Source organism: Brevundimonas guildfordensis (assembly GCF_014836405.1).
Classification (GTDB): Bacteria; Pseudomonadota; Alphaproteobacteria; order Caulobacterales; family Caulobacteraceae; genus Brevundimonas; species Brevundimonas guildfordensis.
Map to the genome: position 1 here is coordinate 111,332 of NZ_JACSQU010000003.1, position 55,681 is coordinate 167,012.

54 protein-coding genes and 1 tRNA gene (2 of these 55 cut by a window edge) are annotated in these 55,681 nt (G+C 67.7%); 24 read left to right on the forward strand and 31 right to left on the reverse strand.

The window, feature by feature from the left end; all coding sequences use genetic code 11:
* A protein-coding gene (locus H9656_RS12080) for an alpha/beta fold hydrolase (RefSeq protein WP_191744517.1) crosses the window boundary here: on the forward strand, positions 1-459 show its 3' portion. 435 nt of this gene lie to the left of the window's left edge; the window shows 459 of its 894 coding nt (coding positions 436-894); its start codon lies beyond the left edge, outside the window; its stop codon occupies positions 457-459.
* A 48-nt stretch (positions 460-507) separates the two neighbouring features.
* On the opposite strand, the gene H9656_RS12085 is transcribed toward H9656_RS12080, so the two are convergent.
* The 3 genes from H9656_RS12085 to H9656_RS12095 form a co-directional block, all read right to left on the reverse strand.
* Positions 508-732: an alkylphosphonate utilization protein gene (locus H9656_RS12085; RefSeq protein ID WP_025976383.1), complete on the reverse strand. Its 225-nt coding sequence runs from the start codon at positions 730-732 to the stop codon at positions 508-510.
* Positions 733-796: 64 nt separating this feature from the next.
* A complete protein-coding gene (locus H9656_RS12090) occupies positions 797-1,402 on the reverse strand; it encodes a DUF4168 domain-containing protein (RefSeq protein ID WP_191744518.1) in 606 nt (201 codons plus the stop codon).
* A 156-nt stretch (positions 1,403-1,558) separates the two neighbouring features.
* Positions 1,559-3,616 carry an NAD(+) synthase gene (locus H9656_RS12095; protein ID WP_191744519.1) on the reverse strand — a complete coding sequence of 686 codons (2,058 nt, stop codon included), beginning with the start codon at positions 3,614-3,616 and terminating at the stop codon, positions 1,559-1,561.
* Between the two features lie 174 nt (positions 3,617-3,790).
* On the opposite strand from H9656_RS12095, the gene ftsY reads away from it, so the two are divergent.
* The 3 genes from ftsY (at position 3,791) to H9656_RS12110 (ending at position 6,307) form a co-directional block, all read left to right on the forward strand.
* Positions 3,791-4,726, forward strand: a complete 936-nt coding sequence (gene ftsY, locus H9656_RS12100) for a signal recognition particle-docking protein FtsY (RefSeq protein ID WP_191744520.1) — start codon at positions 3,791-3,793, stop codon at positions 4,724-4,726.
* 6 nt (positions 4,727-4,732) lie between these two features.
* Positions 4,733-5,377 carry an inner membrane-spanning protein YciB gene (locus H9656_RS12105; RefSeq protein WP_191744521.1) on the forward strand — a complete coding sequence of 215 codons (645 nt, stop codon included), beginning with the start codon at positions 4,733-4,735 and terminating at the stop codon, positions 5,375-5,377.
* Positions 5,378-5,638: 261 nt separating this feature from the next.
* Positions 5,639-6,307, forward strand: coding sequence for a MarR family winged helix-turn-helix transcriptional regulator (locus H9656_RS12110; protein WP_191744522.1), 669 nt, complete (start codon positions 5,639-5,641; stop codon positions 6,305-6,307).
* An 11-nt stretch (positions 6,308-6,318) separates the two neighbouring features.
* Here the strand turns inward: H9656_RS12110 and H9656_RS12115 are convergent, their stop codons facing one another.
* The 5 genes from H9656_RS12115 to H9656_RS12135 all read right to left on the reverse strand — a co-directional run bounded on the left by H9656_RS12115 (position 6,319) and on the right by H9656_RS12135 (position 9,164).
* The gene (locus H9656_RS12115) at positions 6,319-6,549 is read right to left on the reverse strand and encodes a hypothetical protein (protein ID WP_191744523.1); all 231 of its coding nucleotides are present in this window, start codon (positions 6,547-6,549) and stop codon (positions 6,319-6,321) included.
* Positions 6,550-6,618: 69 nt separating this feature from the next.
* Positions 6,619-7,182 carry a DsbE family thiol:disulfide interchange protein gene (locus tag H9656_RS12120; RefSeq protein WP_191744524.1) on the reverse strand — a complete coding sequence of 188 codons (564 nt, stop codon included), beginning with the start codon at positions 7,180-7,182 and terminating at the stop codon, positions 6,619-6,621.
* Positions 7,179-7,331: a heme exporter protein CcmD gene (ccmD, locus tag H9656_RS12125; RefSeq protein WP_191744525.1), complete on the reverse strand. Its 153-nt coding sequence runs from the start codon at positions 7,329-7,331 to the stop codon at positions 7,179-7,181. Before ccmD ends, H9656_RS12120 begins: the two co-directional genes overlap by 4 nt.
* A gap of 12 nt (positions 7,332-7,343) precedes the next feature.
* Positions 7,344-8,063 (reverse strand): heme ABC transporter permease CcmC, encoded by a 720-nt coding sequence (gene ccmC, locus H9656_RS12130; protein ID WP_191744526.1) that lies wholly within the window; start codon positions 8,061-8,063, stop codon positions 7,344-7,346.
* A 66-nt stretch (positions 8,064-8,129) separates the two neighbouring features.
* Positions 8,130-9,164, reverse strand: coding sequence for an adenosine kinase (locus tag H9656_RS12135; protein ID WP_191744527.1), 1,035 nt, complete (start codon positions 9,162-9,164; stop codon positions 8,130-8,132).
* Positions 9,165-9,285: 121 nt separating this feature from the next.
* Between H9656_RS12135 and H9656_RS12140 the strand changes: the two genes are divergently transcribed.
* Positions 9,286-10,176, forward strand: coding sequence for an ATP-grasp domain-containing protein (locus H9656_RS12140; RefSeq protein WP_191744528.1), 891 nt, complete (start codon positions 9,286-9,288; stop codon positions 10,174-10,176).
* Positions 10,177-10,180: 4 nt separating this feature from the next.
* Here H9656_RS12140 and nth read toward each other — a convergent pair whose 3' ends face one another.
* The gene (gene nth, locus H9656_RS12145; RefSeq protein WP_191744529.1) at positions 10,181-10,945 is read right to left on the reverse strand and encodes an endonuclease III; all 765 of its coding nucleotides are present in this window, start codon (positions 10,943-10,945) and stop codon (positions 10,181-10,183) included.
* A 152-nt stretch (positions 10,946-11,097) separates the two neighbouring features.
* Here nth and H9656_RS12150 point away from each other — a divergent pair, with 152 nt between their 5' ends.
* From H9656_RS12150 to H9656_RS12160, 3 genes are all read left to right on the forward strand, one after another.
* Positions 11,098-11,877, forward strand: coding sequence for a creatininase family protein (locus tag H9656_RS12150; RefSeq protein WP_191744530.1), 780 nt, complete (start codon positions 11,098-11,100; stop codon positions 11,875-11,877).
* A gap of 20 nt (positions 11,878-11,897) precedes the next feature.
* A complete protein-coding gene (locus H9656_RS12155) occupies positions 11,898-12,371 on the forward strand; it encodes a phasin family protein (RefSeq protein WP_191744531.1) in 474 nt (157 codons plus the stop codon).
* 82 nt (positions 12,372-12,453) lie between these two features.
* Positions 12,454-12,612: a hypothetical protein gene (locus H9656_RS12160; RefSeq protein WP_191744532.1), complete on the forward strand. Its 159-nt coding sequence runs from the start codon at positions 12,454-12,456 to the stop codon at positions 12,610-12,612.
* Between the two features lie 11 nt (positions 12,613-12,623).
* On the opposite strand, the gene H9656_RS12165 is transcribed toward H9656_RS12160, so the two are convergent.
* Genes H9656_RS12165 through tsaD form a run of 3 tightly spaced genes read right to left on the reverse strand, consistent with a single transcriptional unit; the run spans position 12,624 to position 15,173 of the window.
* Entirely contained in the window at positions 12,624-13,007 is a 384-nt protein-coding gene (locus H9656_RS12165; RefSeq protein ID WP_191744533.1) for a Rieske (2Fe-2S) protein, read from the reverse strand.
* The gene (locus H9656_RS12170) at positions 13,007-14,005 is read right to left on the reverse strand and encodes an NAD(P)H-dependent glycerol-3-phosphate dehydrogenase (RefSeq protein WP_191744534.1); all 999 of its coding nucleotides are present in this window, start codon (positions 14,003-14,005) and stop codon (positions 13,007-13,009) included. Before H9656_RS12170 ends, H9656_RS12165 begins: the two co-directional genes overlap by 1 nt.
* Before the next feature lie 40 nt (positions 14,006-14,045).
* A complete protein-coding gene (tsaD, locus tag H9656_RS12175) occupies positions 14,046-15,173 on the reverse strand; it encodes a tRNA (adenosine(37)-N6)-threonylcarbamoyltransferase complex transferase subunit TsaD (protein ID WP_191744535.1) in 1,128 nt (375 codons plus the stop codon).
* A gap of 47 nt (positions 15,174-15,220) precedes the next feature.
* On the opposite strand from tsaD, the gene hemC reads away from it, so the two are divergent.
* The 5 genes from hemC to H9656_RS12200 all read left to right on the forward strand — a co-directional run bounded on the left by hemC (position 15,221) and on the right by H9656_RS12200 (position 18,491).
* On the forward strand, positions 15,221-16,177 hold the full coding sequence (gene hemC / locus H9656_RS12180; RefSeq protein WP_191744536.1) for a hydroxymethylbilane synthase: 957 nt from the start codon (positions 15,221-15,223) through the stop codon (positions 16,175-16,177).
* Between the two features lie 4 nt (positions 16,178-16,181).
* Complete coding sequence (locus H9656_RS12185) at positions 16,182-16,877, forward strand: uroporphyrinogen-III synthase (protein ID WP_191744537.1); 696 nt, start codon at positions 16,182-16,184, stop codon at positions 16,875-16,877.
* 47 nt (positions 16,878-16,924) lie between these two features.
* Positions 16,925-17,000 (forward strand) — tRNA-Thr (locus H9656_RS12190).
* A 202-nt stretch (positions 17,001-17,202) separates the two neighbouring features.
* Complete coding sequence (locus tag H9656_RS12195) at positions 17,203-17,943, forward strand: hypothetical protein (protein ID WP_191744538.1); 741 nt, start codon at positions 17,203-17,205, stop codon at positions 17,941-17,943.
* Positions 17,943-18,491, forward strand: a complete 549-nt coding sequence (locus H9656_RS12200) for a PIN domain-containing protein (protein ID WP_191744539.1) — start codon at positions 17,943-17,945, stop codon at positions 18,489-18,491. The genes H9656_RS12195 and H9656_RS12200 overlap by 1 nt, the downstream gene beginning before the upstream one ends.
* A 204-nt stretch (positions 18,492-18,695) precedes the next feature.
* Here the strand turns inward: H9656_RS12200 and H9656_RS12205 are convergent, their stop codons facing one another.
* The 4 genes from H9656_RS12205 to hsdR are packed head-to-tail and all read right to left on the reverse strand — an operon-like array spanning position 18,696 to position 25,427.
* On the reverse strand, positions 18,696-19,340 hold the full coding sequence (locus H9656_RS12205) for a hypothetical protein (protein WP_191744540.1): 645 nt from the start codon (positions 19,338-19,340) through the stop codon (positions 18,696-18,698).
* A complete protein-coding gene (locus H9656_RS12210) occupies positions 19,337-20,584 on the reverse strand; it encodes a restriction endonuclease subunit S (RefSeq protein WP_191744541.1) in 1,248 nt (415 codons plus the stop codon). The genes H9656_RS12205 and H9656_RS12210 overlap by 4 nt, the downstream gene beginning before the upstream one ends.
* Positions 20,581-22,062 carry a class I SAM-dependent DNA methyltransferase gene (locus tag H9656_RS12215; RefSeq protein WP_191744542.1) on the reverse strand — a complete coding sequence of 494 codons (1,482 nt, stop codon included), beginning with the start codon at positions 22,060-22,062 and terminating at the stop codon, positions 20,581-20,583. Before H9656_RS12215 ends, H9656_RS12210 begins: the two co-directional genes overlap by 4 nt.
* Positions 22,044-25,427: a type I restriction-modification system endonuclease gene (gene hsdR, locus H9656_RS12220; RefSeq protein ID WP_191744543.1), complete on the reverse strand. Its 3,384-nt coding sequence runs from the start codon at positions 25,425-25,427 to the stop codon at positions 22,044-22,046. Before hsdR ends, H9656_RS12215 begins: the two co-directional genes overlap by 19 nt.
* A gap of 284 nt (positions 25,428-25,711) precedes the next feature.
* Here hsdR and H9656_RS12225 point away from each other — a divergent pair, with 284 nt between their 5' ends.
* Together H9656_RS12225 and H9656_RS12230 are read left to right on the forward strand one after the other, a co-directional pair.
* Positions 25,712-26,173 carry a BRO-N domain-containing protein gene (locus H9656_RS12225; protein WP_191744544.1) on the forward strand — a complete coding sequence of 154 codons (462 nt, stop codon included), beginning with the start codon at positions 25,712-25,714 and terminating at the stop codon, positions 26,171-26,173.
* A gap of 293 nt (positions 26,174-26,466) precedes the next feature.
* Entirely contained in the window at positions 26,467-27,009 is a 543-nt protein-coding gene (locus tag H9656_RS12230) for a recombinase family protein (protein ID WP_191744545.1), read from the forward strand.
* A gap of 311 nt (positions 27,010-27,320) precedes the next feature.
* On the opposite strand, the gene H9656_RS12235 is transcribed toward H9656_RS12230, so the two are convergent.
* The 4 genes from H9656_RS12235 to H9656_RS12250 all read right to left on the reverse strand — a co-directional run bounded on the left by H9656_RS12235 (position 27,321) and on the right by H9656_RS12250 (position 32,009).
* On the reverse strand, positions 27,321-28,769 hold the full coding sequence (locus H9656_RS12235; protein ID WP_191744546.1) for a hypothetical protein: 1,449 nt from the start codon (positions 28,767-28,769) through the stop codon (positions 27,321-27,323).
* Positions 28,762-30,240 carry a DUF6538 domain-containing protein gene (locus tag H9656_RS12240; protein WP_191744547.1) on the reverse strand — a complete coding sequence of 493 codons (1,479 nt, stop codon included), beginning with the start codon at positions 30,238-30,240 and terminating at the stop codon, positions 28,762-28,764. Before H9656_RS12240 ends, H9656_RS12235 begins: the two co-directional genes overlap by 8 nt.
* A 178-nt stretch (positions 30,241-30,418) precedes the next feature.
* The gene (locus H9656_RS12245; protein WP_191744548.1) at positions 30,419-30,643 is read right to left on the reverse strand and encodes an oxidoreductase; all 225 of its coding nucleotides are present in this window, start codon (positions 30,641-30,643) and stop codon (positions 30,419-30,421) included.
* 103 nt (positions 30,644-30,746) lie between these two features.
* Positions 30,747-32,009, reverse strand: coding sequence for a Glu/Leu/Phe/Val family dehydrogenase (locus H9656_RS12250; RefSeq protein ID WP_191744549.1), 1,263 nt, complete (start codon positions 32,007-32,009; stop codon positions 30,747-30,749).
* Positions 32,010-32,250: 241 nt separating this feature from the next.
* Between H9656_RS12250 and metK the strand changes: the two genes are divergently transcribed.
* Both metK and H9656_RS12260 read left to right on the forward strand, forming a co-directional pair.
* On the forward strand, positions 32,251-33,450 hold the full coding sequence (gene metK, locus H9656_RS12255) for a methionine adenosyltransferase (protein ID WP_191744550.1): 1,200 nt from the start codon (positions 32,251-32,253) through the stop codon (positions 33,448-33,450).
* Positions 33,451-33,637: 187 nt separating this feature from the next.
* Positions 33,638-34,867 carry an argininosuccinate synthase gene (locus tag H9656_RS12260; protein ID WP_191744551.1) on the forward strand — a complete coding sequence of 410 codons (1,230 nt, stop codon included), beginning with the start codon at positions 33,638-33,640 and terminating at the stop codon, positions 34,865-34,867.
* A gap of 22 nt (positions 34,868-34,889) precedes the next feature.
* On the opposite strand, the gene H9656_RS12265 is transcribed toward H9656_RS12260, so the two are convergent.
* From H9656_RS12265 to H9656_RS12280, 4 genes are all read right to left on the reverse strand, one after another.
* On the reverse strand, positions 34,890-36,203 hold the full coding sequence (locus H9656_RS12265) for a PQQ-dependent sugar dehydrogenase (protein WP_191744552.1): 1,314 nt from the start codon (positions 36,201-36,203) through the stop codon (positions 34,890-34,892).
* 5 nt (positions 36,204-36,208) lie between these two features.
* Positions 36,209-36,676, reverse strand: a complete 468-nt coding sequence (locus H9656_RS12270) for a universal stress protein (protein ID WP_191744553.1) — start codon at positions 36,674-36,676, stop codon at positions 36,209-36,211.
* Between the two features lie 206 nt (positions 36,677-36,882).
* Positions 36,883-41,745, reverse strand: coding sequence for an NAD-glutamate dehydrogenase (locus tag H9656_RS12275; protein ID WP_191744554.1), 4,863 nt, complete (start codon positions 41,743-41,745; stop codon positions 36,883-36,885).
* 420 nt (positions 41,746-42,165) lie between these two features.
* On the reverse strand, positions 42,166-43,323 hold the full coding sequence (locus tag H9656_RS12280) for an AI-2E family transporter (RefSeq protein WP_191744555.1): 1,158 nt from the start codon (positions 43,321-43,323) through the stop codon (positions 42,166-42,168).
* Positions 43,324-43,439: 116 nt separating this feature from the next.
* Here H9656_RS12280 and H9656_RS12285 point away from each other — a divergent pair, with 116 nt between their 5' ends.
* The gene (locus H9656_RS12285) at positions 43,440-44,957 is read left to right on the forward strand and encodes a helicase HerA-like domain-containing protein (RefSeq protein WP_191744556.1); all 1,518 of its coding nucleotides are present in this window, start codon (positions 43,440-43,442) and stop codon (positions 44,955-44,957) included.
* Between the two features lie 3 nt (positions 44,958-44,960).
* Here the strand turns inward: H9656_RS12285 and H9656_RS12290 are convergent, their stop codons facing one another.
* Positions 44,961-45,962, reverse strand: coding sequence for an MltA domain-containing protein (locus H9656_RS12290; protein ID WP_449727636.1), 1,002 nt, complete (start codon positions 45,960-45,962; stop codon positions 44,961-44,963).
* 125 nt (positions 45,963-46,087) lie between these two features.
* A complete protein-coding gene (gene timA, locus H9656_RS12295) occupies positions 46,088-46,705 on the reverse strand; it encodes a TIM44-related membrane protein TimA (protein ID WP_191744824.1) in 618 nt (205 codons plus the stop codon).
* 243 nt (positions 46,706-46,948) lie between these two features.
* Between timA and secB the strand changes: the two genes are divergently transcribed.
* On the forward strand, positions 46,949-47,476 hold the full coding sequence (gene secB / locus H9656_RS12300; RefSeq protein WP_025976419.1) for a protein-export chaperone SecB: 528 nt from the start codon (positions 46,949-46,951) through the stop codon (positions 47,474-47,476).
* 104 nt (positions 47,477-47,580) lie between these two features.
* Positions 47,581-47,922, forward strand: a complete 342-nt coding sequence (locus H9656_RS12305; RefSeq protein ID WP_191744558.1) for a putative quinol monooxygenase — start codon at positions 47,581-47,583, stop codon at positions 47,920-47,922.
* On the opposite strand, the gene dnaQ is transcribed toward H9656_RS12305, so the two are convergent.
* The 5 genes from dnaQ to H9656_RS12330 are packed head-to-tail and all read right to left on the reverse strand — an operon-like array spanning position 47,880 to position 51,565.
* On the reverse strand, positions 47,880-48,605 hold the full coding sequence (gene dnaQ / locus H9656_RS12310) for a DNA polymerase III subunit epsilon (RefSeq protein WP_191744559.1): 726 nt from the start codon (positions 48,603-48,605) through the stop codon (positions 47,880-47,882). The genes H9656_RS12305 and dnaQ overlap by 43 nt on opposite strands.
* Before the next feature lie 5 nt (positions 48,606-48,610).
* Complete coding sequence (coaE, locus tag H9656_RS12315; protein WP_191744560.1) at positions 48,611-49,252, reverse strand: dephospho-CoA kinase; 642 nt, start codon at positions 49,250-49,252, stop codon at positions 48,611-48,613.
* On the reverse strand, positions 49,249-50,103 hold the full coding sequence (gene aroE / locus H9656_RS12320) for a shikimate dehydrogenase (protein WP_191744561.1): 855 nt from the start codon (positions 50,101-50,103) through the stop codon (positions 49,249-49,251). The genes coaE and aroE overlap by 4 nt, the downstream gene beginning before the upstream one ends.
* Positions 50,100-50,699 (reverse strand): Maf family protein, encoded by a 600-nt coding sequence (locus tag H9656_RS12325; protein ID WP_191744562.1) that lies wholly within the window; start codon positions 50,697-50,699, stop codon positions 50,100-50,102. The genes aroE and H9656_RS12325 overlap by 4 nt, the downstream gene beginning before the upstream one ends.
* Positions 50,696-51,565 (reverse strand): pyruvate, water dikinase regulatory protein, encoded by an 870-nt coding sequence (locus tag H9656_RS12330; protein ID WP_191744563.1) that lies wholly within the window; start codon positions 51,563-51,565, stop codon positions 50,696-50,698. Before H9656_RS12330 ends, H9656_RS12325 begins: the two co-directional genes overlap by 4 nt.
* A 484-nt stretch (positions 51,566-52,049) precedes the next feature.
* Between H9656_RS12330 and hemE the strand changes: the two genes are divergently transcribed.
* The 4 genes from hemE to rho all read left to right on the forward strand — a co-directional run.
* Positions 52,050-53,084, forward strand: a complete 1,035-nt coding sequence (gene hemE / locus H9656_RS12335; RefSeq protein WP_191744564.1) for a uroporphyrinogen decarboxylase — start codon at positions 52,050-52,052, stop codon at positions 53,082-53,084.
* Complete coding sequence (gene hemH / locus H9656_RS12340; protein WP_191744565.1) at positions 53,081-54,160, forward strand: ferrochelatase; 1,080 nt, start codon at positions 53,081-53,083, stop codon at positions 54,158-54,160. Before hemE ends, hemH begins: the two co-directional genes overlap by 4 nt.
* Positions 54,161-54,170: 10 nt before the next feature.
* Complete coding sequence (locus H9656_RS12345; RefSeq protein WP_191744566.1) at positions 54,171-54,638, forward strand: CopD family protein; 468 nt, start codon at positions 54,171-54,173, stop codon at positions 54,636-54,638.
* 250 nt (positions 54,639-54,888) lie between these two features.
* Positions 54,889-55,681: the 5' portion of a transcription termination factor Rho gene (rho, locus tag H9656_RS12350; RefSeq protein ID WP_191744567.1), read on the forward strand. 704 nt of this gene lie beyond the right edge of the window; 793 of the gene's 1,497 nt are visible here — the first part of the coding sequence; the start codon lies at positions 54,889-54,891; the stop codon falls past the right edge of the window.

Genomic DNA, 55,681 nt, shown 5'->3' on the forward strand with positions numbered 1-55,681 from the left:
GAGGGCCTGGCCCGCATCGCCGCCTATACCGGCCAGCCGGTCGTGATCGACAGCTGGGACGACGCTGCGGCCTACGCCCGGCGCATCAATGAGGCCGTCTTCCCCGATTATACGGACGCGGATTGGGCGGTCTTCTCGCGCCGGATTTTCCGCGAAGGGACCGAAGGGGCGCCGGTGCTGGACTACGATCCCGACATCGCAGCGCCGTTCAAGGCGGCCGGCTCCAAGGCCCTGGTCCCAAATCTGTGGCCCTCGTTCCGGGCCCTGGCGCGCAAGAAGCCGACCCTGCTGGTGCGCGGCGGGACTTCCGACCTGCTCAGCCCCGCCATCGTCGACAAGATGAAGAAGGCCGCGCCCAGCCTCGCCTACGCCGAAATCCCCGGCGTAGGCCACGCGCCCATGCTGGACGAACCCGAGGCGCGAGCGGCCATTTTTGAGTTCCTGGCCGGCTTGCCCTGAGAGCAGCCTGCCGGCCTCGCGCAGCGCGAAGCGCGGCAGGCTCCTAAACTAGGCCTTCTTGACGAACTCCGTGCGCAGGACCAGGCCGCGCACCTTTTCGACGTTGGCTTCGATTTCATCGGGATCGCCGGTCAGACGGATGTTCTTGACCATGGTGCCGCGCTTCAGCGTCACCCCGCCCGAGCCCTTGACCTTCAGGTCCTTGATCAGGGTCACGCTGTCGCCGTCCGACAGGATGTTGCCGTTGGAGTCCTTGGTGACGTCGTCGCTCATGATCAGTCCTGCCTGAATGGAAACAGGGCCGCCGCATCTGCGACGGCCCCCGGTTCCTCAAGGCCTATTCGCCCTGCCGCGCCTGGGCAAGGGCGATGCGCGCCTGAAGGTGCTCGTCCTGGGCCGTGGCGGCGGAAATGGCGTTGAAACGCTCGATATCGAGGCCCGAATTCTGGATGGCCGCGGCCATCTGCGCCTGCTGCTCCTCATTGGGCTGAGCGCCGTTCAAGGCGCGGGCGATGCCCGAGATTTCAGCCATGGCGGCGGCGAACTGGCCGGTTTCGGCGTCGGTCACGCCAGCGCCGACCGAGCCTGGCGCGGACGGAGCGGCCCCGGCCACGGCGGCGCGCGCCTGCAGCACCGGATCGGCCGAGACGGCGGCCGAAATCCCGTTGAAGCGCTCGACGGCCAGGCCCGAGTTCTGCACGGCGGCGGCCATCTGGGCCTGCTGTTCCTCGGTCGGCGTTCCGTTCTGGACGGAGGCGGCTACGCTCGAGACCGTCTTCATGGCGGCGGCGAACTGAGCCAGTTCGGCGTCGGTGGGTTCGCCGGTCGAGGCGGGCGCGGCGGCGGGCGCCGGTTCAGCGGCGTCCTGCGCCAGAGCAGGCGCGGCGGTCAGAAACAGGGCGGCCAGAATGGCGGTCGGGGCGGCGGCCGTTGCAAAACGCATGGCGTATCCTTCTTCAGTCCCGAACGCTCAGCCCAAGGCTGACCCGGACAGGTCCGGGCTCTCCCGCACGACCGGGATGTGTCAGGCTCACAGAGGGCGGGGAGGTCGAAACGCTAACCCGCGTCCTGCGGGCGGGTAAACCCCGCAGCGGTCGTTTCAACCTTCGGGGGTATTGGCGGCCAATTCATCCAGCCACGCCCGCGCTGAGGAATCCGACGGCGCGCGCCAGTCCCCGCGCGGCGACAGCGACCCGCCCGTGACCACCTTGGGCCCGTTCGGCACGGCCGAGCGCTTGAACTGGCTGGTCTGGAAGAAGCGGATCAGGAACTTGCGCAACCAGCCCTTGATGGTCGGCAGGTCATAGGCGACCCGCTCACCCTCCGGCAGACCGACCGGCCAGCTTCCCGCCGCCGCGTCGCCCCAGGCCTGATGCGCCAGATAGGCCACCTTGGACGGTTTCAGACCGAAGCGACTGATGTAGAACAGGAAGAAGTCGTTCAGCGCATAGGGGCCGACGATGCTCTGCGTCGACTGAATCGCCCCGTCGGCGCCCGCCGGCACCAGCTCGGGCGAAATCTCCGTGGCCAGAATGGCGTGAAGCGTCGGAACGGCCGCCTCGCCCACCAGACCGCGCTCGGCCACCCAGCGGATCAGGTGCTGGATCAGGGTCTTCGCCACCCCGCCGTTGACGTTGTAGTGGCTCATGTGGTCGCCGACGCCATAGGTGCACCAGCCCAGCGCCAGCTCCGACAGGTCGCCGGTGCCCAGCACGAAGCCGTGGTTCTGATTGGCCAGCCGGAACAGATAGTCGGTGCGCAGGCCCGCCTGCACGTTCTCGAAGGTGACGTCGTGCACCGGCTCGCCGTTCGCGAACGGGTGGCCGATGTCGCGCAGCATCTGTTCAGCGGCGGGGCGGATGTCGATCTCGGCGCCGGTGACGCCCAGCGCCGTCATCAGCGCCCAGGCGTTCGACTTTGTCCCTTCGGAGGTGGCGAACCCCGGCATGGTAAAGCCGAGAATGCTGGTGCGCGGCAGCTCCAACCGGTCGAAGGCGCGGCACGCGACCAGCAGGGCCTGCGTCGAATCCAGCCCGCCCGAGACGCCGATCACCAGCGTCTTCGACCCCGTCGCCGTCATCCGCCGCATCAAGCCCTGGACCTGAATGTTGAAGGCCTCGAAGCAGTCCTGATCCAGACGCGCCGCATCGTCCGGCACGAAGGGGAAGCGATCCAGCGGACGGATCAGGGCGTCGGGTGTCGCTACGCTTCGTGTCTTGAAATTGATCGGAGTCGGACGCTCCACCGCCTCGCGACGGGCGCAGTCGGCGAAGGTGCCGTTGCGCAGGCGATCCAGACCGATACGGTCCACGTCCACGTCAGCGATCGTCAGATGGCTGTGCAGTGCGAAACGCTCGCCCTCGGCCAGTTTCGCGCCCAACTCGTGGATCGTCGCCTGACCGTCCCACGCCAGGTCGGTCGTGCTCTCGCCCCAGCCCGAGGCGGCGAAGACATAGGCCGACAGGGTGCGTGCCGACTGGCTGGCGCACAGCAGGGCGCGCTCCTCCGCCTTGCCGATGACGATGTTGGAGGCCGACAGGTTGCACAGGATGCGGGCACCTGACAGGGCCAGCCGCGTCGAAGGCGGCAGCGGCGCCCAGAAGTCCTCGCAAATTTCAACGCCGAAGACGAAACCAGAAAGGTCTTCAGCTCCGAACAGCAGGTCCGGAGCCATGGGAACCCACTGCCCCGCCAGCGGAACGTAGGTTGGGCCCGCGCCGATGTCCTGGGCCGAGGCGAACCAGCGTTTCTCATAATATTCGCGGTAGTTCGGAAGATAGGTTTTCGGCACAACCCCAATAACCTTGGCGTTCGCTACGACTACGGCGCAGTTATAGAGACTGTCGCCGCTACGGATCGGGGCGCCGATAACAGCCGCGACGCCAGCCTCTCCCGCAGCCAAGGCTAGGCGACGAATATGCGCCTCCACTTCGTCCAGCAGGGCCGCCTGCAGGTGCAAGTCGTCGATGGCGTAGGCGCTCAACGACAGTTCGGGGAAGACCAGCAGGTCCACGCCCTGCTCCCCCGCCTGACGGATCAGCCGTTCATGCTCCACGGCGTTGGCGGCCGGGTCGGCGATATGAACCACCGGCGTGGCGGCGGCGACGCGCACGAAGCCGTGGCTGCGCGGGGCATGGAAAGGGTGCGTCTTCGCCATCAATTTTTCCGCTCATCCCGGCGGACGCCGGGACCCAGTGAGAGCCACAGGCAGACCTTGCAGCCTTCCTGATCAATATAGGGTTGCGCCGTGAAGCCAAAGGCTGGATCCCCTCATCCGCCGGATGAGCGGTTTGTAGTGACCTGCGAACCGCCGTCGGCTAAGGCTCACCTCATGAGCGATACGCCCAAAAAAGGCTGGTTTCAGCGGCTGAGCGCGGGTCTGTCCCGATCCTCCAAGCAGATGACCGATCAGGTCGTCTCATCCTTCGTCAAGGAGCCCCTGTCGGAGGAGGCGCTGGAGCGGCTGGAGGAGCATCTGATCGAGAGCGATCTCGGCCCCGCCGCCTCGGCCCGCATCGTCGAGCGCTTCCGCGCCTTGCGCTTCGGCAAGAGCTCGGACGAGCGCGAGGTCAAGGAGGCCCTGGCCGAGGCCGTGGCCGCCGAACTGACCCCGCGCCAGGCGACGTTCGATCCTCTCAGCGGGCCCAAGCCCTATGTGGTCCTGTTTGTCGGCGTCAACGGCTCGGGCAAAACCACGACGCTGGGCAAGATCGCCTCGGACCTGACCGCCAAGGGCGCCAAGGTGATGATCGTCGCCGGCGACACCTTCCGCGCCGCCGCCCGTGAGCAACTCAAGGTCTGGGCCGACCGCGCCGGCGCTCATTTCGAAAGCCGCCGCGACGGCGCCGACGCCGCCGGGCTGGCGTTCGACGCCTTCACCAAGGCCAAGGAAGAAGGCTTCGATGTCGTTCTGATCGACACCGCCGGGCGGCTGCAGAACAAGTCCACCCTGATGGACGAACTGCTGAAGATCGTGCGCGTGCTGAAAAAGGTCGACCCCGACGCCCCGCACGAGACCCTGCTGGTGCTGGACGCCACCGTCGGCCGCAATGCGCTGGAGCAGGAAAAGATTTTCGGCCGCACCGCCTATGTCTCCGGCGTGGTGATGACCAAGCTGGACGGCACGGCGCGCGGCGGCGTCCTGGTGCCGGTGGCCCAGGCGTCGGACGCCCCGATCAAGCTGATCGGCGTCGGCGAAGGGGTCGAGGATCTGCAACCTTTCGACGCCCGCGCGTTTTCCCGATCGCTGGTCGGGCTTGAGGATTGATTGCCTATGAGTGAAGCGACCGAAACCAAGCGCCCGCAGTGGATCCGTCAGGCCGTCGACTTCGGCGCCCTGATCGCCTTCATGGCCGCCTATTTCATCACCCGCGACATGATCAAGGCGACGTGGGTGCTGGTCATCGCCTCGATGATCGCCCTGGCGGTGGGCTTCATCCTGGAGCGCCGCCTGGCGCCCATGCCCCTGATCACCGGCGGCTTCGCCCTGGTGTTCGGCATCCTGACCATCGTCACCGACGACGACCTGTTCGTGAAGCTGAAGCTGACGGTGCAGAACGGCCTGCTCGCCGCCGTCCTGCTCGGCTCGCTGCCGTTGAAGAAATATCCGTTCAAGGCCCTGCTGGGTTCGGCCATCAAGGTGACCGACGAGGCGTGGCGCAAGCTGACCTTCCGCTACGGCCTCTACTTCCTGGCCGTCGCCATCGCCAATGAGGTGTTCCGCAGCCCGACCGCCGTCACCGCCATCTGGTCGACGCTGAACCTGGGGACGCCCGACCCCAACGGCGTCTGGACCGCCTTCCGCGGCGTGCTGTGGATCGCGGCCTCGATCTTCGGCCTGTCGCAGGTGCCGCTGATCCTGAAAAACATGACCAAGGACGAGGAACCGGGCCCTATCTCGCCCGATACTGGCCTCTAGGTTCAGAGCGTCCCGCTTGTCGCCGTCATCCTCGGATGACGGAGTGAGTGGCCGGTTCACGCCCCCTTTTCCGGGCCTCAGGCAGGGCGAAGCCCGATAGGCCTGCCGACAACGGCCTCAAGCAGCGCGAAGCGCGGTAGGCCCCAGAATAAATGTCTTCAAACCGTCAGCGTTTGCGTCGTCAAAGCGTTAAGCCAGACTGTTAGCTGTCGCAGCATCATCCGGCCACGGCCGGTATCGGGCTGTTCGGGAACGAAGACGATGATCAAGTCGGGCAAGCAGGCGAAGATCAAGGGCGGGCTGGCGGAATCGCCCAGCCACCTGATGCACCGGGCGCTGCAGCTGGCGCTGGACATCTACGCCGAGGAAGCCGGGCCGGACGGGTTGACCCAGCGCCAGTTCGCCGTGCTGGAGGCCGTGGCCGCCCGCTCGGGCCTGACGCAGACCGACCTGGTGAAGGCCACCGGCATCGACCGCTCGACCCTGGCGGATCTGGTAGCGCGCATGACGACCAAGGGGCTGCTGGAGCGCGAACGCTCGACGCTGGACGCCCGCGCCAAAGCGGTGCGCCTGTCGCCCGAGGGCGAGGCCGCCCTGCTGGCCGCGCGCCCGCGCGTCGAGGCCGCCGACAAGCGGATCATGGGCCTGCTGCCTAAATCCAAGCGCGACAGTTTCCTAGACTTGCTTTGCAGCCTGTCCGACGCCGCCGACGCCGCCCCCGAGCAGGCCCGCGCCGAGGTCAAGGCGGCGAAGAGAGCCGCCAAGGAAGCCAAGAAGGCGGAGAAGGCCGCGCGCAAAGTCGACGGCAAGGCCGACGGACGCGGCAAGAAGAAGAAAAAGGGCGCGACTGATACCGTTTCGAATCTACCGCAGACCGATGATGCAACCGACGCCGTCGTGATCCCGCTCAAGGGCGCCGCTGAAGGCTGAGGCGCGCTTGCTTAAACGCGAATGTCGAGCAGGGAGCCCGGGCGCTGCAAGCGCGAGGGCGGCGCCGCCTGTTCGACCGGGGCCGTGGCCGTAACGGCCGCCCGCGACGTCTCCTCAGCCGCAATGGGCGCCGCCAGCCCCATGGCCTGACGGAAGAAGGCCGACTGGGCCGTTCTCAGGGCGTGGGCCGCGCCGCCCGCCTGGGGCGGAAAGGCCGGCCGCTCGGACGAAATGGCGGACATGGGCTGAGGATGCCCGCCCTTCGTCTAGATATGGTTAACGTCCGATTCACCCTGTTTCGGGCGAGCTGCTCAGCGCGCGGGCGCGGCCAGGGCGTCGGTCAGCTTCTTCAGGTCCTGATCCGTCAACACCGGTCCCGAGGACTTGGCGACGATGGTTCCGAAGGCGTCGACGGCGAAGCTCTCAGGCACGCCCGACACGCCCAGATCCAGCCCGGCCCGGCCCTCGCGGTCGACCAGCACCAGCCGGTAGGGGTCGCCCAGCTCCTGCAGGAAGGCGTCGGTGGCGACGGGGTCGTCCTTATAGGCCACGCCGACCACGGCGATGCCCTGTTCCTTTAGCTTCATCAGCTGCGGATGCTCCAGGCGGCACGGCGCGCACCAGCTGGCGAAGACGTTGACGATCATCGGCTTGCCCACGCCCGCCGTCTTCAGGTCCAGCAGGTCGTCGCTGGCCTTGCCGCCCGACAGGATCGGCAGGACCGTCGTCTCGGGGATCGGCTGACCGACCAGCGCATCGGGACGATAGGTCGGCCCGGCGGCGGGGTCGCCCGCCATCCGGTCCATCTGCGTCATCAGGAAGACGCCCAGCGCCGCGAGGACCACGATGGGAGCAAGAGCCAGCCAGCGCTTCATTTGCGCGCCGCCTCCAGCCGGGCCAGCTCGCGCTTCCAGCGGCGCGCCGCGATCAGGGCGCGGGCCGACAGGGCGGCCAGAACCACGGCGCTGACGCCCCAGGCGGGCCAGACGAAGGCGCCGTAGGGGCTCATGTCCAGATCAAGCACGCAGAGCCTCCATCAAGCTTCCAGCGCCGCTCGGGCGCGAAGAGTCAGAACACGACGGCGCCGGACCTCGGTGCGGATCGACGTCAGCCAGATCGCCGCGAACAGCACGGCGTAGGCGGCCATCATGGTCAGAAGAGCGGGCAAGAAGGCCGGGTCCACGCTGGTCCCGCCGGACCGCAGCAGCGACGCCGGCTGGTGCAGGGTGTTCCACCAGTCGACCGAGAACTTCACGATCGGCAGGTTGATCAGGCCAACCAGGCCCAGCACGGCCGCGGCGCGCGCCGCCTTGGCCTCATCGTCGATCGAGCCGCGCAGGGCCATGTAGCCGAGGTAGAAGAGGAACAGCACCAGCACGCTGGTCAGGCGCGCGTCCCACACCCACCACGTCCCCCACATCGGTTGGCCCCACAAGGAGCCGGTGATCAGGGCTAGGGCCGTAAAGGCCGCGCCCGGCACGGCCGCGGCCCGCGCCGCCGCATCGGCCAGCGGATGGCGAAACACCAGGGCGAAGAAGCTGGAGACGCCCAACGCGCCATAGGCCATCAGGCCCAGGCTGGCGGCCGGCACGTGGATGAACATGATGCGGACGGTGTCGCCCTGCTGATAATCGGCGGGCGCGGTGAAGCTGAACCAGGTCCCCGCCAGCAGCAGGCCGAGCGCACAGACCCACAGCACCGGGACCAGGGGGCCGGTGAAGCGCATGAAGCGGTCGGGATTGGCGAGGCCGAACATGGCCGCCGATTACGCGGCCCAGCGCTCCACGGCAAGCGGGCGCAGCGTCCGACCCTTTGTCGCGGCCTAGAGGCTGAGGCCGTGCTGGGCCGCCAGATCCTTCAGGCCGACCATCGGGCGCGGACCCCAGTGGCCGATGACCTCGGACGCGGCCAGCGACCCCAGCGCCCCGGCCTCGGCCAGGCTGAGGCCGCGCGACAGGCCCAGCAGCACGCCGGCTGCGTATTGATCGCCGGCGCCGGTGGTGTCGACCACCTTCTCGACCGGATAGGCCTCGACCTCGACCCGCTCGGCGCCGCGGAACAGAACCGAACCGGCGGCGCCGCGCGTCACGGCCGCCACATCGACGATGCGGCCCAGGTGGGCGGCGCCGTAGTCGAAGCTCTCGGTCTCGAACAGGGCGTGCAGCTCGGCCTCATTGGCCAGGACGATGTCGGCCGAGGTCTCGATGAACTCCAGCAGTTCGGGGCGCCAGCGGTGCACCACGAAGCTGTCCGACAGAGTGATGGCGACCTTGCGGCCGGCAGCATGGGCGGCGGCGGCGGCGGCCTCGAAGGCGGCGCGGGCCGGGGCCGGGTCGAACAGATAGCCTTCCAGATAGACGATGGCGCTGTCGCCGATGACGGCGGCGTCGACGTCCGCCGTAGTCAGCTGATTGGCGGCGCCCAGGAAGGTGCACATGGTGCGCTGGCCGTCCGGCGTGACGTTGATCAGGCAGCGGCCGGTGCCGAAGCCCTGGCCCGCGCCGTCTTCCAGCACAGGCGTGTCGAAGTGGACGCCGACGGCGCGGATGTCGTGGCTGAAGACCTCGCCGAGGGTGTCTTTGGCGACCTTGCCGATATAGGCGGCGCGTCCGCCGAACGAGCCGACGCCCGCCACGGTGTTCCCGGCCGAACCGCCCGAAGCCTCGACCCCGGCCGCCATGGCGTCATACAGGGCAGCGCTCTGTTCCTCGTCGACCAGTTGCATCGAGCCGGGGGCCAGACCCTTGGCCTCCAAGAAAGCCGGTTCGCACGGGGCCAGGACATCAACGATGGCGTTGCCGAGGGCGCAGACGTCGAAACGGGCGTTTTGGGCGAAGGCGGGAAGGGCTTGGGTCATCTCCGCCCCATAGCGGGCGAGCCGGCCGCGCGCCAGACTTCAGACCTTCGCCGCAAGCGAAAACCGGCCTAAAGCCGTCGGACCTTTAGTCAGCCCTCGCCGGGCCTTGCGGAGCCGCGCCATGACCGACGTCGCCGTCCTGACCCCTGATCCGGCCGATCCGACCTATTCGACGCTGTGGCCCGGCGTGCTGGACCGGCTGGGCGAGGCGCTGGCGACGGCAGGGATCACGGCGCGGCCGACGCCGTGGACCGACCATGTCGAGAACGCTCGCGCCCTGATGGACTTTCCGCTGGTCCTGCCGCTGCTGGTCTGGGGCTATCATCAGGACCACGACCGCTGGCTGCAGGCCTGCGCCACCTGGACCGAAGCGGGCGCGCCGCTGGCCAATCCGGCGCAGACGCTGCGCTGGAACGCCGACAAGCGCTATCTGGCCCGCCTGGCGGAAAGGGGCGTCGCCGTCCCTCAGACCATTTTCGCCGACCACGTCGACGCCACAGTAGTCGAGGCCGCCTTCGCCGCCACCGGCGCTCAGACGCTGATCGTCAAGCCGACCGTCTCGGGCGGCGCCTGGCGCACCCTGCGCGTGACCGCGGGCGACATGCTCGACACGGCCCTGATCAACGCCCCCGTCGGCGGCACGATGATCCAGCCCTACCTCAAGGCCATCGAGACCGAAGGCGAAACCTCCCTGCTCTATTTCGGCGGCGAACTGAGCCACGTGGTCAACAAGCGCCCCGGCGCGGCGGGAGAGTTCCGCATCCAGACCCAGTACGGCGGCCGCTATCAGGCGCTGGACGCGGCGCCTCAGGGCGCGCTGGACCTGGCCGAGCGCACCCTGGCCGCCATCGACGAGGATCTGCTTTACGCCCGCATCGACATGACCCTGAACGACGACGGCGACTGGGTGCTGATGGAGGCGGAGCTGATCGAGCCCGACTTCTACCTGGCGGCCGCGCCTGAGGCCGGCGCCCGCTTCGGCCGGGCGGTGCGGGCGCGGCTGGAGCGCTGAAACCCTAAACGCCCATGAAGCTGGCGCGCGAGGGGCACAGGTCGGAGATCACGCAGCCCGCGCACTTCGGCCGCTGCGCCAGGCAGGTGTAGCGGCCGTGCAGGATCAGCCAGTGGTGCGCCTTGGGCAGCCAGGCCTCGGGCACCACCTGGTGTAGTTGCTGCTCCACCTTGTCCGGCGTCGCGGCGTTGGCCAGACCGAGCCGGTGCGAGACGCGGAAGACGTGGGTGTCCACGGCGATGGCCGGCTCGATCCCCAGTTCGTTCAGCACCACGCTGGCGGTCTTGCGTCCGACGCCGGGCAGAGCCTGCAGGTCGGCGCGGTTCAGCGGCACCTCGCCGCCGTGCTGCTCGACCAGCATCCGCGCGGCGGCGATAACGTTCTTCGCCTTGGTCCGGTAAAGGCCGATCGAGGCGATCAGGGGGATCAACCCATCCTCGCCCAGAGCCAGCATCTTCTGCGGCGTGTCGGCCACGGCGAACAGGGCCTTGGTCGCCTTGTTGACCCCCACGTCCGTCGCCTGGGCCGACAGGGCGACCGCCACCACCAGGGTGTAGGGATTGACGAAATCCAGCTCTGTCTTCGGGTCCGGCATGACGCCTGACAGGCGGACGAAGATCTCCTCCACCCGGTCCTCGTCCGGCGGCCAGCTGATGATCGCGCCGACCGGCGCCTTCTTCGGCTGACGCGAGCGCTTGCCCGGCGGCGGGGTCAGGCCGGCGTTTTGAACGGCCTTCTTTTGGCGAGACGCGGATTTCAACGGAGCCATGCCCCCGCTTCGCCTTCCCCGCGCCCGACGTCAATGTCGCGCCGTCTCAGGACCGGCGCGTCCACGCCGGGACGACCCGCATTGGCCCTGACGGCGGATCAGCGTAAAGCCGCCCTCAATCCCGTTCATTCCGCCTGCCGGAGCCGTTTCCCATGCTGATTCACCTGTCGTCCTGGCCCGAGATCGACGAACGCCTGAAGTCGGGCGCCCTGCTGTCCAAGACCGTCATCGTGCCGATCGGCTCGAACGAGCAGCATGGGCCGACGGGCCTGCTGGGCACCGACTGGCTGTGCCCCGAGATCATCGCCCATGCGGCGGAGAAGGGCGACGACAGCCTGGTGATCACGCCGACCTTCAACATCGGCATGGCCCAGCACCACCTGGCCTTCCCGGGCACCATCACCCTGCGGCCGTCGACCTTCATGGCAGCGATCGCCGACTGGGTGTCGTCGCTGACGCGCCACGGCTTCGAGCGCATCTATTTCCTCAACGGCCACGGCGGCAACGTCGCCACCATCGAGGCCGCCTTCGCCGAGATCTACGCCGACTGGTCCTTCACGCCCGAGCCCTGGGCCGAGCGCCCGCCCTTCGTGCTGAAGCTGCGCAACTGGTGGGATCTGCCCGGCGTGCAGAAGCTGTGCGAGGACATCTTCCCGACCGGCCACGGCAGTCACGCCACCCCCTCCGAGATCGCCGTGACCCAGGCCGGTTATCCCGACCGGATCAAGACCGCCGCCTATGAGCCGAAGATCGCCCCCTTCGGCCCCATCCGCGACGCCAACGATTATCGCGCCCGCTTCCCCGACGGCCGCATCGGCTCGGACCCGGCCCAGGCCACCCCGGAGAAGGGCCAGCGCATCATCGACGCCGCCGTCCCCGCCCTGATCAAGGACCTGACCGAGTTCGCGCAGGAAGTCTTGCCGGTCGCCTGAAACCAGCCCAGGGTCGGCGCATGAGCCCCATGCAGAAGACGGCCCGCAACGCCCTGCGAAACGCCCAGGCCGGTCAGGAACTGGCCGAGGCCTCGGCCGCCGTCATCACGCGGCGGTTCGAGATCATGGGCGAGGCCCTGGCCGACCCCTTGCGCGCCGACCACGCCGAGCTGAGCCGCATGGGAACCGAGAAGGTCGAGGCCATGGCGGCCTCGGCCGGGGCCGCCTACGCCGGGGCGATGGACCTGGCCGAGCGGGCCGGCCGACTGGCCGCGCGCGAGGGGGCCGAGGCCGCCGACTGCCTGGCCAAACTGGCCTGCGCCGACACCCCCTTCGCTTTCGCCGCCGCCCAGACCGACTGGGCGATGGGCGCCTGGAGCCGGGCGATGCACGACGGCTGGTCCTTCTACGGCGCAGCCCTGAAGGCGCAGGGACGAGCGATGGAGCCGGTCCACGCCAAGGCGACAGCCAACGCACGGCGTCTGAAGCGCTAAGTCGGTTCTCGGCTCGCGCGGGCGTGATGGAACGCCCTGCCCCATCGCCGGATTGCCTTTGCATCCGGCAAAGGAGATCGTGATGGCCGAGAAAGATCCGAAAGACCCCCACCCCGGCATGATGGGCGACGGCACCGAGGAGCAGAACCTCAACCAGCCCGGCGACCCCTCCAAGCGGATCACCGAGGAAGAGGTCGACGACGCCTTCACCAAGGACCCCAAACTGGTCCCGAAGAAATAGCGCCGAGGACCCTACGCGGTGCGGATGACCCCATCCCTGGCCTCGACAGGCCAAGGCGTCAGCTTGCCGCCGGCGCAAGGGCCCGCCACGCAGGCGCCCGACAGGGGTTCAAACGCCGCGCCGTGCCACCCGCACAGGATCAGCGAGCCGTCCGGCGTCAGGTAGCGGTCCAGTTCGACCGCGATGGGAAAGCCGGCATGCGGGCAGCGATCCACCCAGCCGGCGACCCGGCCGTCCTTCCTGACCACGAAGCCGTGGAAGAAGGCCTCGCCGATCTGCAGCACAAAGCCGCGCGATCCGGGATCGGCGATGTCGCTCTCTAGGCATAGCCGCACGTTCGGCGGCGTCTTCCAGACCCGCGGGCGCTCCGCAGGCGCCGGAGGCTCCTCGGCCACTATTCGCGCTCGGGCTTCAACGGGCGGCTCATCAGGCTCTCAATGGCCTGATCGACGGTCAGCTCGCCGGCCAGCACCGCCGCCGTCGCCTCGCAGATCGGCGTGTCGACGCCCAGCTTGCGCGTCAGCTCGCGCACGGCCGGCGCGCTCTCGTAGCCCTCGGCCACCGAGCGCTTGCCCGCCAGAGCCTGCTCGACGCTCAAACCCTGCCCCAGCGCCAGGCCCAGGCTCATATTGCGCGACTGCGGGCTGGAGCAGGTCAATACCAGATCGCCCAGGCCGCACAGGCCCGCCACGGTCTCGGCCTTCCCGCCTAGCGCCGTAGCCACGCGGACGATCTCGGCGAAGCCGCGGGTGATGACGGCCGCGTGGGCGCTGCGGCCCAGTTCTCGGCCCTCGACGATGCCGCAGGCGATGGCCAGGACGTTCTTCAGCGCTCCGCCCGTCTCGGCCCCGATCAGGTCGTCGGCGTAGTAAGGTCGGAAGACCGGCCCCGACAGGGCGCCCGCCAGGGCCTCGGCCATGGCCGCATCGGCGCAGGCCAGGGTCACGGCGCTGGGCAGGCCGCGCGCCACTTCGGCGGCGAAGCTCGGCCCCGACAGCACGGCGGCGGTGGCCGAGGGAATCGTCTCGGCCAGGACGTCGGTCATCAGCTTCAGCGAGCCGCGCTCGATGCCCTTGGAGCACAGGATGATCGGCAGGCCCGGTCGGGCGTAGGGGGCGAACGCCGTCAGCGTCGCCCGCATATGCTGCGCGGGCGGCACCGCCAGAATCAGATCGCAGTCGGCCAGATCCGCCAGATCGGAGGTGACGTTGATGGCCGAATCCAGCTCGACACCCGGCAGGAAGGCCTCGTTGACCCGGCGCGTGCGGACGCTCTCGACCACCTCGGCCTCACGCGCCTGCAGCACCACCGCAAGTCCCGCCGCCGCTGCGCTTTGCGCCAAGGCCGTGCCCCAGGCGCCGCCGCCGATTACGCCTGCCGTATGAACTTCCATGTCTTCTCCGGTCCCCGACCCCGCCGAGGGCCAAGCCGTTTCAAGCCTTGGCGCCCTTGCGGCCCGTTTTCTTGTGCACAGGATCGACGCTCGCGCGCGTCTCGTCCAGAGGCCATCGCGGCCTGGCGGCGACATCGATGTCGGACGTCAGCCCTTTCTCCAGCCGCTCGGCCCCCGCCAGGGCGATCATCGCCGCATTATCGGTGCAATAGGCCATCGGCGGCGCCAGGAAGGCGAAGCCGTGCTTCGTCGCCAGATCCTCCAACGTCCGCCGGATCGTCTTGTTGGCCGCCACCCCTCCCGCCACGACAAACAAACGGTGTTCATGCGCCTCGGCGTAATCCTTCATCGCCCGTTCAGAGCGTTCGGCCAGCTGGCGCGCGATCGCCTTCTGCACCGCATCAGCCAGATCGGCCTTGTCCTGCTCGCTCTCGCAGGTCTGGGCCAGACGAGAGGCGGCCGTCTTCAGCCCCGAGAAGGAGAAGTCGCAGTCCTTGCGTCCCAGGAGGGCGCGGGGCAGGTCGAAACGCGAGCCGTCGCCGCTGGCGGCCAGCTTCTCCAGCGCCGGTCCCCCCGGATAGCCCATCCCCAGAGCCTTGGCGATCTTGTCGAATGCCTCGCCGGCCGCGTCGTCGATCGTGGTGCCCAGCCGGCTCATGTCGCCGATGCCGCGCACTTCCAGAAGCTGGCAATGCCCGCCCGAGACCAGCAGCAGCAGGAAGGGATAGGTCGTCTCCGCCCCCAGCCGCGCCGACACCGCATGGCCTTCCAGATGGTTGATCGCGATCAGCGGCAGGCCCCGCGCCAGCGCCGCCGCCTTGCCGTAGGACAGGCCCACCATCACCCCGCCGACCAGCCCCGGCCCCGCCGTCGCCGCCACGCCGTCCAGCGCGCTCCAGTCCAGCCCGGCCTCGCTCATGGCCCGGCGCGTCACGCCGTCGATCATCTCCACATGGCTGCGCGCGGCGATTTCCGGCACCACCCCGCCATAGGCCGCATGATCGTCGATCTGGCTGTGAATGACGCTGGACAGCACCTGCGCGCCCGCCGCCGATAGCCGCACCACCGAGGCGGCGGTCTCGTCGCAGCTGGTCTCCAGACCCAGCACGGTCAGGGTCGCTCCGGTTGCTCCGTTCGTCGCCCTGCTATAGTCCGCGTCCATTGTCATCGGGCGGAGTTAGCGGCCCGCCCCCTCTTTCGCAACGGCGTCTCGACGTGACTCAACCTCTCCTGCGCATCGGCACCCGGCGTTCGCGCCTGGCTCTGGCCCAATCCGGCATGATGCAGCGCGCCATCGGCCGCGCCCTGGGCGTGCCCGAGGCCGAGATCGAAACCCTGGTCCCGCTGGTCGAGATCGTCACCACCGGCGACCGCATCCAGGACCGCCGCCTGTTGGAAGTCGGCGGCAAGGCCCTGTTCACCAAGGAGATCGAGGAGGCCCTGCTGGACGGCCGCGTCGACGTCGCGGTCCACTCGATGAAGGACGTGCCCGCCGAACAGCCCTCCGGCCTCGCCATCGCCGCCGTGCCCGAGCGCGAGGATCCCCGCGACGCCTTCATCAGCGAGCATTATGCGACCTTCGCTGACCTGCCGCAGGGGGCCCGCTTCGGCACCGCCTCGCTGCGTCGTCAGGCGCAGGCGCTCGCCCTGCGCCCCGACCTCAACATCGAGATGCTGCGCGGCAATGTCGACACCCGGCTGAAGCGGCTGCGCGACGGCGACTTCGACGCCATCCTGCTGGCCTGTTCGGGCCTCAACCGCCTGGGGCTCGGCGACGTCATCCGCCAGCGCCTGCCGCTGGACGCCTTCCTGCCCGCGCCGGGCCAGGGCGCCCTGGCCCTGCAGACGCGCGAGGGCGACGTCGACGCCGCCTGGACCGAAGCCCTCAACCACGCGCCCACCGCGCTGGCCGTCGCCGCCGAGCGCGGCGCCATGGCCGCTCTGGAAGGCTCGTGCCGCACCGCCATCGGCGCCTACGCCCATATCGAGGGCGGCCGCCTGCATCTGACCACCGAAATGCTCAGCCCGGACGGTTCGGGCCGCTGGACCCGCTCGGGCGACATCGCTGCCGACGCCGATCTTATCTCTGGCCATGGCGCCGCCCGCGCCCTGGGCCTCGATCTCGGCGGCCAGGTACAGGCCGTCGCCGGCGATCAGAAGATCGCGCTCTAGGGGCATGGCGCCGATCCGCCGCGTCTGGGTCACGCGCGCCGAGCCGGGCGCCGCCCGCACGGCGGACCGGCTGACGGGCCTCGGCTTCACCCCGCTCGTCGTCCCCCTGCTGACCCTCGCCCCCCTGCCCGGCGCGCTGGACGCCGCGCCGTCGCCCGACGCCGTCGCCGTCCTCGCCCTGACCAGCCCCAACGGCGTCGAGGCTTTCGCTCCCCTGATTCCGCGCTTTCGCGACCACCCCGTCTTCGCCGTCGGCGACGCCACGGCCGAGGCCGCCCGCGCGGCGGGATTCGCCGACGTGCGCTCAGCCGCGGGCGACATCCACGCTCTCGCCCGGCTGATCGCCGCCGAAGCCCCGCCCGGTCCGCTGCTGGCCCCCGGCGCCCGCGAACCGGCTGGCGACCTGCCCGCCCTGCTGCCCGGCCGCCCGGTCCAGCGCCTGCCCGTCTACGCCGCCTTCGAGACCCACGCGCCCGCGCCCGACGCCTTCGACGCCGTCATGCTGCACTCCCCCCGCGCCGCCCGCGCCTTGGCCGCTGAGCTGCCCCGCGACGCCTCCTCCGGCCGCGTCGCCATCTGCATCTCCGAAGCCGCCGCCGTCCCCGTGCGCGCCTTCGATTTCGCCGAAATCCGCATCACCGCCGCCCCGGACGAACCGGCGATGCTATCGGCTCTTGGCAAGCCCGCCGCGCCCGTATAAAGAGCCCTCCTCGCTCGCTCGCGCCTCCACGCGCGAACGACGCCGGGGCCGCTTTAGCTCAGCTGGTAGAGCACCTCATTCGTAATGAGGGGGTCAGGTGTTCGAGTCACCTAAGCGGCACCACCTTTTTCCGGGCAGGGAAACCTCAACAAAATCAGCGCGTTTCTAGGGCCGCTCCGAGCGGTGGTGTAGCAGTTTTGAGGACAGAGGTGTAGCAGCCTAGCCGCTCTCTCGTGCACCCCGCGCCCCCTTTTGCCGTAGCGTCGCTCTACGAGAGGGATAGATTATTTAGCAGTTCGCGCCATGATGGGCTGCGGAGCGACACATGACCGACGAGTATCAGTTCAAGATCGACGGGCCATACAAGCCCACTACGATCCCCATGGGCCGCCTTGCGGCATACATGGCGGCGCTTGCTGCCCTCCTTGGGGAGGAGCTGTCGGTTCACTTTGACGAGGTCAAGGAGGGATCGGCGATCCTCGTTGCCAAGGTGGATGAAGCAGCGCAACCGAAGGTGCGCGGCAGGATGCGAAACGTGCGCCTGGGCGACGCCCCTCAGGACGCCCGTAAGGCCTTTCGGACGCTGGATGACCTGCTTGCAGCCGACAACGCCACGGGCCGTCTCACAGGCGGGGGTGACAACGTCATTGAGTTTCCTGGGGTCACTCGTCCCAAGCCGATCAAGTATGGCCCCGTGAAGCAGGAGGGCGCCGTTGAGGGGCGGATCGTGCGGATCGGCGGAACCGACGACAGCATCCACATCCACCTCAAGGATGGGGCCATTACCCTGTCTGCCATCGAGACCAAACCTGACCTCGCGAAGCAACTCGGCCGCTACCTTTTCGACAGCATTGTTCGACTGCACGGGGTGGGCACGTGGCTGCGCAACGAAGGTGGTGCATGGGAACTGAAGAAGTTCAAGGCCGACAGATTTGAAGTGCTGGACGACACGCCGCTGCGGGAAGTCGTGAATGCCCTCCGCGCCACCCCCGGAAACACTTGGGGAGATGAAGAAGACCCTCTTGTCACCCTGCTTAGCGCCCGAACTGGGCCGGAGGCTCACTGATGACCGTGGCCTTTGATGCTAGCATGCTGGTCTATGTCGTCACGCCCGACGCGCCCGCTCCAATCGACCCGACAACAGGAAAACCGGTGGAGCGGTGTGGAGAACGGATAGACCACCTCCTAACCACTCTCCAGCAGTCAGGTGCCCGCGTCATAATTCCCACGCCTGCACTCGCCGAGGTGCTGGTCAAGGCCCTAGACGCGGCGGCTGAATATCTGACGCAGCTCACTAAGAGCCGACACTTTTCGATCCGCCCCTTCGATATCCTCGCAGCGGTGGAACACGCTGACATCCAGCGCCAAAGGCGGAACTCGGGGGCAGCGCCAAAGTCGTCGTCACGTCCAAAAGCGAAGTTTGACGATCAGATATTCGCCATCGCACGTATTGCTCAAGCCGACACAATCTACTCCGACGATCCAGACATTAGAAAGCTGTGTGTTCATTTCGGCATAGCGTGCATCGGTATCGCAGAGCTCCCGCTTCCGCCCGAAGACCCTCAGATGCGCCTCGATCTGCATCAGCCGGACATGGATGCTGAGGCCGCCTAAGAACCTCAGCAAGGCGCGTTCAAAAAGCAGGGAAGACTCAAGGGACGCTATGCTAGCAAGCCACACAGTCACGCTTGAGCGTTTGATGGACCGTGGACCTAGCAACCCCGAGCCGCTAAGCGATGCGCGTGGGCTTCACGCACCGCCACTCTGGTGGCGTCCAGCCACTCAAGCACTCGTCGGGTCACATCGGCGCGCTTCCGGTCAGGCGTAGTGGTCAAAGCCAGGTTTCACGACCAGGCATGGCGCGGACAGCACGGCCAAGTCCGTTGACCACTCAGTGCGTAGCAAGCTCGCGCCGAGCACGCTGAACACCTCAGGCTCGTCGATGGCTGAACGGTAGGGCCGGCCGCCGCGAAGGAGCGCTTGGGTCTCGCGGGCGGCGATAAAGGCGTCGTCGGCGTGGTCGTCGCCCTTCGCCGCCGCTGTGACGAAGGCCTCGAAGAAGAGCGTGTCGCCAGGACGAACCGGAAGGACGCTGAAGTCCGTCGATGCCATAGCCTGGCTCAGCCCTCGACGCAGGCCCGCCAGCGTGTAGGTCACCACCGCCAGCGCGGCCGTGGTCACGGCGGCTCCGGCTCCCGCGCTCCAGGGGCGGGATCCCTCGCCCTTGCGCGCGCTCAGGATCTTGAGGGCCACGGCGGGCGTCGGTATAAACAAGGGGGCCTCGAAGCCGATGGCCAAGGGCCAGCGCGCGCCAAGCGCCGTCATTGCGTCGATGAAGACGTCCAGGTCCTTTCCGAGCACGGGGGCGGCGTTCGTGGCCAGGATCGCCCAGCCCCACTTCCCGCCCTTCGGCGAGCCGACGTCGATCACGCCGATGGCGATATCGGCCCGGCCGTAGTTCATGCGGCCGCCTTGCGCCGCCCTCGGGTGGCCTTGGGAGCGCGGGCGCGTTCGGCGCGGATGCGGTCGAGGAGGACGCTGGCGGGTTCGTCGGCGGGGTCCTGGGCGACCAGTTTGCCTTGAAAAGCTCTGGTAAGGACCGTTTGGTCGAGGCGAGCCAAAAGACGGCGAGCGGCGGCGGCTTCGGCAATCAGACGGTCGATCTCTGAGAAAGCCTGATCAACGCGACGCGCGATTTCGGCTTGCCTCGACGCCGACGGAACCCAGAACGGTGTCTGGTAGAGCGAGCCTTGGTAGATGGCCGCGACACTGGTCGTGGCGCTTTTCTGCCCCTGAAGGTGCGCACGGAACTGGGGGGACTGCATGTAGCGATAGGCGAACTTCGGCAGGACCTCAGCGTCAAATCGCAATCGAAGCAGGTTGTTATTGTAAAGAAAACCAGCTTGCTCTGGCCCGCAGAGCGCGACCTTACCAACCAGTTCGACGCTGTTCCGAGTGTTGAACAATACGTCACCGTCGCGAAGGGCAAAGCGCGCCAACTCTGCATCGGTAGCGCAGACCCGGGTGAGATCCTTGATGTTCCAGCAACCGTCGAGATCGAAGTGCTGCATCCGCACGTAGGGCTCTCCGGTCGCGTCACTTTGTTCGGCCTTCGACCGGACAAGGCCAATCAAGCCGCTCTCGATTGCCGCCGAGAGCGGCAGCATTTCGTCAGACCGACCCTCCATTTCCTTCGCCAGCACCGCCTGCTTGTAGCGGGCGGCAAGGGCGGGGATGCGGTCGAGGTCGGCGCGGGCGCGGGCCGTGCGGGCGGTCAGGGCATCGAGCTTCGCCACGATCCGCCGCTGTTCGGATGCCGGCGGCACAAGGACATCCAGCCCGTAAGCATCCTCGCGACTGAGGCCGGGGATTGCTGTTGCACGGTTCATCGTCTTCAGCGGCAACGACCGCATCAGCCACGCCACAAAACCGGCATCGCAGCCGCCGAAGTCATCGATGAAGTAAGTCGTATCGATTGGGAAGCACGGAGCGGCGCTGAAGTGCAGTTCTCCGATACTCCCTTTTCTACCGAGAATGATGGTCGGGCCTGAGGTCAATGGCTCAATGTGAGTGCCCACTGGGCCGTTCGAACCATAGACCCCGAAATCGCCTCTTTGGCGGGTTTTCTCGGGTAGCGACTTACCGTATTTGAGCTCCCACAGCGCACCCACCGTAGAGTTGGCCCACCCAGTCGGTAGCTCGCTCACGCCTCCACCTCCGCCAGAACGGCCTCCTCACCGGCCAACTCAGCGTCCACCGCCTCGACCTCCGCTAGGGCAGCCCGCAGGTGCCCTAGGATGGCCGCCGCGATGTCCTCAGGGTCGCTAAGGTCGTCCTCGGCGGCGTCGCTGTTGTCGCGCAGCCAGGCGATGTCGAGGTTGTCGTTACGAGCGGTAATGTCGGCGCGGCTGAAGTAGCGGAAGCGGCCTTCGGGGCCTTCGTCCGCGCGCGCTGCGCCGCCGTCGGGATCGTCGCCATAGGCCGCCTCGAAGGCCGCGAAGTCGTCCGCGCGTAGCGGACGGGTCTTGCCGAAGGCCGGCATGTTGGCGCGCAGGTCGTAGACCCAGACGCCCTTGGTGTTGGCCCGGTCGGCTTTGCCGCGCGTCAGGAAGAGGACGTTGGTCTTCACCCCCTGGGCGTAGAAGATGCCGGTGGGCAGGCGCAGGATGGTGTGCAGGTCGGCCAGCTCCATCGCCCATTGGCGCAGGCGCTTGCCCGTGTTGTCCTCGAACAGCACGTTGTCGGGCAGCACCACCGCCGCCCGGCCGCCGGGCTTGAGGGCGCGGACGATGTGCTCGACGAAGGCCAGTTGCTTGTTGGACGTTTCGGCCGTGACCGAGAAGTCGGCCCGGCTGGGACGGCCGCCGCCCTTCTTGGTGCCAAACGGCGGGTTAGTGAGGATTAGGTCCGCCTTGCCCAGGGCCTCGCCATCGGGGGATAGGCTGTCACCCAGGGTGATAGGTCCTTCGATGCCGTGCAGCATCAGGTTCATCAAGGCCAAGCGGTGGGTGTCGGGCACCAGCTCAATGCCGACGAACGCGTTGTTGCGCTGGAAGAAGGCCTCCGCCGGCGTCAGGTTGTAGAGGTCATCGGTGTGGTCCTTGATGTAGCGGTCTGCGGCCACAAGGAAGCCGGCGGTGCCGGCGGCCGGGTCCTCGATCACCTCGCCGGCCTGGGGCTTCATCAGGCGCACGATGCAGTCGATCAGGGGGCGGGGCGTGAAATACTGGCCCGCGCCTGATTTCTTCTCGGCCGCGTTCTTCTCCAGCAGGCCTTCATAGAGCTCGCCCAGGCCCTCCTCGCGCGCCGAAAACCAGTCCAAGCTGTCAATGGCGGTGGTCAGGGTTTTCAGGTTGGCTGGCTTGCGCAACTTGGTCTGGGCGTCGGTGAAGATTGACTGCACGACCGGATCGGCGGCCTTGCCCAGATCAAGCAAGGCGCGCTTGTAGTGGTCGAGCTGGTCAACGCCCTCGCGGCCGGCAATGTCGCTCCAACGGTAGCCATCAAGGATCCGATCCTCGCGACCCGTCTCCTCCATCATCTTCAGGAACAGCAGGAAGGTCAGCTCGGTGACGTATTCCTGGTAGCTGACGCCGTCATCGCGCAGGACGTGGCAGAGGTTCCAGAGCTTTTGGACGATGTTCTGTGTCGTGACACTGCTCTTGGTCAGCTCGCTGTTCGCCATAACGCCTCACTCAGGTCCGACAGGACCGACTCCAACTTGCCGTCGAAGCGCTTGTTAATGACCCGGAAGCCGCCGTCGGCCTTGAAGGGTTCGTCATCCAGCGCCTCGCGGTCGACCACGATGCCCTTCTGCAACTGTTCGCCGATGCGGTGAAGCCACCGCTTCTGAACGTCGGTCCAGTTTCCGTTGCGGATCACCGTGTCGACGGCGGATTTCACGCGGTCGCCATAGGGGATCAGCGGGTCGCCGAGGGCGGCCTGGCGGACATAGCCGATGATTGAGGCGGCGATGTCCTCGTTCTTGGCATCGGACCAGGCGCGGCGGATGCTGGCGTCGGTGAAGCCCTGGGCGTCGAGCTGGAGCCGCAGTTCTCGTAGTTCGGCGCGAGTCAGATCGCGCGGGCGTTGGACCACTGTCTCCAGAGCGGCGATCTTGTTGACGTTGTTCTTTACGAAGGCCGCGAAGGCGTCGAGGTAGTCCTCCGGCCGCTGTCCCTCGCCGTAACCTCTGCTGACGTCGACGACGCGATCCTCATGCGTGGAGATTGGCACCAGGATCGGCTCGCCACCGTCGGTCTTCCAGTCGAGCGCCGGGCCCAGGCCCGGACGCCCTTTCGCCCAGGCCGCCAGTTCGTCGGGCGACGCGGCCCGGAAGCGCTGCAAGGTTTCCTCGGGGGTCTCGCCGGCCGCCAGCTCGGCCTTGGCCCTGGCTTCGGCGGACAGGCCCTTCAGTTTGCGCGACAGTCTGACGATGATCTGGTCGCGCAGGTCGGCGCGGTGGCGCGCGTCCTCGACAGCCGCCAGTTCCTCCAGCAGCTGGGTCAGGGTCAGCTTGGGATCGGCGGCGACGGGCCGCATCTCCGTCAACTCCTGCAAGCGGCTGTAGAGGTCGACGGCGTCGAAGATCCTGAAGGTCTCCTTGTGGATCTCCGGGCAGAGCCGCGTCGCCCGGCCCAGCATCTGCTCGTAGAGGATCCGGCTGTTCACCCGGCGCAGGAACACCAGGTTGGTGATCTTGGGCACATCGACGCCCGTGGTCAGCAGGTCGACCGTGACCGCGATCTTGGGGATGGCGTCGTTGCGGTAGGACAGGATCACCTTGCCTGCGTGGTCGACGCTGCCGGTAATCTTGCGGATCGCCGCGTCCTCAATCTCGCCGTGGGCCTCGCGGAAGGCGTCGCGCAGCGCTTTGACCACGATGTCGGCGTGAGCGTCGGAAGCGGCGAACACCAGGGTCTTGTCCGGCTCAGACAAGTCGATGTGGCGGGTGAGCTCATCGGCGACGGCGCGATTGAAGGGCTCGGTGATGACGGTGCGGTTGAAGCTCTCAACATCGAAGTCGAGGGCGTCGGGCAATTTGAAGAGCTCGGCCTGCCCGGTGGGCGCGTGGACGAAGGTCACTTCGTCCTCGGCTGCGAAGTGGATGCCGTTTTCGGACAGAGCGGTCTTGATGCGGATCGGCGGCTCATGGTCGACCAGGTAGCCGTCGACCACCGCCTCCCGATAGGAATAGCGGAACACCGGCTCGCCGAAGATCTGGACTGTGTGCAGAGCGGGGGTGGCGGTCAGGCCGATCTTGGTGGCGTCGAAATAGTCGAGCACGCGGCGGTATTTTGAGACGTAGTCGTCCTGGTCGCGGAAGCTGAGCTCGGCGTCGGACATCTCGCGGTCCAGCAGGTAGCCCCGGTGGCACTCGTCGATGACCATCAGGTCGTATTGGTCCACCGTCGGCGCGTTCGCGGGGTCGTCGGCGAACAGAGTGCGCCGCACGAGGCCCTGGATGGTGCAGATGTGGATGCGGGTCTCGGGATCGGGCGTCACATCGCCTAGGCCCTTCAGCCCGAAGATCTCGGCGAAGGCCTTGCCGCCGACGATTTTGCTAGTGGTGAACTCGCGCTCGGTCTGTTCGCCAAGTGCGCTCCGGTCGACCACAAAGCAAACGCTGCGGAAGCGTTTGGCCGCGATGAGCCGATAGAGCATGGCGATGGCCAGCTTGGTCTTGCCGGTGCCCGTGGCCATGCCGACCAGCATGTGCGGCCGGTTTTCGGTCAGTCCCTTCTCGACCGCCTCTATAGCTTGGCGCTGGTAGGGTCGCAGCTCGAAGCCGAAGTTGAAGCCTTGGGTCTCCAGAGCCGCTTCGGCCGCGTCCTGGTCGGCCTCAAGGCGCTCCAAAAGGCCGTCGGGAGAGGGCCAGGCCATCAACGCCGAAGCCGCGTTGGTCGGACGGCGCAGGTCCCTCCGCCAAATGCCGGACGCCGTTTCCAACTGCTTCAGGTAGGGCCGCCCATTGGTCGAGAAGGCGAAGGGGGCCTTGAACTCGCCCCACGGGCCTTGGGCGTGCTGATGCGCGGTTCCCGGGGCGATGCCAGCGGCGTAGCGCTCGGCCTGGGGCAGCACACTCATGACATTGCGGTTTCGCCGCTTGGCCTCGACGACGCCGACGAGGATCAGCCCCGCGAAGAGCGCGTAGTCGGCAGGACCGCTCGCGGTCGGCCACTCCGCGATGGCGAGGTTTCGTCCCTTGGTGGGCCGAGCGCCCTTCCCGTAGCGAAGCTCCTGGGTGTCGGCTTCCCAGCCGGCCGCGCGGAGTTGCTGGTCGATGATGGCGCGGGTAGCCGCCTCGTCGAGATTTATGACGCTATCCGCTGCCTCCGCCGCCTTTTCGAACTTGGCGAGCTCGGCGGGCGCAACCTTCTCGGCCTGCCTCTGGGTGACCTCCAGAGCGGCCCTGACTTGGTCGGCGGCGGCCTCGGCCTCCTCCGCTAGCTTCCGCCAGACCTCGCGCTCCTCGGCTTCTTGACGCAGACGCTCGGCCGTTTCGAGGTTTTCCTGGGCTAGGGCGTCGGCGCGAGCCTGAGCAATCTCGGCGGCGCTCTTGTGGCCTTCGGCCTCGACCTTCAGCCGCTCCAGCTCGGCCCGCAGACTGGCCGTGGGGTCAGCCGGCGGGGGCGGCGGCACAAACGGGTCCAGGGCGAGCTTGGGTTTACCGCAATAGGCTCGGACAAACCACGCACCGAGTTCGCGGGCGACTTTCAGGCCTGCCAGAGCGGTGGCGAAGTCGTCTTGTCCTTGGTGGACGGCGTTGTTGCCGAACTTGCGCAGGTAGTGAAACAGATCCAGCGCTTGGCGGGAAGCGTAGCCGGCGCGGCCGAGCACTCCGAGGATGTCGGAGAACGACTCGTCGGGCGACTTTAGCGACCCCGTCCTCGCCGCGACCTCCTTCGCCAGCAACTCGGCGAACTGGCGCAGCTTGATCAGAGTGGTGTTGGGGTCTGTGCGGAAGTAGTGCTCGGCCTGGGCCGCCAATCGAACCAGCTGCGGCTCTTGCTCGCGCAGGAACTCGAAGTTGGCTGTCATTGGTTGCATCAGTTCCCCATTTCCGCCCGGCCGCAGTTGAGACGAAAGGGGAGGGTGACGCAACTAGTGCGGAGCTTGGCCCGTCGGATTGGGCGGAAGTAAGCGAGATCCGGGTCAGCGGCGCTAGACGGCCAGGGAGCCTCGCTGGCGAGTTTTTTACAGATGACTCAGAGATCTATGGCCGCTTCGATCTGGGCGCTTACGAGTCATTTGGAGGGCTCCTAGAGGGTGCTGAATTAAGCCGCACCCTTGGAGACCCATGCGCGCCTCGGGGTCACCCGAAAGGCCTCGGGATGGTTGGGGTTAAGGTCGCCCGCGCCACCGTCGACGTCGTGAACATCCGCACCACCATGATCGACGGTGATCCGTGGTTCGTCGCCGCTGACGTCTGCCGCGCCCTGGGCCTTCGTCCAGACGCCTCCAAGGACAGCCGGATCGAGCCCACAGAGTTCGTGGTCATCGCCAAGCAACGGGATTTGACCCCGTCACTCCTCGGTCTGTTCCAAGGGACCAACCACAAGCTCCGTCTTCTGTCCGAGTCTGGCCTCTACAAACTCATCATGCGCTCGGACAAAGCCGAGGCCGTCGTCTTCCAGAACTGGGTGACCCAGGAGATCCTGCCGTCCATCCGCAAGACCGGCAAGTATGCCCCGGCCGACCACGGCCGGGAGGCCCTGCCGCTGCCCATGGACATCGCTGAGGCGCAGTCGTGGTTTCAGAAGGCGGTCGCTTTTAGGGTCGATTATCCGCGCTGACATATACAAGCGTGAAGCTTCGAAGATCCCCCCCATGGGGGTCCCCTTCGATCATTCTGGAGGTGCCCCAGGGATTGAGTGGCATGTCCTCTACCTTTCTACACGCCTGATGTGCCGCCGCCGCGTAGCGCTAGGGGAGCTCGCCTGCCTTCGTGGCCCGGCTCTGCCGCCGTCCCAAACGGGTAGACGCCAAAGAGACATTCCGGCGAGACACCACAAGCGTCCCATATGGGTTGACTTGGTGCTTTTGAGACGCCACCGTCTCATGGTCTAGAACTCATTGGGACACCGTCATGTCGCTTATTGGATACGCCCGCGTCAGCACCACCGACCAGGACCTCACCATCCAGCTGGACCAGCTCCAGGCGGCCGGGTGCGACAAGGTTTTCGCAGAGAAGCGGTCCGGCACGACTACCGCCGAACGGGACCAGTTGGCGCTCGCGCTCGACTATGTCCGGGAAGGCGACGTCCTGCTCGTCACGCGCCTGGATCGCCTGGCCCGTTCCATCATCGACCTGCGCCAGATCATCGACCGGCTCCAGGCACGGGGCGTAGGCTTCCGCGCCCTAAACCAGGCCGCCATGGACACGACCCGGTCCGATGGCAGGCTGATGCTCAACATGCTGGCGGCCTTCGCCGAGTTCGAGACCGACCTGCGCCGCGAGCGCCAGATGGAGGGGATCGCCAAGGCCAAGGCGGCTGGGGTCTACAAGGGCCGCAAGCCCACCGTCGACGTCGAGGCCGTTCGCCGTCTGCGCGCGGAGGGCGTGGGTCCGGCCGAGATCGCCCGCCGCCTGGGCATCGGCCGCGCCTCCGTCTACCGGGCCCTCGAATGACGCCACCCCCTTGCCCACCCCTGCTTCTTTTCACTTCCTTACGACCTCTAGTATAGGCCTAGGGGACCGGAGGTGACCCGAGCGCCAGGAGGAGGGGGAGGCCCTCCCAGTCCTACAGCCAGAGGACTCCGAAGGTGACCCCGACGTTCCACGGTGTCCGCGACCGGGTTCTGGCGGCTTCTGGCCGGTCCTCGCCCGCAGGCTCTTACGACCTCTAGTATAGGCCTAGGGGACCCCGAGGTGACCCGAGCGTGACCCTCGGCGTTGAGGGCGAAGGGACCACCCCTCCTCCTACCCGCGCCAGGAGACCGTCAGCTCCAGCGAGCAGCGAAGGCGAGGAAGTCGGCCTCTTCTTCGCCGGAGCTGAAGCCACGGATCACCGGCGCGGCGGGCGCAGCGACCAAGCGCGACAGCTGCCCCTGGTAGGCTAGGGCCATGGTCTCGGCCAGCTTCCGTTCATCCCGCCTGGCGACGATGAAGCTGTCGTGGACGGGCAGGATGGGTCGCTTCATCGCCACGGTGAAGTAGTTCATCACCACGTCGGCGATGGCGGCGTCGATGGCTTGCAACTCCAGCCCGCGCAGCCCCTGACGGAACCAGTTTGATATGCTGCCATGTCGGGCCTCAAGGCGGGCCACCAGTGCCTTGTAGGACATGCGACCTTTCAGCCTGGCAGTCGCTCCCGGCGGGGCCTTCACGCGCGCCTTCCCGGGCTGGGCGTTCAACAACTGCATCATGGCAATCTTCACCACGTCCCGTAGCGTGTCCGGCACGCCAGGCACGGCGTAGGGGTCGTCATCAGCCGCCAGGGGCGCGCCGTTCAACTGGTAACACAGCCGAGGGTGCAGGCTGGCGAAGTCCAGCTCGACCGTCTCCTCGCCGTCGATCAGGAGCCGCTCGCGATCCGCCTTGGACAAGCCTTGCCACCAGCCCCCGTAGAAGCGGCCGCCTCGATCCCAACGTCCGTCGTTGAAGATGCGGTAGAGACGGCACGATCCCGCGCCGCGTGCCTGGAACTCCTCGGCGTCGCCCAAGGGGTCCTCCAGGGGGTCGCCCGGGGGAGTCTTCCCGCCGCTGGTCCGGTGCGCTCCTAGAGTGACCTCATGGCCCGCCATCATCGCCGCCCAGGACCGCAGCCGATCCCGCATGGCCGTGGTGTCGGGCGTGTCGTCGTAATGCAGAAGCGGCTTACGGCCCCGTCGCGTCTTTGCTGGCCCCTTCAGGCGGATCAGCTCGAACCTGTCGTTCAGGGCGACGTCATCATCCGTCAGGCCTTGTTCACCGGCCCAGGCCAGAAGCCCGTCGGTTCCGCGCAGCCGGGACAGGTAGCCCCGGCCCGACTGACCGAAGCCATGATCTTCCCGCCGGTAGCTCCCGGCACGGCCTTCGGCGAGTCCTGTGCTCGTCAGGAAGTCCGCAACAAGCGTGACAGTGGTCTTCGAAGCTTCAGGATGTCGGTAGCGATCCGGTCCGACATAGCCCAGGTCGCCGCGTGAGTAGGCCAACCAGCGTGTCGACGTATCGCGCCGCGCCAGCCAGAGCTCCAGCGTTACGGCCTCCAGTATGACCCGTAGCCGCCCACGGTCCGCCGCGCGTCGCCTGCGCGCCCGCTTGGGCTCCCACGCCTCCAGGTCGTCGAGAAGGGCGTCGATGGCCGCGCTCGCCCGGGAAGTGGCCGCTTCGCGGTCCCAGCGGATCGGGCGGCTGTCGGTCAGGTGTCTTCGGTCTTGGATCGGGCTGACATCGTCCTCGTCACGCATCGACAGCCTCGTCCTGTCCTGAGCCGCGCGGGCCGCTCGGCTTAAAATCAGCCGTTCCAGCTTCTGCCCGGACACCCCTTGGAAGGCGCACCGCCTCGACCACCGCGCGCCGCTGATCCAGGGAAGGGCCTGCCGAATAGACGCCCAGCGTCATACCCTCGCGGCCTTCCTTGTGGCCGAGGACAGCCGAGATGAGGTGGGGCGGCTGACCGGCCTGCTCGGCTTTCGTCGCGAACCATCGGCGGAAGGAGTGGAAGTCAGCGTCCGACTGGCGGCGTCCGCCCTGGCGCGCATCTAGGCCAAGGTCGCGGCGGTAGGCCGTGAACCATTCTGCGACCTTATAGCCGCGTCGCTCCGGCCGACTGGCAGGGGCCGTCAGTTCCTCCAGCAAGTATGCGTCCGCCGCCTTGCCCTCGACCCGTCGAGCGACCAGGTCGGTTAGGTCGGGGTGGATCGGGACCGAACGCTCTCCGGCGGCGGTCTTGCTCCTGGTGACAACAAAGACGCCGCCCTCAGTATCCCGAACCCTCAGATTGCCGATCTCGGCCTGACGCATCCCGGTCAGGGCAGCGAGAAGCATCATGTCCCTCAGCGTGGCCTTGGCGGGTCCTGAGAGCAGCGCCTTGATCTCATCGTCCGTGAACGCCCGCTTATCAGCATTTGTGCTCCGGTCCACCTCCCGGCGAGACAGGCCCGCCCACGGGTTTGACACCACGATATGACGACGGCGCATCCAGTTCCAGTAAGCCGACAGGGCAGAGATATAGGAGTTAAGCGTCTGAATGGTCCGACCCGACGCGGTGCTGTCTACGAATTGATCCGCGACCCTCCCCGTCACTGCATGGATATTGTCGGTGTGGCGGTTGGCGATGAGCCACTTGGTCAGGGCCTTCGTCGCCGTCCTCGTTCGCGCGGCATAGCTCGCCTTCACGCCCTCCTGAAGCATGTAGCGGTCCAGTTCCTCGGCCACGGGCACTATGTCGCCTGTCACTTTGCCCACAAGAGCCAAAGCGGCCCGTTCTTTGTCAGCATCGTATTGTGGGGCGGCCACGCCGTCGTCTTCGTTTGTGGGGTCGCCTAGCAGCCCTTCCACAGTGGCCTCCCAGGATTCCTCCAAGTCCACCGGGATCGCATAGCGCCCGGGCCGTTGGGGATCGGGGACGCGGCGCTCCGCCCACCACGCCTCAGCCTTCCGCTGTTCTGCCGTAGGGTCTCCCTTGGCGTCTTTGCGCGTCCCGTCGAGGTTCCGACGCGCCGCCTCTATCTCCGCCCGCATCCGTCCCGCCTCGACAACGGCCCGGGCGCAAGCAACGCCGAAGTCTTCCGTCTCTAGGGATTGCCAGAGCTCGGTCTTCCCCAAGGCCTCGCGGGACGCTTGGGGCACCTTCATGCGGACGTAGTAGAAGCGCGACCCCTTGCGCTTGATGGGGGTGGGGACGCCGACGGGTCTTCCTGCTGGGGGCTTAGCCATGGACGGTGGCGTAGCAGTTTGGCGGCAAGAAGTGTAGCAGTTACCCCTGCAAGACGCTGAAAATACTGAGTTTATTGACTTTCAGCTCCCCCAAGAACCGCGTCACCTAAGCGGCACCACCTTTCCTGCATGATCACGGTCGGACCCAGGCCTCACGGCGAAGACGGACGCTTGGATATCAGGCTGCCAGCGCGCGGAGGGGCTGAACCGGCGAGAGGTCAGAAGGGGCGAAGCTGCGAACCTCGTGATTGCCGCGGTACAGGTCGATGCGTTCCAGGCGCGGCCAGGCGCGCGCGACCTCGGTCAGGCCGCGCACGGCCTCGACCTCGGTAGCGCCGGGCAAGACGCACAGCTCGGGCGTGATCGCCTCGGGCGTGTGGATCAGGCAGTAGAAGACATCCATCGCGCAGTCCCAACTTCGCTCGCCGTCCCCTTGCCGAAGGAAGATGACGAGCCGCCGTTGGAAGTGCGACGCTTTGGCGAAGTCTGCCGCCCGGCGTTCAGCCCTAGCTGGCGAAGAACTGCTGGGTGCCGTGCGCCTCGATCGCCCCGGCCAGACGGCCAAGCGCGTGGATATAGGCCGCCGTGCGCAGGGTGACGCCCTTCTCCTCAGCGATGGACCAGACGGCGTCGCCCTCGGTCTCGATGATGGTCTTGAGCCGCGACTGCACTTCCTCGAGCGTCCAATAGTAGCCCTGTCGGTTCTGGACCCACTCGAAATAGGACACCGTCACCCCGCCGGCGTTGGCCAGGATGTCGGGCAGGACGATCACGCCCTGCTCGGCCAGAATCCGATCCCCCTCGGGCGTGATCGGGCCGTTGGCCAATTCCAGAACGACCTTGGCCTGGACCGAGGCGGCGTTGCCGTCGTGGATCATGTCCTCCATTGCGGAAGGCGCCAGGACGTCGCAATCGACACCGATTAGGTCCTCTGGCGAAATGGTCTTGCCGCCATGGTTGGCCTGAACCACCGAATGACCGCCCGCCTTGGCCGCCAGCAGGGCGTCAAGGTCCAGCCCGGCGGCGGCGTAGACCGCCCCGCCGGAGTCCGATACGGCCACGATCTTGGCGCCGATGCTGCGGAACAGCCGCGCCACATGCTGGCCCGCATTGCCGAAGCCCTGAACCGCCACGCGCAGGCCCTCGGTCGGCAGGCCCAGACGCTCGGTCAGGTGGCAGGTCAGGTAGAAGCCGCCGCGCGCCGTGGCGTCCTCGCGTCCGACCGAGCCGCCCAGGGCGATGGGCTTGCCGGTGATGACGGCCGGCGCCGCCTGACCCTGGATCGAGGCGTACTCATCGGCCATCCAGCCCATGATCATGGCGTTGGTGTAGACATCGGGCGCGGGGATGTCGCGGTCGGGGCCGATGATGCCCGCGAACGCCTGGACATAGGCGCGCGATAGCCGCTCCAGTTCGGCCTTGGACAGGCTTTTGGGGTCGACCTGCACGGCCCCCTTGCCGCCGCCGTAAGGCAGGTTGGTCACGGCGCATTTGACCGTCATCCAGAAGGCCAGGGTCTCGACCTCTTCGGCCGTCGAGTCGGGGTGGAAGCGGATGCCGCCCTTGGTCGGGCCGCGCGTGTCGTCATAGCGACAACGCCAGGCGAGGAAGGACTTTCGCGACCCGTCGTCCATGCGGATCAACAGGCGGACCTTCATCGTCTCGCGCGGATACTTCAGCTTCTCCAGCACATCGCTGTCGATCTGCACGTGGCGGGCGGCCTCGTCGAGACGGGTCAGGGCCGCGTCTAGGATGTCTGGATTCGGCATGATCGTTCCAAATGTCTAGGCGTTATCCCGCCTCCATGCAGGAAACGGTTCGGATACTCGGGGAGGAGTAGATTTTGCTGCCACACGAAATGGTGCAATGCAATAGTCCGCACGCGGACGCGCATCGCAGCGCCGCGGCCCGCGCGATCCCAACGGAGGTCGGCGGCGGGACAGAAGCCGCCTTGCACGTATAAGCATATCTTTATATGTCTGGCGGATTGTCGTCACGCAGGAGCCTGCCTTGGCCCGTTCGTCGTTCCTCTTCACCTCCGAGAGCGTTTCGGAAGGCCACCCCGACAAGGTCGCCGATCAGATTTCGGACGCCATTGTCGACCTCTTCCTGTCCAAGGACCCCGAGGCGCGGGTGGCCTGTGAGACCCTGACGACGACCAATCTGGTGGTGCTGGCCGGCGAAATCCGCGGCGAAGGCATCATGGACACGGAAGGCAACTGGGCCCCCGGGGTGGAGCAGGAGATCGAGGATACGGTGCGCGGCGTCGTTCGCGACATCGGCTATGAGCAGGACGGCTTCGACTGGAAGACGCTGGAGTTCCAGAACCACCTGCACCCCCAATCCGCCCACATCGCCCAGGGCGTCGACGCCGGCGAAGACAAGGACGAGGGCGCGGGCGACCAGGGCATCATGTTCGGCTACGCCTCGAACGAGACGCCGGAGCTGATGCCCGCCACGCTGCAATACAGCCACAACATCCTGAAGGCCCTGGCTGACGCCCGCCACGCCGGCCTGGAGCCGGGCCTCGAGCCCGACGCGAAGAGTCAGGTCACCCTTTTCTACGAGGACGGCCGCCCGACGCGGGCGACCTCCATCGTCGTCTCGACCCAGCACAAGGCGAACCTGAGCCAGGAGCAGGTCGCCGCCATCGTGAAGCCCTATGTCGAGAAGGTGCTGCCGGAAGGCTTCATCACCGCCGAGACCGAGTGGCACATCAACCCGACCGGCACCTTCGTCATCGGCGGGCCGGACGGCGACGCCGGCCTGACCGGGCGCAAGATCATCGTCGACACCTACGGCGGCGCGGCCCCGCACGGCGGCGGCGCCTTCTCGGGCAAGGACCCGACCAAGGTCGACCGCTCGGCCGCCTACGCCTGCCGCTACCTGGCCAAGAACGTCGTCGCGGCGGGCCTCGCCGACCGCTGCACCATCCAGATCAGCTACGCCATCGGCGTGTCCAAACCCCTGTCGGTCCACGTGGACCTGCATGGCACAGGCAAGATCGACGAAGCGGTGCTGGAGCGCGAACTGCCCAAGCTGATCGGCGGCGCCTCGCCGCGCGCTATCCGCGAGCATCTGGGCCTGAACAAGCCCATCTATCGCCGCAGCGCCGCCTATGGCCATTTCGGCCGGACGCCCGACGCCGACGGCGGCTTCTCGTGGGAAAAGACCGACCTGGTGGACGCGCTCAAAGCCCTCGCCGTCTGAACCGGCTAAACGGCTGAAAAATCAGCCTGAAATAAGGGCGTTGCGGGCTGGCTCGCGGCGCCCTTTCTGCTTAGAGCGGCGGTTCGCGGCGCAGAGCCGCAATCATGCCCTTGCATCCCGGCGCGTCTGGTCCTTTAAGCGCGCCGAATGCGCCGATACGCATCCTGTTGAAAGGAATTCCCGACCGATGAGCAAGCCCGCCCCCAAGAAAGTCGTCCTCGCCTATTCGGGCGGGCTGGACACGTCGATCATCCTGAAGTGGCTGCAGACGGAATATAACGCCGAGGTGGTGACCTTCACCGCCGACCTGGGTCAGGGCGAGGAGCTCGCCCCCGCCAAGGAAAAGGCGCTGAAGCTGGGCATCAAGCCCGAGAACATCTTCATCGACGACCTGCGCGAAGAGTTCGTGCGCGACTTCGTCTTCCCGATGTTCCGCGCCAACACCGTCTACGAGGGCCAGTATCTGCTGGGCACCTCGATCGCCCGCCCGCTGATCTCCAAGCGCCAGATCGAGATCGCCCGCATGGTCGGCGCCGACGCCGTCTGTCACGGGGCCACCGGCAAGGGCAACGACCAGGTCCGCTTCGAGCTGGGTTACTATGCCCTGGAGCCCGACATCCGCGTCGTCGCCCCATGGCGCGAGTGGGACTTCAAGTCTCGCGAAGCCCTGCTGGAGTTCGCCGAGAAGCACCAGATCCCGATCTCCAAGGACAAGCGCGGCGAGGCGCCCTTCTCGGTCGACGCCAACCTTCTGCACTCCTCGTCCGAGGGCAAGGTGCTGGAAGACCCGGCCGTCGAGGCGCCCGAGTTCGTGCACCAGCGCACCATCGCGCCGGAAGACGCGCCGGACACCCCGACCATCATCACCATCGCCTATGAAAAGGGCGATCCGGTCGCCATCGACGGCGAGGCTCTGTCGCCCGCCGCCCTACTGACGAAGCTGAACCAGCTGGGCCACGACAACGGCGTCGGCCGTCTGGACATGGTCGAGAACCGCTTCATCGGCATGAAGTCGCGCGGCGTCTATGAGACCCCCGGCGGCACCATCATGCTGGCCGCCCACCGCGGCATGGAGTCGATCACGCTGGATCGCGGCGCCATGCACCTGAAGGACGAGCTGATGCCGAAGTACGCCTCGCTCATCTACAACGGCTTCTGGTTCAGCCCCGAGCGCGAGATGCTGCAGGCCGCCATCGACCACAGCCAGCAGAAGGTCTCGGGCACGGTTCGCGTCAAGCTCTACAAGGGCAACGTCACCATCATCGGCCGCGAGAGCCCCAACAGCCTGTACGATCAGGATCTGGTGACCTTCGAGGAAGGCGTTCAGGCCTATGACCACAAGGACGCCGAGGGCTTCATCAAGCTGAACGCCCTGCGCCTGCGCGTCCTGGCCAAGCGGGACGGCCAGAAGGGCTAAAACGCCCTCTTAAAACCCAAGCCTACCGGGGCCGGGCGATTCTCAGGATCGCCCGGCTTCTGTCATCCGTGACCCAGATGGAGCCGTCCGGCGCCGTCGCCATCGTCACCGGCGAGCCGCGCGGATGGCGCCCGGCGATCCTGTCCCAGCCCGGCGTCAGCACCTTGCCGTTCACGCTCGACGCGCCGGCGGGGTAGGGCAGGGCGCCGCGCGGATAGATGGCGTAGCGTCCGCCGATATCGGTCAGGGGCCGCCCCGCCTCGTCCGTCTCGACCGCCACGATGCGTCCCGCCGTGCGGCGGAAACCGTGCCAGGTCATCAGCAGCCGCCCCTGCAGTTCGGGGAACATCGCGCCTTCGTAGTAGATCAGATCCAGCGGCGCCGCGTGCGGCGGCAGCAGGGCGATCGGTTTCTCGCGCTCATGGCAGCGCGCCTGACGCGCCGGCCAGCCCGGCAGCGGCGTGACCAGATCGACGCAATAGGGCCAGCCGTAATGGCGCCCCTGCGTCAGGACGTTGATCTCGTCATAGGGGTGCTCGGGCGTGTCCAGATCGACCGAGTTCTCGGCCTGAAGCACCGTTCCCGACGGGTGCCGCACCAGGGCGATGGAGTTCCTCAAGCCTGAGGCGAAGACGGTGCTGTCCTCGGCCCAGCGGCCGTTCCCCAGATAGGCGTGGCTTCGCACCTGCGCCGTCGCGGCGTCCTCGACGCAGGCCCCGCGCGCGTCCGTCTTCGGCTTGCCTGCCGCATCGAGGCAGCGGTCGCTGGGCGCCCCGACATTGACCAGCAGGTCGCCGTTCCCATCGAAGACGAAGCTGGACAGCGGGTGGCGGTTGTCGTGCAGGCGGTTGTCTGGCAGGTCGCCGATGACGGTTCGGACGCTGGCCTGCGCATCGGCGGCGTCGGGGTCCAGCGTCAGGATGCGGTTCATCTCGGACACATAGATGCGTCCGTCCGGCCCGCGCTTCACCGTGTGCGGCATCGACAGGCCGCCCGCCAGCCGTCGCCAGCGCGCTGCGCCGTCAGCCGCAAACGACAGGCGCCACACCGCCCCCTTGCCCGCCTCCCACGCGCCCAGATCGGTGACCAGCCAGTCGCCGTTCTCCAGCGGCAGCAGGCCGCGCGGCATACGCGGGCCGTCCTGTCCGCCTCCCTGCCATACCAATCCGAGACAATAGCCCGGCGCCATCCGCACCTGCGTCGCCGGGCGGCCGTCGCATTCGCCCTGGACCGCATAGCTTCGCGCCGCCGACTGCGCCGTCGACTGCGCCCGGGCGTCAGGCGCGAACGCCGCCAGCGACAACAGGACGGCGGCGGCGACCAGACGGGTTTTCATGACGGTCAGGCCAGGTCCTGAATCTCTTCGTCGGTCAGTTCGCCGGGCACGATGGTGACAGGCAGTTTGCGGCCGGTGAAGGCGGCGCCCTGTTTCAGCACCGCCGAGATCAGCGGGCCGGGACCGCGCCCATTGGCCCCAGCGGCCAGGATGAGGATTTTGATGTCAGGGTCGTCGCCAACGGCCTTGCGGATGGCGGCCTGGGGATCGCCGTCCTCGATCAGATAGACGGGCGGGGCGCCCGAGGTTTCGGCGACCTTCTCGCCCAGTCGGGTCAGCAGGCTTTCCGCCTCTTCGCGCTGCTGGCGGCGGATTTCGTCGCGGACGCCGGACCAGTGCTCGTCCGATCCGCCGGGCAGGGCGCGCAGCAGCGCCACATGGCCCCCGGTCGAGCGCGCCCGGCGCGAGGCGTAGGCCAGGGCGGCGCCCAGCTCGGGACTGTCGTCGACGACGACGAGGAACTTCCTGGGCATGGGCCCTCCGGTTCACTGAACAGCAAGGCGCCACCTAAACCGACCCCGCCCCAAACGCCAAGGCCCGCCCGCCTCGCCAGACGACGAAACGGACGGGCCTGATTTTCTCGAAACGGCCAATAGCGCTCCAAAAAGCGCTCAAGCAGCGAGCCGCCGCGCGGCGAGCGTAGCGCGTGACGCCGGGCTGTCGCCCGGCGTCACCTCACTTAGGAAGCCGAAGCCAAGACCTCGCGGATCGCTCCATTCGCAATGGTCAGCTTGGCGAAGGTCCAGCCGGAGCCCGAGGTCTCGATCTCGTCGACCGAGCCGCGCAGGGCTTCCACCTGATCCATGCGGGCGCCGATCCAGGCGTCGACCGCCTGTTCGGCGCTGTCCTCGCCGGCGCCGGCCCCCTGGGCCGAGGCGGTGGCCACGGCGCGGGTCAGCTGCTGCTGCTCGGTCATCAGGTCCTGGATCAGGCGACGCACGGCCAGGCGATCGAAGTGATCGCCCGACGGCACCGACCCGGCCGCCACGCGCAGGCGGTCGAAGTCGAAGGCGGCGCCGACCTGGTGATAGACGCGCGCCATGGCCGGGGCGTCCCAGCCCAGCTCGGTCGCCAGGTCGCCGATGTCGGCCGTGGCCACCATCGGACGCAGCATGGCGATGTCGCGGGCCAGCTCCTCAGGCGCGCCCAGGCCGATGAAGGTCTGGACCCGGTCGTCGTAGCGGGCGTGTTCATAGCGCGACAGCACGTCCGGGCCGGCGGCGCGCAGGGCGTCGGCGGCGGGCTGATAGGCGGCGATCATGCCGCCGACCGTCGTCTCGGTGCGGGCCGCGCGGCGCGCCAGCCAGAAGGTCTGGCGACGCAGGACCAGGGCGATCTCCTGGTACAGGGCCGTCTGGGCCTCGGCCGGGATCTTCAGGTCCAGGGCCTCGACCGCCTTCCAGGCCTCGTCGAGGCGGAAGACGTGACGCGCGGTCTCGAAGGCCGTGACCATGGCGGCGGTGTCGCACTCCGCCGCCGCCCGCAGGCGGTCGGGGAAGGTCGGCCCGGCCATGTTGACGATCTCGTTCGACAGCACGGTGGCGATGATGTCGCGACGCAGGCGGTGACCCTTCATGTCCTCTTCGAACTGGGCCAGCGGGGTCGGGAAGTAGTCGACCAGCATCCGCTCGAAGAAGGCGTCGTCGGGCGCCGCCGAGGCGACGATCTCGTCGAACAGCTCAAGCTTGGAATAGGCGGTCAGGACCGCCAGCTCCGGTCGCGACAGGGCCTGGCCCTGCAGCTTCATCTCGGCCATGCGCGCGTCGTCGGGCAGATATTCCACCGCCCGGTTCAGCTTACCGATCGAAACCAGGTGCTGCATGAAGGCCTGCTGGGCGTCCAGCGCTGCGGCGCCTTCGGCCTGTTGCAGGGTCAGGGCCAGGGTCTGGTCGTAGTTGTGGCGCAGGACGTTGTCCGCCACCTCGTCGGTCATCGACTTCAGCAGGGCGTTGCGGTCCTCGGCCTTCAGATGGCCCGAGGCGATGGCGCCGCCCAGCAGGATCTTGATGTTCACCTCCTGGTCGGAGGAGTCCACGCCGGCCGAGTTGTCGATGGCGTCGGTGTTCAGGCGAACGCCCGCGCGCGCGGCCTCAATGCGGCCCAGCTGGGTCATGCCCAGGTTGGCGCCTTCGCCGATGATCTGGGCGCGGATGTCCCCGCCGTTGACGCGGATGGCGTCGTTGGCCTTGTCGCCGACCTGCAGGTTGGTCTCGCCCGAACCCTTGATGTAGGTGCCGATGCCGCCGAAGTAGAGCAGCTCGGCGCGGGCCTTGAGGATGGCCTGCATTAGGGTGACCGGGTCGACCGTGTCGGCCTCGATGTCGAGCAGGTCCTTGATCTGCGGGGTCAGGGTGATCGACTTGGCCGAGCGCGAGAAGACGCCGCCGCCTTCCGAGATCAGGCTCTTGTCATAGTCCTGCCAGCTGGTGCGCGGGGTCTCGAACAGACGCTTGCGCTCTTCCCACGACGTGGCGGGATCCGGGGTCGGGTCGATGAAGATGTCGCGGTGATCGAAGGCGGCCACCACCTTGGTCGCCTTGGACAGCAGCATGCCGTTGCCGAAGACGTCGCCGGACATGTCGCCGACGCCGACCACGGTGAAGGGCTCGGTCTGGATGTCCTTGCCGACCTCGCGGAAGTGACGCTTGACCGCCTCCCAAGCGCCGCGCGCGGTGATGCCCATCTCCTTGTGGTCATAGCCGGCCGAGCCGCCGCTCGCGAAAGCGTCGTCCAGCCAGAAGCCGTAGGACTGGCTCACGCCGTTGGCGATGTCCGAGAAGGTCGCCGTGCCCTTGTCGGCAGCCACGACCAGATAGGGGTCGTCGCCTTCCCAGGCCACGACATTGGCCGGACGCACCGGGGCGGCGTCGCCGACGATGTTGTCGGTGATGTCCAGCATGCCCGACAGGAAGGTCTTGTAGGCGCGGATCGCCTCGGCCTGCATTTCCTCGCGCGTGCCGCCGACCGGCAACTGCTTGGGATAGAAGCCGCCCTTGGAGCCGACCGGGACGATGACCGAGTTCTTGACCTGCTGGGCCTTCACCAGGCCCAGGACCTCGGTGCGGAAGTCGTCACGACGATCCGACCAACGCAGGCCGCCACGCGCCACCGGGCCGAAGCGCAGGTGCGAACCCTCGATATGCGGCGCCCAGACGAAGATCTCGCGGAAGGGCTTGGGCAGGGGCAGGTCGGCCAGTTCCTGACCGGCGATCTTGATCGAGATGTGCGCCTTCGGATGACCCTCGGCGTCGACCTGATAGAAGTTGGTGCGCTTGATCCCGTCGATCAGGGCCGCGATCCGGCGCAGAGCGCGGTCGTGATCCAGGCTCTTCACGTCCTGCAACAGGGTCTCGATCTTGGCGTCCAGCTCGGCCACGGCCGCTTCACGCTCGGCGACCGAACCGCCGTGGGCGGGATCGAACTTGGCCTTGAACAGCGACACGATGGCGCGCGCCACGTCGGGGTACTCGCGCAGGGCCGCTTCCTGAACCGCCTGCGACGGGTCCAGACCGGTCTGCTGGCGATAGCGGGCCAGTGTGCGGATCAGGGCCGCCTCGCGCCAGTCGACGCCCAGCTCCAGCACCAGACGGTTGAAGCCGTCGCTCTCGGTGCGGCCGTTCCACACGGCCTTGAAGGCCTCTTCGAACGGGGTCTTGAGATCGGCGAACACCAGGTCGGCGCCGCGCGGGTCTTCCAGCAGGAAGTCGTGGATATAGATCGGCTCCTGACCGATCGTGCGCACCACGTGGTCGGATTCCTCGAGCGTCTTCAGGCCCATGTCGGCCAGGATCGGCAGGACGTCCGACAGCGGCACGGCCGAGCCGCGACGATACAGTTTGAAGCGGAACTGCAGGTTGGTCTCGTCGGCGGTGCGGAAGGCGCGCACCGCCACCGGCTCGGCGTGAACGCCATTGGCGGCCGCGCCGTCGTTGAGACGGTCGAACTGCTCCAGATCAGCCACGGCCTCGGCCGCGTCATAGCGGTCGCGGAAGGCGACGCCGAAGCCCTCGGCCCAGCGGGCGCTGGTCGGGCCGACGGCGGCCTCGTCCACCCCGGCCTGGCGCAGGGCGCGCTCGAAGCGGTCGATCCAGCTGCGGCCGGCCTCGGCCACCTCGGCCTCCAACGCCTTGAGATCCGGCACCGGGTGCTCGCCCGGCGTCACGCCGATGATGTAGTGGACGCGGGTCAGCGGCTGGTCCGACATCTGCGGATAGGCGGCCGACACCCGGCCGCCCCAGGCCTCGGCCAGGATGGCGCCGATACGCTGACGCAGCCCGGCGTCGTAGCGCTCGCGCGGCACGAAGCACAGCACCGAGACGAACCGGTCGAACGGATCGCGGCGCGTGAACAGGCGGATGCGCGGGCGGTCATACAGGTGCAGGATGCCCAGCGCCGTATCCAGCAGCTCGTCCTCGCCGATCTGGAACAGCTCGTCGCGCGGATAGTTTTCGAGGATGGTGCGCAGGCGCTTGTGGTTGTGGCTGCCGGGCGTCTTGTCGGCGCGGGCCAGGGCGTTCTCGACCTTGCGGCGCAGCAGCGGCACCTCATGCGCCATGACGTCGTAGGCTTCATGGGTGAACAGGCCGACGAAGCGCGTCTCGCCCACGGCGCGGCCCTGATCGTCGAAACGCTTGACGCCGATGTAGTCCATATAGGCGCGGCGGTGCACGCGAGAGCGCATATTGCCCTTGGCTACGGTGACCGGCTCGCTCTCGTTCAGCTGGGCCTGCATGGCGGGCGTCAGCACGGCCGGCTCATTGGCGCGGCGCAGGACGCGGCGCTCCGGATCGCTGAGAATGCCCAGTCCATCCGTCGACTGGTTCAGAGGCGCCTCGGCCTCATAGGCGCCGTCGGCCCCGCGCGGATAGTCGTACTGGCGGGCGCCCAGGAAGACGAAGTGGTCGTCCTTGACCCAACGCAGGAAGGCCAGGTTCTCGGCCAGGACCTCGCTCGCCACGCCGACCGGCGGGTGGGCCTCCAGGCGGGCGATCTCGGCGCCCATCGCGTCAAGCATCGGGGCGTGGTCGCGCACGGCGGCGCGGACATCGGCCAGGGCGGCCGCCAGACCTTCACCCAGGGCGTCGCGGCGCTCCTGCGGCAGGGGATCGATGACGGCGATGATCAAGGAATCGCGGCGCCCGGCCTCGACCTCGACGATCGGGTGGAACAGGGCGCGCACGGTGACGCCGGCCTCGGCCAGTTCGCCCAGCACGCTGTCGACCAGGAAGGGGCCGTCGTCCTGCAGGATCAGGATCTGGTCATAGCCGGTGTTGACGCCGTGTTCGTCGACCAGAGGACCGACGGTGATGCGGGCGGGCTCGCCCGCCTTGCGGGCCTGGGCGCCGCGCCATGCGCCGGCCAGCAGGATCGCCAGATCGTCGCCGCCCAGTTCGGGCGTCTCATCGGCGGCGTAATCGTCGAACGCCTGGGCCAGCAGGGCCTTCTCGGCGGCCCCCGGAGGCGCCGCAATCCGCGCATAGGCCGCTTCCAGCGCTCCCAGGTCAGCGGGAACGGCGGGAACGATGCGCGAAGCAGCGGACATGACGAAAGTCTCAAACGGCGCGGGGCAAAACCGCTGGGGAAAACTGCGGCACCTTAGCGCGCCCGGCGAGAACGGCTAGGCCGCTCAAGCCCCGAATTGCATGGATTTTCAGTGTGCAGCGCACCATGTGGCGCAAGGGGCCCAGTTGTGGATGGTTTTTCGCATCCGGGGCGCTCAGCTGTCCATCACAAGCCCCATTTTCGCCGCGTTTGGACCGATCCGACCGGCCAGAAGCGTCGACCCTGGCCCCAAAAACGAACAAGGCCGTCGAACGATGTCCGACGGCCTGCTCGGTCCGGCGCTAGGAGGGGGAGGGAAGCGCCGGCCTCAGACGCCGCAGCCCGGGAGGGGGAGGGGAGGGCCGCGTCGTGTGAGGATGAGATAGGCGGCGATTGCGGCCTTTCAAGGACAATTGAAGGATTATTTCAGGCTTCGATCCTGCGACGGGACGTCGCGGCCCAAAAGTCGTCCGAGCCAGGAAGAACCGCCCTTTGGCGGGCTTTCCTGGCCGGGTTTGCGGGCATAGGGTTCGCCATCGCCGGACAGCAGGACGGCGATCCAGCGCGAGCCCTTGAACTCCGCCAGAATGGCCATGGCCATCACCGCCAGAGGGGTCGACAGGAACATCCCCGCCACGCCCCACAGCTTGCCCCAGAAGGCCAGGGCCAGCAGCACGACGATAGGGTCGATGTTCTGGTTGTCGCCCTGCATCCGCGGCTGCACCAGATTGCCGACCAGGAACAGCAGGACCTGAAGCCCGACGAAGAGCACCGCCGCCGGCCAATAGCTCTCAAACTGGACCAGGGCGAACAGCGGCGGCGCGCAGCCGGCCACCGCCCCGCCCAGCACCGGGATGAAGCCGACGATGAAGATGACGAAGGTCCAGAACTCAGCGTTCTGGAGCCCCACAGCCCGCATCAGCACCCACGCCACGGCGCAGATCATGGCCCCGGTCACAGCCTGGACCCACAGATAGCCCTCGACCCCGCCGCGCACGCGCTCGAACACCTCCAACGCCTCCTGACGCGGGCCGCGCTCGGGGAACATGCCGACCATCTTCTTGCGGAAGCCCGCCTGCGAGGCCAGCAGGAAGCCCAGGTAGATCATGACGAAGAAGGCGCCCGTCGCCGCCCCCTGCACCTGGAAAGCGGCGCTGGTCAGCCAGCCGCGTACGTCGATACCGGCGATCATGTCGTGGAAGGTCGGCGGGTCGCTGATCCCGACGAGGGCGGACACGTCGCGGCTGATCTGATCGATACGCGGACCGATATTACCCGCAACGCCCGAGGCGTCGGTGAAGAAGCCCGCCGCCCCATCGACGATGATCCAGATCGACAGCAGGAACCCCAGCACCACGGCGATCAAGGCCGCCGCGCCGGCGAAACGGGGCGGAATCGGCGTGCGGCGCTCGATGGCCCGCTTCACCCCGTCGATCATGATCATCAGGAACATGGCCATGGCCAGGGGCGTCAGGATGTCCCGCAGCCAGTAAAGCGCCGCCCCTGCCGCCACCACAGCGATCAAGACCACCGCATGGGCGGCCGGCGAGGAATGGCGGACGGTGATCGGAAGCTTCATGGCGAGACTGTCATCGTGGCATGGACCGGCGTCAATCGCTGTCAACCGCCGAGGTTCCGCCTTGCAGCGGCGGCGCGGGCGATTAAGCATGGACTGTCACGCAGGAGACCCGCTTCATGACCGACGCCCCCGCTCTGTTTCTCGGCCAGTCTTTTGAAGGCGCGCCTGAACGCCTGCTGTTGAACCGGGCCAATCGCCACGGCGTCGTGGCGGGCGCCACCGGCACCGGCAAGACCGTGACCCTGCAGATCATGGCCCAGGGCTTTTCCGAAGCGGGCGTCCCGGTGTTCTGCGCCGATGTGAAGGGCGACCTTTCCGGGATCAGCCAGGACGGCGGGCTGGAGAAGTTCGCTGAACGCGCCGGCAAGATGGGCCTGACGCTCAACGGCAAGTCGGCGCCCGTCGTCTTCTGGGACCTGTACGGCCAGAAGGGCCATCCGATCCGCGCCACGGTGTCGGACGTCGGCCCGGTGCTGCTGGCCCGGATGCTGGAGCTGAACGACGTGCAGGAAGGGGTGCTGACGGTCGCCTTCCACGTCGCCGACAAGGAAGGCCTTCTGCTGCTGGACCTGGAGGACCTGCGCGCCCTGCTGGCCCATGTCGGCGAGAACGCCCAGACGATCGGCCGCGAGGTCGGCAACGTGTCGCCCACCTCTATCGCCGCCATCCAGCGCGCCCTGCTTCAGTTGGAGCAGCAGGGCGGCAAGGCCTTCTTCGGCGAACCGGCCCTGCGGCTTGAGGACATGATGCGCACCGCCCTGGACGGCCGGGGCCAGGTGAACGTGCTGGACGCGACGCGGCTGATGAACAGCCCGCGCCTGTACGCCGCCTTCCTGCTGTGGCTGCTGTCCGAGCTGTTCGAGCAGCTGCCCGAGATCGGCGACCCGGAGAAGCCGCGCCTGGTCTTCTTCTTCGACGAGGCGCACCTGCTGTTCAACGACGCGCCCAAGGGCCTGCTGGAGAAGGTCGAGCAGGTGGTGCGCCTGATCCGCTCCAAGGGCGTCGGCGTCTATTTCGTGACCCAGAACCCGGCCGACATTCCCGACAGCGTCCTGGCCCAGCTGGGCAACCGGGTGCAGCACGCGCTGCGCGCCTATACCCCCGCCGAGCAGAAGGGCCTGCGCGCGGCCGCCCAGAGCTTCCGCGCCAACCCGGCCTTCGACACCGCCGAGGCCATTCAGGCGCTGGGGGTCGGCGAGGCGCTGGTGTCCACGCTCGACGAAAAGGGCGCCCCGACCGTCGTGGCCCAGACCAAGATCCGTCCGCCGGATTCGCGCCTGGGCCCGGCGACCGAAGCCGAGCGCGCGGCGATCATGGCCGCCAGCCCGGTGCGCGGCCTCTATGACACGGCGATCAACCGCGAGTCGGCCGAAGAGGTGCTGAAGGCCCGCCGCGCCCAGGCCGACCGTCTCGAAGCCGAAACCGCCTCAGCGGCGGCTGATGCGAAGGCGGCGGAAAAGGCCGCGCGGTCCGCGCCGGCGCCGAGCCGCGAACGCGCCGCGCCCCGCGCTCGGGCCGCCTCCAACCGCCAGACGCCTATGGAGGCCCTGACCAAGTCGGTCTTGCGCACCGCCGGCTCCACCATCACCCGCGAACTGCTGCGCGGCGTATTGGGCAGCCTGAAGAAGCGCTAAAGGTCAGCCGCGCGGGATCAGGCGCCACATCCGCAAGGGGTGGCGCACCGCGCCCGCCTCTAGGCCCGCCGCGTCGCCGCGCCCGATGTAGAGGTCCGCGCGCACCGGGCCGCGGATGGCCGAGCCCGTGTCCAGCGTCACCACCAGGCCGCGATAGCTGGCGCGGGCCCCGCGCAGGTTGCCCCCGTCCGCCTCGATCCAGGCCGCCTCGCCATAGGTCCAGCGCGACGGGTCCACCGCCACCGAACGCCGCGCGGGCAGGGGCACGCCTGCCGCGCCCGTGGCCTCATTGCCGTCGTCCGGACTGGTCGTGAAGAAGATGTAGCGCGGGTTCAGCGCCATCACCCGTCGCGCTTCGGGTCCGCGATGGGCCGCCAGCCAGGCGCGGATGGCCTCGCCCGAGGTGCCGTCGCGCGGCAGCAGACCCTCATCGGCCATGGGGCGGGCGATGCCGACGAACTTGGCGCCGTTGTCGGCGGCGTAGGCGGCGCGCAGACGGGCGCCGTCGGGGAAGGCAAGGGTGCCGGATCCCTGAATCTGCAGGAAGAACAGATCCTCCGCCTTCATCCAGGCCAGGACGGAAGACTGCGCCGATCCGGCCTCGATGGCGGCGCGATCGCCGACGCTGGACGGATTGGCCGGCCGGCTGAGCACCGGCGCGTCGAACTCGGCGTCCGGCGCGCGGCGGGCCGGGTACTCGGGCGCGAAATAGGCGGTCAGCAGGCCGCGCCCGCCGTCATCGGTCTGGACCTCGGTCGCCGAGAAACGGCTCTCAAGAAAGGCGCGGGCGTCGCTGGGACTGGCGCGCGCGACGAGGGCGCGGGCGTCGCGGCAGGTTTCAACCGCAATACGGGACGGACCGCATCCGGCGGCATAGGCCCGCAGAGCGGCCAGGTGGTCTTCCTCGGCCCAGCCGGGCAGGGCGGCAAGGGGGAGCTCGCCTGCGACCGGCGGCAAGGTCGGTCTATCGATGGGCGGCAGGGGTCGAGGATCGGGCGTGGGCACGGCGCGAGGCGCCGACGCGCACGACGCCGCCAGCAGCGCCAGGACAGCAACGCCTGTCCAGGCAAGCGGAGCCTTTGGATAACGGGCCGCGCCCGCCTGATCGAGGGACACGGACCGGGCTAGCATCAAGCGGCGGCCGGCTCAACGCGGGCCAAGGCCCAGTTGGGATCGGACGCGCCCAGGCGGCGCTCAAAAGTCCAGATTTCAGCGGTGCGGCGCTCTTCTGTGACGGTCTCGCCGCCCGAAGGGGTCAGCGACCCGCGCACCTCGGCCAGGAAGCGCACCTTGGCCAGGGCGCGATCGCCCTCGGCGGTGGCCAGTTCCAGGTCGGCGCGGGGGGCATGGACCAGTTCGGCGCTCTCGGCGTCGCCGCGCGCCTCACGGGCGGCGATGCCCGCCTCGAACGAACTCATGACCTTGTCGGTTAGCAGCGGGCGCAGGGCCTCGCGGTCGCCCTTGGCGTAGGCGCGTACGATGGTCTCATAGGCCTGACGCGCGCCTTCCAGAAACCGGTGCGGGTCGAAGTTGGGGTCGCGCGCCTTCAGCCCGGCGATCGCCGCCGTCAGCGCGGGATCGGCGACAGGGCCTTTGGGCGCTTCGGCCGCGCCGCCCAATGCCGCCGGGACCGGCATCGGCTTGGGATTGTCCTCCGGCTGGCGGCCGACCTTCTTGCCCAGCACATTATAGAGCTGAAACAGCAGAACCGCCGCGATGACGGCGAATATCACGATCTGAAAGGTCACCGGCACGGTGGGTTCCTCGATTAGTCAGGCCGCCGGTCACACGACAGGCGGGCCAGGGGCTCTCCCCAGAGGCAGGGCGTGCCCTGTGATTAGGGGTCGATCCGGGCGGGCGCAAGGCGAAGCAGGGGGCGAACGCCGGTCTCGACGTTGCGACACAGGGTCTCGTCATGCTACCGCCGCCGCTCACGCCCGCCTCCGGAGGGAGCGGGACGCCTCCATTTCTGCAAGACGGTTTCCACACCCATGACCGACGCCACGCCGCCCGCCGACGCCAACGGCCAGACGCCCGACCAAGCCCAGCCGCAGGACGGCCAGCCGCAAGGCCCGGGCTTCCGCATCCTGGCCCAATACGTCCGCGACCTGTCGTTCGAGAACCCCAAGGCGCCGGACAGCCTGCGCATCGACGGCAAACCCGCCATCGACATGGGCGTCGAGATGAACGCCCAGGGCCGCCCCGACGGCCTGTTCGAAGTGGACCTGAAGCTGTCGATCAAGGCGACGGCCGATGACAAGTCGCCGGTGTTTCACGTGGAACTGCTCTACGGCGGCCTGTTCGCCCTGCAGGGCGTCCAGCCGCAGGACATCGAGCCCCTGCTGCTGATCGAGTGCCCGCGCTACCTCTTCCCCTTCGCCCGCCAGATCATCGCCCAGGCGACGGCGGACGGCGGCTTCTACCCGCCCTTCATGGTCGACCCGATCGACTTCGCCGCCATCTACATCGCCCGCCAGCAGCAGATCGCCAGCGCCCCGGCTGAGACCGGCCAGGCTTGACGCCTGGGTCGCTAACGCGAGGCGCGCGGCGCCTCGCTGCTTGAGCGACTGTTATGTGGAGGGGCGTCCGATGGGCGCCCCTTTTCATTTGCAAGGACAGCGTAGTGCTCAAGGTCATCGCCGAGGACTTCATCAAGCCTGAACATATCGAGACGGTGCGGCCTCTCTACGCCGAACTGGTGCGGCTGACGCGGGGCGAGCCCCTGTGTCTGGCCTATGAGCTGTTCGAGGATCACAAACAGCCGGGACACTTCATCTTCATCGAGGAATGGCCCGATCAGGCCGCGCTCGACGCCCATTGCGCCAGCGAGCATTTCCGTCGCCTGGTTCCCCAGATCGACGCCTGCCAGACCAAGCCCGGAACCTATATTCTGATGAAGCCCGTCCTGGCGGACCCCAACGATCAGGCGGCTTCTTCGGCCTCGGCTTCGACCGTCACGCCATAGCCCGCCCACAGGCTGAAGTCCTTGATCGTCGCCTTGAGGAAGGCCAGGTGGGCCGCCTCTTCCTCGGCCGTGACGAAGGAGGGCAGGGGGCGCGGCCGGGCGCCGTAGGCGGCGCGCACCGCTGTCTCCGCAGGACCGCCGCGCGTCGACGTCAGGTCCAGCGCCCGCTCCTTGCCGCCGCGCAGCTCCAGATAGACCTCGGCCAGCAGGCGGGCGTCGATCAGGGCGCCGTGCAAGGTGCGCTCGACCAGGCTGATCTTGTAGCGCTTGCACAGGGCGTCCAGCGAGTTGGCCATGCCCGGAAACCGCTTCTGGGCCAGGGCCAGGGTGTCGATCCAGCGATCCTGCGGCGGCGGCTTGCGGCCAATCCGGCCGATCTCGAAGTCGATGAAGTTGCGGTCGAAGTTGGCGTTGTGCGCGATCAGCGGCGCATCGCCCAGGAACTCCATCAGGTCATCGATAACCTCATGGAATTTGGGGGCGTCCTTCACCTTGTCGTCGGTGATGCCGTGCACCTTGATGGCGTCGGGCGGGATCAGCCGTTCGGGGTTAATGAAGCGGTGAAAGGTCCGGCCCGTCGGCAGCAGGTCCTCGATCTCGATGCAGCCCACCTCGATCAGCCGATCGCCCGTCTTGGGATCGAAGCCGGTGGTTTCAGTATCGAGGACGATTTCGCGAGCCATGCCCCTTAATGCCGGGGTTCCGCTCCGAACGAAAGAGCGCCGCGCGGCGGCGTCCACGACGGCGACAGGACTGTCCCCACGATCTGGCGTACCTGATCGCGCGCCGCCTGCAGGCCCCGGCCCGTGTCGACGACGAAGTCGGCGCGGGCGCGCTTTTCAGCGTCCGGCGTCTGCCGCGACAGTATGGCGTCGAACCGCTCGCGCGTCATGCCGGGTCGAGCCAGCACGCGCTGGGCCTGCACCTCGGGTTCGGCGGTGACCACCACCACGGCGTCTACGGCGGCGTCGCCGCCCGTCTCAAACAGAAGCGGGATGTCCACCAGCGCCAACTGCGCGCCCTGAACCTCCGCGGCCTTCAACGCTTTCGCGCGGTCCGCCGCGACCAACGGATGAACGATGGCCTCCAGGCGCTGAAAGGCGGTCTCGTCGCGCCCCAGAGCCTCGGCCAGCCGCGTGCGGTCGACCGCGCGATCCACGACCACGCCGGGGAAGGCCTGCGCCAGCGGCGCGACTGCTGCTCCGCCCGGCCCATAGAGCCGATGAACCGCGGCATCGGCGTCCCACATCACCGCGCCTTCTTCGGCGAACATCTGCGCCGTCGTGGACTTTCCCATGCCGATGGAGCCGGTCAGTCCCAGAACGATCATGCAGCGGCGTCCAGATGGGCCATAGCCACGGCGCGCAGGTCCAGCGGCGGCGGCGGGACGCCGAAAATAGCCTCGAATGACGGTCCGGCCTGACCGATCAGCATGGCCAGCCCATCGACCGTAGTCAGCCCCCGCGCCTGCGCCGCCGCCAGAAAGGGCGTGAGCACCGGCTTATAGGTCATGTCCATGACGACCGCGTCGGCCTTCAGGACGCCGACGTCGATTGTCGGCGGCGCGCTCAGGGCGTTGATGACCAGATCGGCCTTGGCCAGCACGCCTTCGTCCTCGGCGACCGCCACCCCGGCGCCCAGATCGGCGGCCAGAGCCTCGGCGCGGCTGCGCGTGCGGTTCAGGATCGACAGGCGCGCGCCGGCCTCGACAAGGGAGCCCGCGACCGCGCGTGCGGCGCCGCCCGCGCCCAGCATGACGACATGGGCGCCGTTCAGTTCGAAGTCGGGCGCCTGTTCCGCCAGGGCGTAGAGCACGCCCGCCCCATCGGCGCTGTCGGCGCGGACCCGGCCGTTTTCAAACACCAGGATGTTGGCTGACCCCGTCGCCTTGGCCGCCGGGGCGACGTCGTCGGCCAGGGCGAAGGCCTGTTCCTTGAACGGCGCCGTGACGTTGAGGCCCTGGATCAGGCCCGCACGCCCGGCGGCGACCAGGGTGCGGAATCCATTGGGGTCTTTCGGCTGAAACGCGACATAGGATCCGTCGACAGCCCCGGCCTCCAGCCAGGCGTTATGCAGGATCGGGCTGAGAGAATGGCCGATCGGATTGCCGGCGACCCCGCCCAGGCGGACCTGGCCGGTGATGCGCGCCGGACGGAGCGCCGGTTCCGTTTCTATGTTCATGACGCAATGATCCCCGCACGCCTCAACTCTGTGAGGACGGGCCATAACGGCAATCCGAGAACAGTGAAATAGTCGCCTTGCACTGCGTCAAAAAGTTGCGCCCCCATCCCCTCGAGCCGGTAGGAGCCGACACAGGCCAGCAGGCCTTCGCCTTCCGCCGTCAGATAGGCGTCAAGGAAGGCGTCGGAAAAGGCGCGGACCTTCATTTCGGCCGTATCCAGCCCGCTCCATACGATCTGGCCTTTGTGCGCCAGAGCCGCGCCCGAGTGCAGGTGGTGCGAGCGGCCGCGCATGGCCGACAGGCGCTCGCGCGCCGCCGCCAGCGTCGGCGCCTTGGAGACCAGCCCCCCGTCAAAGGCCAGGGTCTGATCGGCGCCGAGCACCCAGGCCTCCGGGTCATGACGCGACACCGCCAGCGCCTTGGCCCGCGCCAGCTCCACCGCCAACTCGGCTGGATCGACCCCCGGCGTCTTCAGGGCGTCTTCGTCCACATCGGCGACCTGGACGGCGAAGGGCACGCCGGCGTTTTCCAGCATGGCCCGGCGCGCGGCGCTCTTGGAGGCCAGGATCAGACGTTCATGGGGGGCCTCGGTCACATCGGCGCTCCCAGGCGGCGGCTGCGCCGCTCGCTCAACAGGTTGATGATGGCGGCGGCCGTCTCCTCGACCGAACGCCGGGTCACGTCGATGGTCGGCCAGCCGCGCCGTTCAAAGGCGCGCCGCGCCTTGATGGTCTCTTCGCGCACGGAGTCATGGTCGACATAGGCCGAGGCATGGCCGGCGTTCAGTCCGTCCAGGCGATTGCGGCGGATCTGCACCAGGCGGTCCGGCGAAACCGTCAGGCCGACCACCAGCGGGTTCTTCAGCGCCGTCAGCCGCTCGCCGTCTTCCTGCCCCGGCACCAGCGGCACGTTCGCCGCCCGAATGCCGCGATGCGCCAGATAGATGCAGGTCGGCGTCTTGGACGTCCGGCTGACGCCGCACAGGACGACATCGGCCTGTTCCAGCTGCTCCAGCGTCCCTTGTCCGTCATCGTGGGCGATGGCGTAGTCCAGCGCGCTCATCCGGTTGAAATAGCCGGTGTCCAGCGCGTGCTGGGCGCCGACCCGTGCTGAAACATCCGCCCCGAGGTAGCGAGACAGGGCGCCGACCAGCGGGTCGAGCGCCCCGATCTGCGGCATCTGCAGCCGACGACAGCCGACTTCCAGCTGTTCGCGCAACTCGCGATCGACCAGCGTATGCAGGACCACGCCAGGCGCCGCTGCGATTTCTTCCAGCACCCGCTCCATCTGCTTGTTGGACCGCACCAGGGCGTAGATGTGCTCGATGGGAATGACGCCGTCGAAACGGGCGATCACCGCCTTGGCCATGGCGTTCAACGTTTCCCCCGTCGAATCCGAGACGAGGTGGACATGGAAGTATGTGGCCAGACGCGACGCGCCGGGAGGACGGGCAGGGCTCATGAGGACGGCGTCTCCTTCTGTCCCACGGTCGGATCATCCCCGCGCCCTGTTGAAAAGCCGGGGCGCCGTTCGTGAAAGACCGGGCGCCGAATCCTGTAGCAAGCCCTGTCGCCGGTCGCGAGCGGGGATCGCGGGCGCCGTTGCCGCGATCGGCGCCGGAGTCGTCCGCCTGGGCGCCGAGGTTTCATCCCATGCTGTGGGCAGGACTCGCTGTCCAAATTCGGCGCCCGTGGATTCACCCACAACGGCGCCCAGAGACAAACCCGAGTCTGGCGGGTGTTTCACGGCTTATCCCCATGACTCACACCCCGGCCGGCGATCACGCGGATTCCTTCGCCGTGAAACGGGGACAAGTCGGAGTCCAACCGGGACGGTCCAAGGTTATCCCCGTGCTCCCCGGCCCTGCTTCCAACCTCTAATTCTTTCAATTCTTAAATCTGAATAGGTATTGAGGCTTGGGGGTGTGCATCCTAAAGCCCAAGACATGAGCACGCCCCTTCTGATCCAGGCTCTCCAGGGCCAAATCCTTTCCCGCCCGCCTGTGTGGTTCATGCGTCAGGCCGGGCGCTACTTGCCGGAGTACCGCGAGCTGCGGGCCAAGGCCCCGGACTTCATCGCCTTCTGCCTGAATCCGGAGATGGCGGCCGAAGCGACCCTGCAGCCGATGCGTCGTTTCGGCTTCGACGCCGCCATTGTCTTCGCCGACATCCTGCTGATCCCCGGCGCCCTGGGGCAGAAGGTGTGGTTCGAGGCGGGGGAAGGTCCGCGCTTGGGCGCCCTGCCGTCGGTGCAGTCGATGGCCGACAAGGCTCAGCAGGCTGGAGAGGCCCTCAAGGCCGTGGGCCAGACGCTCAGCCTGGTGCGCGCGGAACTGGAGCCGGAACGCGCTCTGATCGGTTTCGCCGGCGCGCCTTGGACCGTGGCCACCTACATGCTGGACGGCGAACACCGGACCATGGGCAAGGGCGAGCGCGGTCTGGCGCGCACCTACGCCTATACTCAGCCTGAGATCGTTTACGGCCTGCTGGACGTGCTGGTGGAAGCCACCGCCCACTATCTGAAGATGCAGCAGGACGCAGGCGCTCAGGTGCTGAAGATCTTCGAGAGCTGGGCCGAGGGCCTGCCCGACGATCTGTTTGAGAGCCTGGTGCTGAAGCCGCATCAGAAGCTGGTCGCCCGCGCACGTGAACTGGGCGTCACCGTGCCCCTGATCGGCTTCCCGAGGGGCTCGGCGGCCCTGGCCGAACGCTATGCGCGCGAATGCGACGTGCAGGGCGTGGCGCTGGATACCGCCTGTCCGCTGGAAGTCGGCAAGCGCGTCCAGGCCATCAAACCCATTCAGGGGGCGCTGGACCCGCTGCTGCTGCGTGCGGGAGGCGACGCTCTGGATCGCCGTGTCGACCAACTGATGGAGGCCTGGGGCCAGGGGCCGTGGATTTTCAACCTCGGCCACGGCATCCTGCCTGACGTGCCCATCGCCCATGTCGAGCAAGTGTTGAAACGGATCGGCGCCCAATGAGCCAGACCGCCGCTACCCCAGAGGGACGACCCAACCGGCGCGTGGCGGTCGTCCTGACCAATCTGGGCGGTCCTGATCGCCCCGAAGCGGTCAAACCCTTCCTGTTCAACCTGTTCAACGATCCGGCCATCATCGGTCTGCCGGGGATCGTGCGCACGCCGCTGGCGAAGCTGATCTCCAGCCGCCGCGAGACCTCGGCCCAGGCCAACTACGCCCTGATGGGCGGCGGCTCCCCCTTGCTGCCAGAGACGCAGAAACAGGCCGAGGCCCTGTCGCGCGCGCTGGCGGACGCCTCGCCGGGCGACGACAGCCGGGTCTTCATCGCCATGCGCTACTGGCACCCGCTGACGGAAGAGACGGCGGCGGCTGTGAAGGCGTTCCAGCCCGACAAGATCGTCCTTCTGCCCCTCTATCCGCAGTTCTCGACCACCACGACGGCCTCCTCGGTGAAGAAGTGGACCGAGTGCTACGACGGACCGGGCGAGACCCACGTCGTCTGCTGCTACCCCGACGCCGAGGGCCTGATCGAGGCCCAGGTCCGCCTGATCCGGCAGACGTTGGACAAGGCGCAAGGCAAGCCGGTGCGGGTGCTGTTCTCGGCCCATGGCATCCCCGAGAAGCTGGTGGCGGCCGGCGATCCCTATCAGGCTCAGGTCGAGGCCACCGTCGCCGCCGTGGTCGAGCGCATGGGGCTGACCGACTGGGCCATCTGCTATCAGAGCCGTGTCGGGCCGCTGAAATGGCTGGGCCCCGCCACACCGGACGCCATCGAACAGGCGGCCAGAGACGGCGTGGGCGCGCTCGTCGTGCCGATCGCCTTCGTCTCGGAACACATCGAGACCCTGGTCGAACTGGACATGGAATACGGCGAGCTGGCCCATAAGGTCGGTTGCGCCCCTTACCTGCGCGCGCCGACGGTCAGCGCCGACCCGGTTTTCATCACCGCCCTTGCCGATGCGGTCGGGCGGGCGCTGGAGGCGCCGGGAACCGCCCCGCAGGGGGCTTCGCAGGGTGGACCATGCGCCCACTTGAAAGCCTGCCCGTCCGGCTGTTCAAAGGCGTCCAAGGCGGCCTGAGGGGAGCGACATGGACTATTACAACCTGGCCCGCGGGCTACACATCCTGGCGGTGATCGCCTGGATGGCCGGAATGCTCTTCCTGCCGCGTCTGTTCGCCTATGACGCCGAGCAGAACGGCAAGCCTGAACCCCTGCGCAGTGACATGCAGGCCCTGCTGCGTATCTGGCAGACGCGGCTGCTGCGGATCATCATCAACCCGGCGATGATCCTGGCCTTCGTCTTTGGCGGCTGGCTGCTGTGGCTGCGCAGCGGCGACGGCGCCGACTGGTCCTTCGCCCATCAGCCGTGGATGGTGACCAAGCTGATCGGCGTCTTCCTGCTGGCCGGCTGGCATGGCTTCCTGGCCGGGCAGCGCAAGAAGATTGCGGCCGGGACCTCCAAATATTCGGGTCGTTTCTGGCGCATGACCAATGAGATTCCCTTCGTCCTGGCCATCATCATGGTGTTGTCGGTGACGATGGAGTGGAGTTTCTGAGCGCCCTGACGCGAGCGACGCCGTCGCTCGCTGCTTGAGGGGCCTTGACCCGTATGGGTCTTTCGTGGTTCCGCTGCGGAGAACCGTGCGGCCGATCCGTGCAGCGCGGTCCCTCTCTTTTCGCGACGCCTGCCGGTTTGAGCCTGCGGGAGCCCGTCGCCCTCCCTCCCAGCCCCTGCGGCTGAAGCCATTACGACCTTCTGCTCCTGGCCGCCTTGCAGCGTCCGGGCGCGCGAACGAGCACGCCATCATGACCGATACGCCTGAGACGCCGGACACCGAAGTCACTGAAAATGCAGCGGAAACGCCCGTCGAACGACCGCGCCGCACCCTCAGCCTGGGCGGCAGCCGCGCGGCGGCGCCGGTCGAAGAGGCCGAGCCCGAAGTCCCTGCTCAGGCTATCTCTGACGACGACGACCACGGCGTCGACACGACGGCCGAGGACGACGATGAGGACGACGACGGCGAACCGATCGTCCCCAACGGTCGCATCACCCTTCAGGAACTGAACGAGAAGACGCCGGAAGACCTGGTCGCCTTCGCCGAGGGTCTGGACATCGAGAACGCCGGCAACCTGCGTAAGCAGGACCTGCTGTTCGCCATCCTGAAGACCCTGGCTGACGAAGAGGTCGAGATCATCGCCTCGGGCGTGCTGGAGATCCTGCCTGACGGCTTCGGCTTCCTGCGCAGCCCCGACGCCAACTATCTGCCGGGTCCGGACGACGTCTATGTCTCGCCGTCGCAGATCCGCCGCTTCGGCCTGCGTTCGGGCGATACGGTGCACGGCGCCGTGCGCGGTCCGCGCGAGGGCGAGCGCTATTTCGCCCTGCTCAAGGTCGACACGATCAACTTCGAAGATCCGGAGATGGTCAAGACCAAGGTCCTGTTCGACAACCTGACGCCGCTCTATCCCGAAGAGCGTCTGCACATGGAGATCCAGGACCCGACGCTGAAGGACCGCTCGGGCCGGGTCATCGACATCGTCGCTCCGCTGGGCAAGGGCCAGCGCTGCCTGATCGTCGCCCCGCCGCGCGTCGGTAAGA

Coding starts and splice junctions, on each gene's coding strand:
- H9656_RS12195 (WP_191744538.1), top strand. CDS start 17,203: ATGACCGACGAGTATCAGTTCAAGATCGACGGGCCATACAAGCCCACT.
- H9656_RS12200 (WP_191744539.1), top strand. CDS start 17,943: ATGACCGTGGCCTTTGATGCTAGCATGCTGGTCTATGTCGTCACGCCC.
- ccmC (WP_191744526.1), bottom strand. CDS start 8,063: ATGTTCGGCCTCGCCAATCCCGACCGCTTCATGCGCTTCACCGGCCCC.
- H9656_RS12235 (WP_191744546.1), bottom strand. CDS start 28,769: ATGCGTGACGAGGACGATGTCAGCCCGATCCAAGACCGAAGACACCTG.
- H9656_RS12345 (WP_191744566.1), top strand. CDS start 54,171: ATGGACTATTACAACCTGGCCCGCGGGCTACACATCCTGGCGGTGATC.
- H9656_RS12160 (WP_191744532.1), top strand. CDS start 12,454: ATGGCCGAGAAAGATCCGAAAGACCCCCACCCCGGCATGATGGGCGAC.
- H9656_RS12240 (WP_191744547.1), bottom strand. CDS start 30,240: ATGGCTAAGCCCCCAGCAGGAAGACCCGTCGGCGTCCCCACCCCCATC.
- H9656_RS12330 (WP_191744563.1), bottom strand. CDS start 51,565: ATGAGCCCTGCCCGTCCTCCCGGCGCGTCGCGTCTGGCCACATACTTC.
- H9656_RS12250 (WP_191744549.1), bottom strand. CDS start 32,009: ATGCCGAATCCAGACATCCTAGACGCGGCCCTGACCCGTCTCGACGAG.
- H9656_RS12170 (WP_191744534.1), bottom strand. CDS start 14,005: ATGGAAGTTCATACGGCAGGCGTAATCGGCGGCGGCGCCTGGGGCACG.
- H9656_RS12230 (WP_191744545.1), top strand. CDS start 26,467: ATGTCGCTTATTGGATACGCCCGCGTCAGCACCACCGACCAGGACCTC.
- coaE (WP_191744560.1), bottom strand. CDS start 49,252: ATGATCGTTCTGGGACTGACCGGCTCCATCGGCATGGGAAAGTCCACG.
- hsdR (WP_191744543.1), bottom strand. CDS start 25,427: ATGCAACCAATGACAGCCAACTTCGAGTTCCTGCGCGAGCAAGAGCCG.
- tsaD (WP_191744535.1), bottom strand. CDS start 15,173: ATGACAATGGACGCGGACTATAGCAGGGCGACGAACGGAGCAACCGGA.
- H9656_RS12205 (WP_191744540.1), bottom strand. CDS start 19,340: ATGAACTACGGCCGGGCCGATATCGCCATCGGCGTGATCGACGTCGGC.
- H9656_RS12140 (WP_191744528.1), top strand. CDS start 9,286: ATGACCGACGTCGCCGTCCTGACCCCTGATCCGGCCGATCCGACCTAT.
- H9656_RS12285 (WP_191744556.1), top strand. CDS start 43,440: ATGACCGACGCCCCCGCTCTGTTTCTCGGCCAGTCTTTTGAAGGCGCG.
- aroE (WP_191744561.1), bottom strand. CDS start 50,103: ATGAACATAGAAACGGAACCGGCGCTCCGTCCGGCGCGCATCACCGGC.
- H9656_RS12135 (WP_191744527.1), bottom strand. CDS start 9,164: ATGACCCAAGCCCTTCCCGCCTTCGCCCAAAACGCCCGTTTCGACGTC.
- ftsY (WP_191744520.1), top strand. CDS start 3,791: ATGAGCGATACGCCCAAAAAAGGCTGGTTTCAGCGGCTGAGCGCGGGT.
- nth (WP_191744529.1), bottom strand. CDS start 10,945: ATGGCTCCGTTGAAATCCGCGTCTCGCCAAAAGAAGGCCGTTCAAAAC.
- H9656_RS12265 (WP_191744552.1), bottom strand. CDS start 36,203: ATGAAAACCCGTCTGGTCGCCGCCGCCGTCCTGTTGTCGCTGGCGGCG.
- H9656_RS12155 (WP_191744531.1), top strand. CDS start 11,898: ATGAGCCCCATGCAGAAGACGGCCCGCAACGCCCTGCGAAACGCCCAG.
- hemH (WP_191744565.1), top strand. CDS start 53,081: ATGAGCCAGACCGCCGCTACCCCAGAGGGACGACCCAACCGGCGCGTG.
- hemE (WP_191744564.1), top strand. CDS start 52,050: ATGAGCACGCCCCTTCTGATCCAGGCTCTCCAGGGCCAAATCCTTTCC.
- H9656_RS12150 (WP_191744530.1), top strand. CDS start 11,098: ATGCTGATTCACCTGTCGTCCTGGCCCGAGATCGACGAACGCCTGAAG.
- H9656_RS12260 (WP_191744551.1), top strand. CDS start 33,638: ATGAGCAAGCCCGCCCCCAAGAAAGTCGTCCTCGCCTATTCGGGCGGG.
- H9656_RS12275 (WP_191744554.1), bottom strand. CDS start 41,745: ATGTCCGCTGCTTCGCGCATCGTTCCCGCCGTTCCCGCTGACCTGGGA.
- H9656_RS12120 (WP_191744524.1), bottom strand. CDS start 7,182: ATGAAGCGCTGGCTGGCTCTTGCTCCCATCGTGGTCCTCGCGGCGCTG.
- H9656_RS12185 (WP_191744537.1), top strand. CDS start 16,182: ATGGCGCCGATCCGCCGCGTCTGGGTCACGCGCGCCGAGCCGGGCGCC.
- H9656_RS12245 (WP_191744548.1), bottom strand. CDS start 30,643: ATGGATGTCTTCTACTGCCTGATCCACACGCCCGAGGCGATCACGCCC.
- dnaQ (WP_191744559.1), bottom strand. CDS start 48,605: ATGGCTCGCGAAATCGTCCTCGATACTGAAACCACCGGCTTCGATCCC.
- H9656_RS12105 (WP_191744521.1), top strand. CDS start 4,733: ATGAGTGAAGCGACCGAAACCAAGCGCCCGCAGTGGATCCGTCAGGCC.
- H9656_RS12280 (WP_191744555.1), bottom strand. CDS start 43,323: ATGAAGCTTCCGATCACCGTCCGCCATTCCTCGCCGGCCGCCCATGCG.
- H9656_RS12085 (WP_025976383.1), bottom strand. CDS start 732: ATGAGCGACGACGTCACCAAGGACTCCAACGGCAACATCCTGTCGGAC.
- H9656_RS12215 (WP_191744542.1), bottom strand. CDS start 22,062: ATGGCGAACAGCGAGCTGACCAAGAGCAGTGTCACGACACAGAACATC.
- H9656_RS12090 (WP_191744518.1), bottom strand. CDS start 1,402: ATGCGTTTTGCAACGGCCGCCGCCCCGACCGCCATTCTGGCCGCCCTG.
- secB (WP_025976419.1), top strand. CDS start 46,949: ATGACCGACGCCACGCCGCCCGCCGACGCCAACGGCCAGACGCCCGAC.
- H9656_RS12225 (WP_191744544.1), top strand. CDS start 25,712: ATGGTTGGGGTTAAGGTCGCCCGCGCCACCGTCGACGTCGTGAACATC.
- H9656_RS12270 (WP_191744553.1), bottom strand. CDS start 36,676: ATGCCCAGGAAGTTCCTCGTCGTCGTCGACGACAGTCCCGAGCTGGGC.
- H9656_RS12095 (WP_191744519.1), bottom strand. CDS start 3,616: ATGGCGAAGACGCACCCTTTCCATGCCCCGCGCAGCCACGGCTTCGTG.
- H9656_RS12115 (WP_191744523.1), bottom strand. CDS start 6,549: ATGTCCGCCATTTCGTCCGAGCGGCCGGCCTTTCCGCCCCAGGCGGGC.
- H9656_RS12110 (WP_191744522.1), top strand. CDS start 5,639: ATGATCAAGTCGGGCAAGCAGGCGAAGATCAAGGGCGGGCTGGCGGAA.